This is a genomic window from Mycobacterium sp. 1245852.3, assembly GCF_001669335.1.
Classification (GTDB): domain Bacteria; phylum Actinomycetota; class Actinomycetes; order Mycobacteriales; family Mycobacteriaceae; genus Mycobacterium; species Mycobacterium europaeum_A.
Genome location: NZ_LZLL01000551.1, coordinates 1 through 57,671 on the forward strand (window position 1 = coordinate 1; position 57,671 = coordinate 57,671).

48 protein-coding genes and 5 pseudogenes (1 of these 53 running past the window's edge) are annotated in these 57,671 nt (G+C 62.1%); 23 read left to right on the forward strand and 30 right to left on the reverse strand.

From position 1 onward, the window contains the following. Positions 1–757, reverse strand: a 757-nt coding sequence (locus A9W96_RS25385; protein ID WP_156765407.1) for an FHA domain-containing protein, incomplete at its 3' end; no start/stop codon positions are given. A gap of 377 nt (positions 758–1,134) precedes the next feature. On the opposite strand from A9W96_RS25385, the gene A9W96_RS25390 reads away from it, so the two are divergent. Beyond that, positions 1,135–1,713 (forward strand): DUF4333 domain-containing protein, encoded by a 579-nt coding sequence (locus A9W96_RS25390; RefSeq protein ID WP_231999883.1) that lies wholly within the window; start codon positions 1,135–1,137, stop codon positions 1,711–1,713. Positions 1,714–1,715: 2 nt separating this feature from the next. After that, the gene (locus tag A9W96_RS25395) at positions 1,716–2,105 is read left to right on the forward strand and encodes a hypothetical protein (RefSeq protein WP_067143963.1); all 390 of its coding nucleotides are present in this window, start codon (positions 1,716–1,718) and stop codon (positions 2,103–2,105) included. On the opposite strand, the pseudogene A9W96_RS33485 reads toward A9W96_RS25395, so the two are convergent. The 4 genes and pseudogenes from A9W96_RS33485 to A9W96_RS30845 form a co-directional block, all read right to left on the reverse strand. After that, positions 2,056–2,538: pseudogene (locus A9W96_RS33485) on the reverse strand (restriction endonuclease); the annotation flags it as partial. The gene A9W96_RS25395 and the pseudogene A9W96_RS33485 sit on opposite strands and share 50 nt — an antisense overlap. Positions 2,539–2,568: 30 nt before the next feature. Beyond that, entirely contained in the window at positions 2,569–3,330 is a 762-nt protein-coding gene (locus A9W96_RS25400; RefSeq protein WP_231999885.1) for a hypothetical protein, read from the reverse strand. A gap of 160 nt (positions 3,331–3,490) precedes the next feature. Beyond that, positions 3,491–3,718 (reverse strand): hypothetical protein, encoded by a 228-nt coding sequence (locus A9W96_RS25405; RefSeq protein ID WP_197499639.1) that lies wholly within the window; start codon positions 3,716–3,718, stop codon positions 3,491–3,493. Between the two features lie 72 nt (positions 3,719–3,790). Further along, positions 3,791–4,366, reverse strand: a complete 576-nt coding sequence (locus tag A9W96_RS30845) for a sensor domain-containing protein (RefSeq protein ID WP_255363001.1) — start codon at positions 4,364–4,366, stop codon at positions 3,791–3,793. Between A9W96_RS30845 and A9W96_RS32885 the strand changes: the two genes are divergently transcribed. Beyond that, positions 4,365–4,619 (forward strand): hypothetical protein, encoded by a 255-nt coding sequence (locus tag A9W96_RS32885; protein ID WP_067143967.1) that lies wholly within the window; start codon positions 4,365–4,367, stop codon positions 4,617–4,619. The genes A9W96_RS30845 and A9W96_RS32885 overlap by 2 nt on opposite strands. Positions 4,620–4,935: 316 nt before the next feature. Here the strand turns inward: A9W96_RS32885 and A9W96_RS25420 are convergent. Then, positions 4,936–6,356 (reverse strand): annotated as a pseudogene (locus A9W96_RS25420) (peptidase). Between the two features lie 153 nt (positions 6,357–6,509). On the opposite strand from A9W96_RS25420, the gene A9W96_RS25425 reads away from it, so the two are divergent. The 3 genes from A9W96_RS25425 (at position 6,510) to A9W96_RS25435 (ending at position 9,258) form a co-directional block, all read left to right on the forward strand. Then, complete coding sequence (locus A9W96_RS25425; RefSeq protein ID WP_067143969.1) at positions 6,510–7,097, forward strand: helix-turn-helix domain-containing protein; 588 nt, start codon at positions 6,510–6,512, stop codon at positions 7,095–7,097. Beyond that, entirely contained in the window at positions 7,094–7,726 is a 633-nt protein-coding gene (locus A9W96_RS25430; protein ID WP_067143971.1) for an RES family NAD+ phosphorylase, read from the forward strand. Before A9W96_RS25425 ends, A9W96_RS25430 begins: the two co-directional genes overlap by 4 nt. An 80-nt stretch (positions 7,727–7,806) precedes the next feature. Continuing rightward, a complete protein-coding gene (locus A9W96_RS25435) occupies positions 7,807–9,258 on the forward strand; it encodes a hypothetical protein (RefSeq protein ID WP_067143973.1) in 1,452 nt (483 codons plus the stop codon). A gap of 643 nt (positions 9,259–9,901) precedes the next feature. Here the strand turns inward: A9W96_RS25435 and A9W96_RS25440 are convergent. Then, positions 9,902–10,630: a hypothetical protein gene (locus A9W96_RS25440; RefSeq protein ID WP_067143975.1), complete on the reverse strand. Its 729-nt coding sequence runs from the start codon at positions 10,628–10,630 to the stop codon at positions 9,902–9,904. Between the two features lie 711 nt (positions 10,631–11,341). Between A9W96_RS25440 and A9W96_RS25445 the strand changes: the two genes are divergently transcribed. The 4 genes and pseudogenes from A9W96_RS25445 to A9W96_RS33490 form a co-directional block, all read left to right on the forward strand. Then, positions 11,342–12,589, forward strand: a complete 1,248-nt coding sequence (locus A9W96_RS25445; RefSeq protein ID WP_082972603.1) for a lipase family protein — start codon at positions 11,342–11,344, stop codon at positions 12,587–12,589. Positions 12,590–12,818: 229 nt separating this feature from the next. Beyond that, complete coding sequence (locus A9W96_RS25450) at positions 12,819–14,033, forward strand: acyl-CoA dehydrogenase family protein (protein WP_067143977.1); 1,215 nt, start codon at positions 12,819–12,821, stop codon at positions 14,031–14,033. A gap of 66 nt (positions 14,034–14,099) precedes the next feature. Next, positions 14,100–15,233 carry a dimethylsulfone monooxygenase SfnG gene (gene sfnG / locus A9W96_RS25455; RefSeq protein ID WP_067144124.1) on the forward strand — a complete coding sequence of 378 codons (1,134 nt, stop codon included), beginning with the start codon at positions 14,100–14,102 and terminating at the stop codon, positions 15,231–15,233. 231 nt (positions 15,234–15,464) lie between these two features. Continuing rightward, positions 15,465–15,707: pseudogene (locus tag A9W96_RS33490) on the forward strand (nitroreductase/quinone reductase family protein); the annotation flags it as partial. Positions 15,708–16,017: 310 nt separating this feature from the next. Here the strand turns inward: A9W96_RS33490 and A9W96_RS32890 are convergent. Beyond that, positions 16,018–16,995, reverse strand: coding sequence for a hypothetical protein (locus A9W96_RS32890; RefSeq protein WP_231999887.1), 978 nt, complete (start codon positions 16,993–16,995; stop codon positions 16,018–16,020). Here A9W96_RS32890 and A9W96_RS25470 point away from each other — a divergent pair, their 5' ends adjacent. Then, complete coding sequence (locus tag A9W96_RS25470; protein WP_067143984.1) at positions 16,996–17,418, forward strand: hypothetical protein; 423 nt, start codon at positions 16,996–16,998, stop codon at positions 17,416–17,418. Positions 17,419–17,750: 332 nt separating this feature from the next. On the opposite strand, the gene A9W96_RS31790 is transcribed toward A9W96_RS25470, so the two are convergent. From A9W96_RS31790 to A9W96_RS25495, 6 genes are all read right to left on the reverse strand, one after another. Then, positions 17,751–18,341 carry a hypothetical protein gene (locus A9W96_RS31790; RefSeq protein ID WP_156765408.1) on the reverse strand — a complete coding sequence of 197 codons (591 nt, stop codon included), beginning with the start codon at positions 18,339–18,341 and terminating at the stop codon, positions 17,751–17,753. 881 nt (positions 18,342–19,222) lie between these two features. Continuing rightward, complete coding sequence (locus A9W96_RS31795; protein WP_156765409.1) at positions 19,223–19,918, reverse strand: hypothetical protein; 696 nt, start codon at positions 19,916–19,918, stop codon at positions 19,223–19,225. Further along, a complete protein-coding gene (locus A9W96_RS31800) occupies positions 19,915–22,560 on the reverse strand; it encodes a hypothetical protein (protein ID WP_156765410.1) in 2,646 nt (881 codons plus the stop codon). Before A9W96_RS31800 ends, A9W96_RS31795 begins: the two co-directional genes overlap by 4 nt. 1,419 nt (positions 22,561–23,979) lie before the next feature. Then, positions 23,980–24,891 (reverse strand): NmrA family NAD(P)-binding protein, encoded by a 912-nt coding sequence (locus A9W96_RS25485; RefSeq protein WP_067143990.1) that lies wholly within the window; start codon positions 24,889–24,891, stop codon positions 23,980–23,982. Between the two features lie 84 nt (positions 24,892–24,975). Next, a complete protein-coding gene (locus A9W96_RS25490; RefSeq protein ID WP_197499642.1) occupies positions 24,976–25,665 on the reverse strand; it encodes a nitroreductase family protein in 690 nt (229 codons plus the stop codon). Positions 25,666–25,863: 198 nt separating this feature from the next. Next, on the reverse strand, positions 25,864–26,280 hold the full coding sequence (locus A9W96_RS25495) for a PaaI family thioesterase (protein WP_067143992.1): 417 nt from the start codon (positions 26,278–26,280) through the stop codon (positions 25,864–25,866). Positions 26,281–26,908: 628 nt separating this feature from the next. Between A9W96_RS25495 and A9W96_RS25500 the strand changes: the two genes are divergently transcribed. Further along, positions 26,909–27,664 (forward strand): isocitrate lyase/phosphoenolpyruvate mutase family protein, encoded by a 756-nt coding sequence (locus A9W96_RS25500; protein WP_067143994.1) that lies wholly within the window; start codon positions 26,909–26,911, stop codon positions 27,662–27,664. Positions 27,665–27,836: 172 nt separating this feature from the next. Here the strand turns inward: A9W96_RS25500 and A9W96_RS32895 are convergent, their stop codons facing one another. The 11 genes and pseudogenes from A9W96_RS32895 to A9W96_RS25540 all read right to left on the reverse strand — a co-directional run bounded on the left by A9W96_RS32895 (position 27,837) and on the right by A9W96_RS25540 (position 36,441). Then, complete coding sequence (locus A9W96_RS32895) at positions 27,837–28,073, reverse strand: hypothetical protein (protein WP_231999907.1); 237 nt, start codon at positions 28,071–28,073, stop codon at positions 27,837–27,839. Between the two features lie 103 nt (positions 28,074–28,176). After that, a pseudogene (locus A9W96_RS32900) lies at positions 28,177–28,494 on the reverse strand (HD domain-containing protein); the annotation flags it as partial. 63 nt (positions 28,495–28,557) lie between these two features. Further along, positions 28,558–29,175: a zinc-binding dehydrogenase gene (locus A9W96_RS30855; protein ID WP_197499643.1), complete on the reverse strand. Its 618-nt coding sequence runs from the start codon at positions 29,173–29,175 to the stop codon at positions 28,558–28,560. Between the two features lie 9 nt (positions 29,176–29,184). Beyond that, positions 29,185–29,541, reverse strand: coding sequence for an alcohol dehydrogenase catalytic domain-containing protein (locus A9W96_RS30860; protein ID WP_197499644.1), 357 nt, complete (start codon positions 29,539–29,541; stop codon positions 29,185–29,187). Between the two features lie 8 nt (positions 29,542–29,549). After that, a complete protein-coding gene (locus tag A9W96_RS25515; protein ID WP_067143996.1) occupies positions 29,550–30,248 on the reverse strand; it encodes an isochorismatase family cysteine hydrolase in 699 nt (232 codons plus the stop codon). A gap of 473 nt (positions 30,249–30,721) precedes the next feature. Then, positions 30,722–31,291, reverse strand: a pseudogene (locus A9W96_RS32905) (UbiX family flavin prenyltransferase); the annotation flags it as partial. A 25-nt stretch (positions 31,292–31,316) separates the two neighbouring features. Then, positions 31,317–32,891 carry a UbiD family decarboxylase gene (locus A9W96_RS25525; protein ID WP_082972609.1) on the reverse strand — a complete coding sequence of 525 codons (1,575 nt, stop codon included), beginning with the start codon at positions 32,889–32,891 and terminating at the stop codon, positions 31,317–31,319. A gap of 309 nt (positions 32,892–33,200) precedes the next feature. After that, positions 33,201–33,686, reverse strand: coding sequence for a nuclear transport factor 2 family protein (locus tag A9W96_RS25530; RefSeq protein WP_156765411.1), 486 nt, complete (start codon positions 33,684–33,686; stop codon positions 33,201–33,203). 253 nt (positions 33,687–33,939) lie between these two features. Further along, complete coding sequence (locus tag A9W96_RS25535; protein WP_082972610.1) at positions 33,940–34,932, reverse strand: SDR family NAD(P)-dependent oxidoreductase; 993 nt, start codon at positions 34,930–34,932, stop codon at positions 33,940–33,942. A 100-nt stretch (positions 34,933–35,032) separates the two neighbouring features. Beyond that, a complete protein-coding gene (locus A9W96_RS30865) occupies positions 35,033–35,368 on the reverse strand; it encodes a DUF1272 domain-containing protein (protein ID WP_369830872.1) in 336 nt (111 codons plus the stop codon). 104 nt (positions 35,369–35,472) lie between these two features. After that, on the reverse strand, positions 35,473–36,441 hold the full coding sequence (locus tag A9W96_RS25540) for a GlxA family transcriptional regulator (protein ID WP_067144004.1): 969 nt from the start codon (positions 36,439–36,441) through the stop codon (positions 35,473–35,475). A gap of 136 nt (positions 36,442–36,577) precedes the next feature. On the opposite strand from A9W96_RS25540, the gene A9W96_RS30870 reads away from it, so the two are divergent. From A9W96_RS30870 to A9W96_RS30875, 5 genes are all read left to right on the forward strand, one after another. Further along, the gene (locus A9W96_RS30870) at positions 36,578–37,597 is read left to right on the forward strand and encodes an AraC family transcriptional regulator (RefSeq protein ID WP_197499645.1); all 1,020 of its coding nucleotides are present in this window, start codon (positions 36,578–36,580) and stop codon (positions 37,595–37,597) included. A gap of 68 nt (positions 37,598–37,665) precedes the next feature. Further along, positions 37,666–38,373, forward strand: coding sequence for an SDR family oxidoreductase (locus A9W96_RS25550; RefSeq protein ID WP_067144009.1), 708 nt, complete (start codon positions 37,666–37,668; stop codon positions 38,371–38,373). Positions 38,374–38,627: 254 nt separating this feature from the next. Next, positions 38,628–41,381: a LuxR family transcriptional regulator gene (locus A9W96_RS25555; RefSeq protein ID WP_067144011.1), complete on the forward strand. Its 2,754-nt coding sequence runs from the start codon at positions 38,628–38,630 to the stop codon at positions 41,379–41,381. Positions 41,382–41,747: 366 nt separating this feature from the next. Further along, the gene (locus A9W96_RS31805) at positions 41,748–42,368 is read left to right on the forward strand and encodes an alpha/beta fold hydrolase (RefSeq protein WP_231999891.1); all 621 of its coding nucleotides are present in this window, start codon (positions 41,748–41,750) and stop codon (positions 42,366–42,368) included. Between the two features lie 499 nt (positions 42,369–42,867). Next, positions 42,868–43,641: a helix-turn-helix transcriptional regulator gene (locus A9W96_RS30875; protein ID WP_197499646.1), complete on the forward strand. Its 774-nt coding sequence runs from the start codon at positions 42,868–42,870 to the stop codon at positions 43,639–43,641. Positions 43,642–43,990: 349 nt separating this feature from the next. On the opposite strand, the gene pcaA is transcribed toward A9W96_RS30875, so the two are convergent. From pcaA to A9W96_RS25580, 3 genes are all read right to left on the reverse strand, one after another. Next, positions 43,991–44,854 carry a cyclopropane mycolic acid synthase PcaA gene (pcaA, locus tag A9W96_RS25570; protein WP_067144017.1) on the reverse strand — a complete coding sequence of 288 codons (864 nt, stop codon included), beginning with the start codon at positions 44,852–44,854 and terminating at the stop codon, positions 43,991–43,993. Positions 44,855–44,940: 86 nt separating this feature from the next. After that, on the reverse strand, positions 44,941–45,753 hold the full coding sequence (locus A9W96_RS25575; RefSeq protein WP_067144019.1) for a class I SAM-dependent methyltransferase: 813 nt from the start codon (positions 45,751–45,753) through the stop codon (positions 44,941–44,943). A gap of 64 nt (positions 45,754–45,817) precedes the next feature. After that, complete coding sequence (locus tag A9W96_RS25580) at positions 45,818–46,474, reverse strand: TetR/AcrR family transcriptional regulator (protein ID WP_067144021.1); 657 nt, start codon at positions 46,472–46,474, stop codon at positions 45,818–45,820. 236 nt (positions 46,475–46,710) lie between these two features. Here A9W96_RS25580 and A9W96_RS25585 point away from each other — a divergent pair, with 236 nt between their 5' ends. Then, entirely contained in the window at positions 46,711–47,400 is a 690-nt protein-coding gene (locus tag A9W96_RS25585; RefSeq protein ID WP_369830874.1) for a TetR/AcrR family transcriptional regulator, read from the forward strand. A 3,068-nt stretch (positions 47,401–50,468) separates the two neighbouring features. Continuing rightward, a complete protein-coding gene (locus tag A9W96_RS25590; protein WP_067144025.1) occupies positions 50,469–50,984 on the forward strand; it encodes an OsmC family protein in 516 nt (171 codons plus the stop codon). Positions 50,985–51,361: 377 nt separating this feature from the next. Here the strand turns inward: A9W96_RS25590 and A9W96_RS25595 are convergent, their stop codons facing one another. Further along, the gene (locus A9W96_RS25595; protein WP_067144028.1) at positions 51,362–51,880 is read right to left on the reverse strand and encodes a phenolic acid decarboxylase; all 519 of its coding nucleotides are present in this window, start codon (positions 51,878–51,880) and stop codon (positions 51,362–51,364) included. 121 nt (positions 51,881–52,001) lie between these two features. On the opposite strand from A9W96_RS25595, the gene A9W96_RS25600 reads away from it, so the two are divergent. Together A9W96_RS25600 and A9W96_RS25605 are read left to right on the forward strand one after the other, a co-directional pair. Next, positions 52,002–52,547: a MarR family winged helix-turn-helix transcriptional regulator gene (locus A9W96_RS25600; protein WP_067144030.1), complete on the forward strand. Its 546-nt coding sequence runs from the start codon at positions 52,002–52,004 to the stop codon at positions 52,545–52,547. Then, positions 52,544–53,320: an alpha/beta fold hydrolase gene (locus A9W96_RS25605; RefSeq protein WP_067144032.1), complete on the forward strand. Its 777-nt coding sequence runs from the start codon at positions 52,544–52,546 to the stop codon at positions 53,318–53,320. The genes A9W96_RS25600 and A9W96_RS25605 overlap by 4 nt, the downstream gene beginning before the upstream one ends. A 251-nt stretch (positions 53,321–53,571) precedes the next feature. Here A9W96_RS25605 and A9W96_RS25610 read toward each other — a convergent pair whose 3' ends face one another. Beyond that, positions 53,572–54,237, reverse strand: coding sequence for a TetR/AcrR family transcriptional regulator (locus A9W96_RS25610; protein WP_067144034.1), 666 nt, complete (start codon positions 54,235–54,237; stop codon positions 53,572–53,574). A gap of 249 nt (positions 54,238–54,486) precedes the next feature. Between A9W96_RS25610 and A9W96_RS25615 the strand changes: the two genes are divergently transcribed. Further along, positions 54,487–54,921 carry an MmpS family transport accessory protein gene (locus tag A9W96_RS25615; RefSeq protein WP_082972613.1) on the forward strand — a complete coding sequence of 145 codons (435 nt, stop codon included), beginning with the start codon at positions 54,487–54,489 and terminating at the stop codon, positions 54,919–54,921. Next, on the forward strand, positions 54,918–57,671 hold the 5' portion of the coding sequence (locus A9W96_RS25620; protein ID WP_067144036.1) for an RND family transporter. It continues 147 nt past the right edge of the window; 2,754 of the gene's 2,901 nt are visible here — the first part of the coding sequence; its start codon is at positions 54,918–54,920; the stop codon falls past the right edge of the window. Before A9W96_RS25615 ends, A9W96_RS25620 begins: the two co-directional genes overlap by 4 nt.

Genomic DNA, 57,671 nt, shown 5'->3' on the forward strand with positions numbered 1-57,671 from the left:
TGGCTTTGGCGGTGAAGTCCGGGGTGGTCGGCTCAGGCAAGTCCGCGATGATCGCGCTGACGCCTTGCAGGGCGAGCTCGACCGTGCGCGCCATGGTCGGTGCGTGAATGGAGTCGGTGAACACCTCGGTCGCCTCGTCACTACCAGCCGCAGGGACGGCCGCTGCTGTTCGCTCGCCCTCGCGCCGCTGCGCCTCGATGTAACCGGCGGGCAAATCCAAGACCTCTTCTAGCTTTGCCTGCGTGCTTGGATGCGGCCAGCTGCGACCCATCTCGAAATTGATCAGAGCAGATTGGTTGTAGATCCCATCTCTGTCCAGGCTGCGCTGGGAGATGCGCAACTGGTTGCGGCGCGCACGGACCGCTTGGCCAGCGCGCAGAAAGCCCGGGTCGGTTTTCCCGGTCCGCGAGGAACGTTCGGCCTGAGCCGGTCCCAGGGACTGGGTCGATTCATCGTGAGTCACGCCGGTGGTAAGGGTCACTGCCACCCCGTCAGGCGCCCCGAGGTGCAGGGTGGTGGTACCGGTAATGGGTACTGGGGTGCGACGGACTCCGTCGACGAACATTCCGTTGGTGCTGACATCGACGGCGTACCAACCATCGGGGTGGGGTTCGAGGACAACATGGCGGCGTGAGACCAGCTCATCATCGATGTCGACCGCCGCTTCAGGATCTCTGCCGATGAATGCCGCGCCCGCGGCGGCGTGAAGGGTGTGCGTCGCGCGACCGACCCGCACAATTAGCGCGGGCGTCGTCACTGGGCTGGCAGTCAATCGTCGCTCCCTTTCCCGGTTGAGGCACTGATGCTCTGCTGTTAAACATAGCGCTCGGCTAAATCCTACCTCATTCGAATCGCCGCGGGCTGGAAAGCACAGCGGTGCTGTCGAGGGCTTTGCGGCGTTCTGCGTTTCTCGCGTCGCGCGTACCGATGGGCGCCGTCACCACCTTTATGCAGGTAGGTAAACTAAAGTGATTTGCCGCCGCGGGTTGCTTTACCGGGCCCATGGCACGCAAAGTGGGACGACCCCACAAGTGCGCTGTGGTTTAGGAACCATTGCGCTGTGGGTATTGCTTGGGTTACTGTTCGGGCACGATGCCATTGCGGTCCTCGGGCACGCATAGAGAAAGGTCGCCGATGCAACACCCAAAGCAGCCATCGATCGCGCTACCGCATCACCCGTACACGCCGGCCATGCCGCCGGTCGCTCCCCAGGGCTTCTACGAACCGCCGACCCAGCCACTGCTCCGACCACAAGCCTTCCCGATGACGCCCCAGCCCGGACCCTTCCCTTACCCGCAGCCTCACCTACCACCAGGCGCAAACCCCTGGGCACCAACCGCCTTCACGGCACGTGACCCCCGAGTTGGCCTGCGCGGCAAACACCTTCCGCTCTACCTGGGCGGCGCGATCGCCGCGATCACCGCGGCGGTGCTCTTCGCGGGATTCGTGGCGCCCGGCTTTCTCGTCACCAAACAACTCGACGTCCGCGCTGTCGCAGCCGGCGTCACGCACGTCTTGTCCGATCCGAACGGTTATGCCGCCAAGAACGTCAGCGACGTCACCTGCAACGACGGCCACAACCCCACCATCCTCAAGGGAGCCAGCTTCACCTGCCAGGCCACCATCGACCACATCAAACACCAATTCACGGTCACCTTCACCGACGACAAGGGCAGCTACGAGGTCAGCGCCCCAAAGGGAACAAAAATCTGACAATGCGCCTCGACATGAGCCAGGCGGCGCGAACCTATCCCGATCCGGCGCCAAAGCCGCCTAACCGCAACCTTTTAGGGGCGTGCCTGGCCCTGCTGGCGATGGTGGTGATCTCGCTGGTGATCCTGCTGTTGTTCAAAGAGTTGAGCAGCCCGGTGTTCGGGGTCAAGCTCGAAGAGGGCTACTACCCGGACAATTCCGCGGCGATCGTGCATTCAGCTCGAATCGGCGTCCTCGCTTCGACCTGGTTGATCGTCGTCGCGACTGGCCTGGCCGCGAGCGCCGTGGCGGTACGCCCGCACCCCTTCCTCCAAGTAATGGGCGTGCTCACGCTGATGTCCCTCATCCCGGTGCTACTGCTGCTCTTGTTCTGCTACGGCCTTGCCTTTTAAGAACGGCGGTCATGAGGCGGGGCATGCCGCTTGCAGCGGCACTAGCGCCCAGACGTGTTGGAGGGGGAGTTCGGACCGTACGCTCGCCGACAGGCGATCGTACACAGAGAACAAGGCTGTCAGCAGATCCTCTGTGTCCCATATCCGTGTCGTGAAGTAGTCCTTCGTTGCCTCGGCGCGGACTGTTCCCTCGAAGCCGCGCCACGCAACCAGCAGGCCTTGACGGCCCGAGTGAGGTAACAAGTCCGCGCAGTGATCTGAACTCGCCGATCCCAGATTGGCCGGTCTTGGCTTGCACAACTACGCGCGGACTATCGAGTCCGATGGGGCCACAGCCCGCCAATATGTCCACGCCATGGTCGGCTCCAGGTGGACCGAGCGCCGTCATGAACCATTGCCCTTCCAGCATCGCGGCGATGAGACGAGCAAGTTCGTGGCCAACAAAGTTTGATGCAGAACGTCATCATGCCGCGCTTGGAGCCGGCCACCCTGGCGACGGCGGCTGGGTAGCGAAGTAGGAGCGAGGATACCGGCCGCCGCGTTTGAGGTCGCGGTGTTCGGGCGCTTTAGCGAGGCAGGTGTCTCTGTCCTCGAGGGCATTTGGCCATTCGTCGCCGACTCCGGACTGGGCGAAGTAACCGCCTTGATGGCTGGTGATCCGCCAGCCGTTGAAGACGTCGACCGACGGTGAGCGGGCCGGTCCCCGCTGAGGGATCTGCGGTCCCGGCTTGGCGGGGGCCGTCATCGTGATCCGCATGGAGTCGATGCCTGAATACGGTGGCGGCTCACCGATATTGGGTTCGTAACCGTTGCGGGCTGGTTGGGCTGTGCCAAACGTGTACTCACAGGCCACCACCGTCACATCGCGACCGGACGTCGTCACTGACGAGATGTACACCTCGTCGGTCCCCACCCACGCGGGTTCGGGCGCATTGGTCTTGGGCCACAGAAATTGGGTTCCGGTGGGATGGTCGATGGACTGGTTGGGATCGACCGACTGCTGGAACCCGGGATACAGGTACTTGTTGTCACCCGTGATGGAGACGAGCACGTAGGACTCGGTGAAGGCCCGCACCGCCACGGCTGGCCAAGAGGTGATGTCGACGCCGGGCTCGGCGGTCCAGACCATCGTGAAATCGTTGAGGGTCGACGGCCAACCGGCGGGCACCGCGGGCGATGTGGGTGAGCCGGCCTGGTGGACGCCCGAGACGCAGCCGGTAACCATCGAGACCGTGATAGCCGTCGCCGTCGCGAATGCGCGCGATGCGCGCAGGATCCGCATCAAATTCTTCCCATGGGTTTCGGTAGATCGATAACAGGTTACCGCCCGTGCTCGGTATCGACCTCGATGCGCGAGACGAGGTGGCCTGATCATTCTGGTCGCCTCACCAAGCCATATCGCGGGCCACTTCTGCTTGGGCCGCTGCGATCTCGTCGGCAGTCGCCGAGGTCACATCCGCGTCGGCCGCCCATTCGAAGCGGCTCAAAAGATCTGCCAGCGCTTGCTTTTGCGCCGAATGCGTGATCGGCACGGTGTTCAGATCGGCACGGGCCAACCAGTCGAACAAGACGATCGCGTCGGCACGCCACAACCGCGCGCTGACAGTGGGCACCTATTCCTCCATGGTCATGACGCCGGCCCCTCCCCGGAAACTCTCGCCACCCGAACCCGCGCTGCTGGCTAGCTAGTGGCGGGCGATGTTGTCATTGATCGCGCGGACCAGAAACGTGCCCGTGGTGATGGTGTTTTGCCCGCACGCGCGCACATCCACAACGACGTTGCGCCGCACCCCCATCGCGCGCTCACACTCACTGCCTTGGTGTTCGTTCGCCCCGGCGGGCAGCAAGACCGTGCTGGCGATGCCTTCGGTCTCGCTGATGATCGTGATCGTGGCGTGGTCATCGGGTTGGCCGTTGGTGAAGGAAACGGTGACGCCGGTCAGTCGGCACCCTCGCCACGCCGATAGCTGCTGGGTGTAAAACTGCTGCGCGGCAGCCTCGTCTGGGAACGCCGCCACCGCCTGAATCACCTTGTGGCGTCCCGGGCTGGCCTCCATCAGTCCTTGAACTGCCACGCCGGTATACCCCGACCCTGTGTAGGTGCTTGCCAACGCCGGGGCCACCGCGCTGGCGCACTTTGCCGGGTCTATCGATACGTCCGAGGCAAGCGACGTCGCCACCTCACGCGGTCGCATCTGCACGTCGTGGAGTATGTTGCCGACCTGGTCGGCAGATGCCAGCAGGCTCGGCAGCGCTGCGATGTCTAGCGCCGGCGCTGCCGGCGAGGCGCTCGGTGACGGTGCCGGCGGGGCGGGCCTACTCGAGGCTGGTGCCCGCGTCGATGACGGCGCCGCCGATTTCGACGTCGTCGTCGAATCGTTGCCGCCCACCACCAGTGTGATGACCACTACCGTGATCACGGCGGTGATCGCACCGGCAACCCACCAGGGCCAACGCCGGCGCCGCCGCGGCGGGTATCCGATGGGCGGCATGCCCGGCCCGCCTACGGGGTAGGGATACGGCGGCCCACCCGGTGGCCCCTGCCAGTGTGGTGGGGCTTGAGGCGGCTGCCAGGCCGGGCCGGGTTGCGGGAAGGGTCCTCCCCCCGTCGTCGGTGGCGGCGCTGCCGGGTGCTGCGGGAGGTTCATCGTCGGCTCATCGCCCTTCCCGGGCCCCCAATCGGTGCTCATTGCGCTAAGCCTGCCTCAATACGGTGAAATGCTCAGTGGGATTGCGGATTCAATGCCTCGAAGGCGAGCGGTTGTCGGCGCACTGTGTTGCTGCTCGCCCTCCGGGCCTGCATTGATCCAGCATCTGCGTGTGGCTCTTTTCAGGCGTCGGTGAAACGTTGGTAGCACAGGTCGTCGTTGGTGTTGACGACCCCGGAGCGAAATGCGGTGATCCGGGTAAACCCCGCCGGCACGGTCTGCCCGTTGACGTCGCTGGCCGCCAGGTGGTTGGTCAACAGTCCGGCGACAGCTTTGTCGAGGTCGCCGGCAGTTAGGGTCAGCGCATTGCCCGATGGCACCGACACCGGGCCAGCCATTTTGCGGTGCGCCAGGCCGGTAAGGCAGGCGGTCCGCAATGCGCTCACCGGTGAGTCGAGCTTGAGGCCGCGTTCGTGTTGCACCGCAAGGACATACCGCGACATCACTACCGACATCGCGGTGTCATCGCCCTGGATCAGCATATGACCGGACTGCTCATTACCGGGTGCTCCCATTTTTTGGAGCTGGGCGAGATCGACAGCGATGGTGTTGGTGGCCGGGCAGTATGAGGCGGGCGGGCTGGCTTGGGCGTCGGCGCAACCGGCGGCGGTATAGGAAAGCTGCGGAGGGCTTTTCAGGGCGAAGATCGCCCCGAGGGTGTCCATCAGCGACGACAGGGTTTGCTCGGTGATGGGCACTTCCCCGGTCTCTAAGTGACCGGATTGGTCGTAGGTCAACGCGATCGGCAAGTCCCCGCGACGCTGCTTGACCTCGTTGTCGTCGATCGCGGCGCACGCCGACGCGCCTGAGACAAAGCCCACCTGGAAAGCACTGACGCGGTCGAGCGCGGTGCCGTGGCCTTCTTCGATCAGCCCCGATCGTCGGGGGTAAGGATCGGGTCACGCAGGGTGATCAGGCCGGCCAGTACATGGTCGAGCCCGTCGCCGGTACTGAGGGTGAACCGCGTCGATTTGCCTTCGGCAACCCAGCGCATATAGACACCGCCGAAGCAGTCCGCCTGCTGTTCTAGCACGATCGTCGATGTGCCGCGGGGGGCGATGTTGGCCATGTCCTGAATGGCGTGACCATACTCGTGAGCGAAGATGCCTGTGACCGGCATCGATCCGAAATATGTTTTGCCGGTGGGGATCAGCACCCCGCGGTCCCAGGCGATCAGGTGGCAGCGCGGCGAGAACAACGCGTTGATCAGTTTGTAGGTCCGGTGATGGCATACGGCAGGGCTGGCCGGATCCTCGGAGTCGTAGGAGACGAGTTCGTCGACGGGCTTGAAGTCGCCTTTGAAAAATTTGCTGAAGTTGGAGCGCCAGAAACTTTGAATGTCGTTGACCGACAACAGCACCAAGGTGTCGTCGTCACCATGGTCGGTGTTTTCCACTGTGCCGGTGGGTTGGGGTGCGTCGCTGCGAGGTCCGCTTGGGCCGTCGACCGCCAGCAGGCCCCCGACGTGGAAGGGGTCGTAGAGCATCGAGGCGCCGTGTCCTTTGATGACCGTGGTGCACCCCGCGGCGCTAACGGCGATCATCGCGACGACGCTCACCACCGTCGCCGCAGCGACCGCACCGCGCAGTCGGCTAGTCACGAGCCAACCTTATCGTCGCGGGATCCGTGCGCGCCCCGTTCTGCGGGGCCCAAAGCGCGGGCGCACAGGTCAGCACATGCGTGCTAATATGTGCATATGAACGGTTCGGCGGCGCCCGCGTTGGGTGCCCTATTGGCGAAGCATCGGATTGACCTGTCGGTAGAAGAGGTTCTCGACGAGCTGGATTCCGCGTTTGCGGCGATCCCGGGAGCAACCACGCTGTCGAAGACGGAGGTGGACTTTCTTCGCACCCATGCCGAACCCAGCGTCGAGGCAGTTATCGAGACATGGTCGGCCGACGATGAGCGCCAGGCCCGCGCCCGTGTTGCGTTGCGGCAACTCACCGGCGCGCTTTCTGGATCGGTCAGCATCAAAGAAGCCGCCGCGATCTTGGGTGTCGATCGGTCGCGCGTGTCACGGCGGATCACCGGAAAAGCGTTATTGGCCTTCGATCTTCAGGGAAGCCGACGCATCCCCCGCTGGCAGTTCCTCGGGAAGGAGCTGCTTCCGGGCTTGGACGTAATCGTGCCTGCGATACCACGCGACGCTACCCCCGCGGTCCTGGATGCGTTCATGCACACCGCGCAGCCCGACTTTGACAACCGCACGCCGATCGAGCATCTGGCCGCGGGCGGTGACCCCGAGTTGGTCGCCGGATTCCTCGAGGATCTCGGACGCTGGTGAGCCCACAGCCCAAACCGAAAGCGCCTCGAACACCCCCCGCGCAGCTCGTCCAAGAACCGCAAGACTGCATCGACTACACCGGCACGCTATGGCGGGTCCACCGCACCGCCGGCGAGCACGTGCTGCCTTGGAACCAACTGCGCACCTACGGGCCGCTGCCATCGATGCGGTGGGATGCCCACCCGGGCCCTGCACCTGGCGCAGGGAACGACGGTGTGCTGTATGCCGCAGCCGATCTCGCAACCAGCCTGGCCGAGGTCTACCAAACAACGCGCGTGATCGACACCCGCGCAGGCACTCCGACCGTGACCGCCTGGCATCCCCAGCGGCCATTGCATCTGCTCGACTTGTCCAGAACTTGGCTGCTGCGCAACAGCGCCTCGACCGCACTACTGGCCGCGCCGCGCTCGGTATGCCGGCGCTGGGCCCGCGCTATCTATACGACCTGGCCTGACTTGGACGGGCTCTACGTCCCGTCGACGATGACCGGGCGGCCCAACATTGTTTTGTGGACCGCGGCCGCGGACTCGATGCCGACGATGCCGGCGTTCTCGCGCCCGCTTGCGCACCCGCTGGTCTGGTCGATCACGCAAGCAGCAGCTGGCGAGATTGGCTACACGATCCTGTGAGCACTCCAACGACGGCGCCCCATGATGACCTCGCTCAGCCGGGGCCAGCGACGTCCGAGGGCGCCATCACCGTTCACACAATGGGCGTCCACTACCGATGGCAAATTCCTGAGGTTGTCCGCCAGCAGCTGCGGCTCGCACATAGCCTGCGCGAGGATCTGGTCACCTTGCAACTGGCCTATGACGAAGACATCAAGGCGATCTGGTCGTCGTATCCGACGGTGGCGGCCACCGAAGCTCACGTCGCGGCGAGCGAAGCAGAGGCCGCCGCGGCCAACGAGGCATTGAAGGCTGCCCGCTCCGCGGCCAGAGGCAAACGGGTGGATACCGCGATCACCGAGCGACTACACGACGCCAGGACCGTGCTCAAAGCCGCGCGTCACGCCCGCCGGGAAGCGATCACGCAGGTCAGGCAAGACGCCGAGCAGCGGCGCCGCGATCGCGGCGCGCAACTGGCGGCCGAGCAGAAAGCTCTCTATCGCACCTACTGCCAACACGGCGACCCGACGCTGTTCTGGGCGACGTTCAACAGCGTCATGGACGAACATAAAGCGGCGGTGCGCCGAATCCAGCAACAGCGCGCCCAAAGCCGCCCAGCTGCGCTGCGCCACCACCGCTTTGACGGCACCGGCACTCTCGCGGTCCAACTGCAGCGGACCACCGGCGCGCCGGCACGGACTCCGATGCTGCTCGCCGATCCCGCCGGGCGCTACCATAACGTCCTGCACTTGCCGTGGGTGGATCCCGACCAGTGGGCATCCATGACCCGCGCCGAGCAGCGCCGCGCAGGACGGATCACGGTGCGGATGCGCTGTGGATCCCTTGGGGGCCAACCACAGTGGATTGACTTGCCGGTCCAAGCCCACCGCTGGCTGCCCCAAGACGCCGATATCACTCGCGCTAAACTCACCGTCACCCGACTCGGCGCCGATCTGCGGGCGCGGCTTTCGATCACCGCGCGGCTCCCCCATCCGACTGTCCCCCACCGCCGCGATCTCCCCACCCTGGCAATACATTTGGGCTGGCATGCCATCGATGAGGGCGTCGTGGTCGCGCATTGGCGCTCAGACCGGCCAGTGGCGATCCCACCCGAACTGGCCGACGTGATCGTGCCCATCGTCGAGGGAGTCTCGGGCCGCATCATCGCGCCCGGCTCTATCGGGACGCGGCTAGAGCGTTACGCCGAGATCGCCTCGGCTCGTGATGCGGCATTGAGCGTCATCCGGGACCGGCTGAGCATGTGGCTTGCCGACCACGGGCCGCGGTCGCATCCGATCCGGCCCGACGAACAGATCACGGCCGCCGATGCTGCGCGGTGGCACTCCCCCGCGCGATTCGCCGCCCTCGCGCTCGGGTGGCGCGACTCCGACCTCGAGATCGCCGAACCGCTTGAGGCCTGGCGGCGGGCCGACAAACTGTTATGGCAACAGCAAGCGCACGGCCGTGCACGAGCCCTCGGCCACCGCACGGACTTGTGGCGGCGGGTTGCAAGCGCGTTGGTCAGCCAGTGCGGGCGCCTTGTTCGTCGATGACACCAATATCTCTGCCGTGATCCGAAACACATTGGAGCGCACTAGGATTCCTACTGATCTACAGCGCCAAATCGATCGCCGCCGCGATCATGCAGCTCCTGGCGCTCTGCGGTCGAGCATGGTCGCCGCAGCCACCCGCGACGGCGTTCCGGTGATAGTGGTGCCCGCTGCGGGGTTGAGCCGAATTCACGCCGGCTGTGGATATGAGAACCGGGTAGAGAGCCGACGGCGGCACCGCAAGATCATTTGTGCCGGGTGCGGTCGCACCTATGACCCCGATCTTTCAGCGACGGCGCTGATGCTCGCTCGAGCGGCGCAACCACCGGTGCAGCCTTGACCCGCCGGCCTAGCGTGCCACTGGCTACAATGAGTCAAGAGGACTTCGCCTAGCGATCCGGGCCCAAAGGATCGACGGGTCATTCCACGGTTGCCCACGGACTGACACTCAGCGCCCAGCGATCCGGGCCCAAAGGATCGACTCCTTCTCCGGTTGGCAGGCAACCTGCAACGGATATCGTCAAGCGACGCGCAGCCGCGCATGTCAGAGGCGCGGAAGATTCCTGATGTCCCGCAGTCGGATTCGTGCCAGATAGCGACAATTCTCATTGCTGCTGTCGGTACCGCTGATGGGCGCGGCGCTCGGCTACGAGAGGCAACGCCACATCCCGCACGTCTCCAGCAGCGGCTTAACCAACTCCACAACCTCGCCGTGGGTCATGGAGACGTTTCGCATCGTGCGGTTGCCGCCCAACTCAGGCAGGTACGGCCGCGGCTCTGCGCCGTTGAGCCGGTCAAGCAGCGCACCGGCCATCTTTTCGACAACTGGCCACGCTTGTTCTAGTTGGCCCAACCAGTACGGCTCGTTGTCGGGAAGGCTTGGGACGGCCTGGATTAGGCTTGCATAGCAGGCGCCATCACTGTCAGCCCCAAAGTTGAATTTCTCAGCGACGATCTGGCGAAATGACTTACCGTCTTCGTCGGTGTCGTCCACTCCGTGCGCTGGCTTACCCCACTGCAAGCGGGCCTCTGCCCACGGGCCCGCGTAATAAATGAACGCGGCCTGCACCGGGCGATCGCTTGATATCAGTACCTTGCTGTTGCCCCCGGACGGACCTCCGTCGATCGTCACCATGGTGACGGCTATCCGGTCATCACGTAGCCCGTTGTTCACAGTCATCAGCGCAGCGACGGTGTGGGCCGCCTCGTGGTGCGCGACCGCAATTTCATCGGCCATGCCGCGCAGACTACAGACACATACGGTCGGCCCCGCGAGGATGGACGTGATACTCGAAGTGCCGTCGCCCGAGGCGAACTCGGGCCGAACCCGCTGCCGGATCGCATCAAGGCGCTGCCCGGCGACCTGCTCCGCCACGAACTCTTCATGTCAATGCGGCCAGCGTCGCCGGAGACGATCGCCGAGATCGTCGACGGCGTCTTCCTGCCCTTGGCGACGAGCCTCGCGTCCAAAACCCCGGGTACACAACCGTGTTTGTATTTTGCGGACTCTTCCGCTGACGGCTACGGCTGTTCACGTCGTACTTAATTACACACGCTGTGGTGCAGAAGTATTGACTGCTGAACGCCGTTTGCCGACGAGCGGCTCCGCGGTGGACCATTCACGGGCGGCTGAGGTGAATATCCGCTATTTCAAATCAATGTGGAGTAATCGGCTCCGTTTGTTGTAACCAATGGTCACCGGCGCGAATAATAGTGAGCGCTGCACGCCGTACACCGTGAGCGGTCGGCGGAGTTGTTACCTTTCCGTGACGAGCAACAGAACCGGTCGGCTCGCCATCTGCAAACCGCTGCGGCGGAGACGATGTCACACATCGCCACGGATCTAATAGGCGGCCGCTCCGAACAACGGATGGAGCTAGACGTGATAGGAACTGACGCCTCGCGGCTTAGCCGCCGCTCATGGGCGGACCGTAGCGCTACGGCCCTGTCGGCGTCGAGGACGGTTGATCATGCCCGGCCACGCCATGCTGCTGTTGCAAGCCGATCGCACGCCGCACGGCGACGCGCGATCGGGTTGACGGCTGCCGCGGCGCTAGCTCTCACGACCGTTCTCGGTGCCTCCCCGATGCTGGCCCCGGCACCGACGGCACGCGCTGATGATCTCAAATACGAGCAGTTCTACACCCCGCCAAACCCGATGCCGGCCGGCAAGCCCGGGGACCTGATTCGCACCGAGCCGACACACCTGGTGCTCGAGCCCTCCGGCAAGCTGGGCGCCTTCGTCGGCACCGGAACCCGAATCATGTACCGCAGCACCGATGCTCAAGGAAACCCGGTTGCGGTGACCGGCACCTACATCGAACCGGACCCACCCTGGCCAGGAAAGGGACCCCGGCCGTTGATCGCTTACGCGGTCGGCCCCTACGGAGTGGGTGAGCAGTGCGCGCCATCGCGGCTGTTCGACCAGGGCATCCACTTCTCGCAGGGCTTCGATCTAACCCTGAACTACGAGGAGGGATTCATCGCCACACTGTTGGCCCGCGGATTTGCCATCGTCGTCACCGATGGTGTCGGGGAAGGGATTCACGGGCCCGCCTCACCGGAATTTTTGATCCGGATTCCTGCCGGCACTGCGTTGATCGACGCCGCCCGCGCAGCCCAGAAACTTCCCGGCACCTCCCTAGACCCGCACGGGCCGGTCGCGTTCTGGGGCTGGGCATCCGGCGGACAAGCATCTCTGGCGGCCGCCGAACTTGTCTCGAGCTACGCACCCGAACTCAACGTTGCCGGCACCTACGCTAATGCCCCGCTTACCAACGTGGCCGAAGCGATACCAGGAGTGGACGGCAACTTCCTTGCGGTCCTGACCGGCTATCTCCTGCGGGGCATTCAGGCTGCCTACCCGCCGACCGAACAACCCATCTGGGACGCGCTGACCCCACGCGGTGTACAGATGCTGGATTGGAGCGGGCACACCTGCCTCGTCCAAGGAGGCGTCGACTACGCCTTCCGCCACATCCAGTTCTGGTTCAAAGACGACCCGAATCAAATATTCTCCACTGACCCGTTCAAGAGCATCCTGGCAGCACAACGCGTCGGCAACCTCAAACCCAAAGGGCCGGTGTATATCTCACACAACCGTTGGGACCCACTAGCGCCCTACACCTCAGCGCGCGACACCGCGACGGACTGGTGCAAGAAGGGCGCCGACGTCCAACTATGGACCAACGAGCAACCCCCCCTTTTCAACAAACTGGATATCAACATCCTGCTGCCGCAATTCGTCGACGGCGAGCGAAGCATGGCCTGGCTCACCGATCGATTCAACGGCGTACCGACCACACCCAACTGCGCCGAGCTGCTCGCCAGCTGAGCATTCCGACCCCGATCCTGCTCGCCGAAAACCGCACCATTTGAATCAAGTTGGAGTTTACCGAGTGCGCACTGTAATGAATGGTCACGCCGGTATTTTCGGTGAGATGCAGGTTCATCGCCTTGTGCACCACCGATGGGCCGAGATGTACTCAATTCATCAGAGCGCCGCCAGGTTAGCCGCACTCGCGGGGCCCCGTGGCGGGCAACGAGTCCAGGAGTAAAGCGCCATGTCCTTGGTCACCGTCAACACCGCCGCCCCCGCCGATGTCGTCACTACTGTGCTGGCTACCGCCGACCGCGTGGCCGATCAGCTGCGTGAGACGGCGGCCGAACGAGACAAAGCCAACGCCACCCCGCGCGAGGAAATCGAGCTGCTCCGCCAGAACAATCTGCTGCAGGTGCAAGAACCGGTCGAATACGGCGGTTCGGGATTCAACTACGCCCAAGCGGTCCAGATCATCCGCCGAATCGCCCGCGGCGACACCTCCATCGCGCATCTGATCGGCTACCACTTCGCCCAAACCCGGATCGCCCCGCTGTTCGGGACACCAGCGCAAGCCGAGGCCCAATCACGCCGCAACGCAACCGAGAGACTGTTCTGGGGCGGCATCCAAAACCCCCGCGGCGGCTCGGATCTGACGCTGACGCGCCACGGCGACGGGTTTCTGCTCAACGGCAAGCGGACTTTCGCCAGCGGAGCCAGCACCGCAGATCAACTCTCAGTCACCGCATCCCTGAACGGCGAACTGGTCTTCTTATCCCTCGACGTGCGTGACGGCCGAGAGGGCTTCACCTTCCTCGACGACTGGGACAACATCGGCCAGCGCCTCACCGACTCAGGCGGTGTCCGCGTCGTCGACGCCCGCATCACCCCTGACGAGGTGCTCGGCGAAGAACCGTTCATCGGCAGTGTACCCAGCCCGTATCAAACCCTGGTCACCCCACACTGGCAACTGGCGTTCGTCAACTTCTACGTCGGCACCGCCGAAGGCGCCCTGGCCGAGGCCCTGAACTGGACACGGGCCAACGCCTCACCGTGGGAGAGCTCAGGTGTCGAACACGCCACCGACGACCCCTACATCCTGCACACCGTCGGCGAGCTGACCAGCCAGGTGCACGCCGCGGCCCTGCTGGCCGACCGGGCCGGCGACGCCCTGCAGACCGCGTTGGATATCGGTCCGTCGCTGAGCGAGGATCAGCGCGCCGAGGCCGCGGTCGCGGTCTATGAGGCCAAATACTTCTCCACCAAAATCGCGCTGGACACCGCCAGCCGGCTCTTCGAGATCCAGGGCGCCCGAGCCACATCGAGTGCGTACGGATTCGACCGGCATTGGCGCAACCTGCGCACCCACACCCTGCACGACCCGGTGGCCTACAAAGCGCGGGAGGTCGGGGACTGGGCGCTCAACCATCGACACCCGCAGTTCTCGCTCTACCGGTGAACCGCTAGCGGCGCCGACTCACGGCCCCGATCCTGGGCCGACTGAATGCGCGAGGAGACACCCACCATGGCGACCGACCCCACCCCCACGCCGCTGCGTTTTGCCTACTGGGTGCCCAACGTCAGCGGCGGCCTGGTGACCTCGACCATCGAGCAGCGCACCGACTGGGACTTTGACTACAACGCCACCTTGGCCCGGCTAGCCGAGGACGCCGGCTTCGACTACGCGCTGACCCAGGTCCGCTACACCGCCAGCTACGGCGCCGAATACCAACACGAATCGACCAGCTTCAGCCTGGCCCTGCTACTAGCCACCCAACGGCTCAAGGTCATCGCCGCCGTGCACCCCGGGCTATGGCAGCCAGGCGTGCTGGCCAAGTGGGCGGCCACCGCCGATCACCTCTCCGGCGGCCGGGTGGCGGTCAACGTGGTCAGCGGCTGGTTCAAAGACGAGTTCACCCAACTCGGTGAGCCGTGGCTCGAGCACGACGAACGCTACCGGCGCAGCGCAGAATTCATCCAGGCCCTCAAAGTCATCTGGACCCAAGACCACGCTAACCTGGCCGGCGACTTCTACCGCATCCGCGACTTCAGCCTCAAACCTAAGCCGCTGTCCTGGCCCGGCCGGCCCCACCCCGAAATCTTCCAGGGCGGCAACTCCACCGCAGCCCGCCACAACGGCGGGCACTACGCCGACTGGTACTTCTCTAACGGAAAGGACTACGCCGGCGTCAGCGAGCAGATCGCGGAGCTACGCCGGATCGCCGCGGCGGCCGGCCGCACCGAGGGTCCCCGGTTCGGCCTCAACGGGTTCGTCATCGTCCGCGACACCGAAACCGAAGCGCGTGACGTCCTACGCGAGATCATTGCCAAGGCCGACGTGCCCGCAGTGCAAGGCTTTTCCGCCGCCGTACAGCAGGCCGGCGCATCAACCTCCGACAAACGCGGCATGTGGGCCGACTCCAGCTTCGAAGACCTCATCCAGTACAACGACGGCTTCCGCACCCAACTGATCGGCACCGCCGAACAAGTCGCCGAACGCATCATCACCTACCGCAAACTGGGCGTCGACCTGATTCTGGCCGGATTCCTGCACTTCCAGGAAGAGATCGAAGCATTCGGCCGCACCGTGCTACCGCTGGTGCGCGAGCTCGAGGCCGCCGCCGGCATCGAACCCGCCACCGCCGCATCAACACCATGATCGTCGAGCTGCTGTACGTGTGGGGCTGCCCACTCGTCGATCCGCGGATACGCTGCACGCCTGCGCCATCGCGTCGACCGTTCAGCGGTCTGGGTACGTGCGGATATGGCCGTGGTCAGCAGCTGCCGCAGTTGCTCAGCCTCTGTTGCACCGGTATCGGTTCCGTGGAGTCACCCCCGCTGTGCGAATCTGCGCCGGAGCAATGTTCAGCCCCTCGAGCGTCCTAGGTTGATGGCTCCCCAGCGCCGGCTTCAGCACCGCCTGGCAAACCCACTCTTCAACCCAGCATTTCGCGCTGCTCTGCGGCTGGGTATTGCGCCGAGAGCTTTCGCGCTACTCGAAACCAGAGGTCGGCGGAGCGGGCGGCGACGCCAAACGCCAGTAGGTAATGGACTCGACGGTGACGTCTTTTGTCTCGTCTCTGAACATGGCCGGAAAGGTGACTACGTCAAGAACCTCGGCCAGGACCCCCGTGTGAGGTCAAAGTTGGCCGCCGGTGGCATACCGGTACCGCAACCGTCATCGACAAGGACGACGCGCACGCCCGCCGCCGCATCGATGAGGCAGACGGGCTCGTCGGCCGAGTCGATGGCGTCATCTTTCGCGCCTCCGCCAGTACACCGGTCACCGTGCGGATCGACCTGGCCCACTAGGCGCCTGGAATATGCACGGATCGAATATGGACGGTTACCAGTAAACTGCGTGCAATCCCCAAATGTGCTGATACACAGGCGCTTTAGGACAGTGCGTATATATATATATCGGCGAACACGCTGTTGCACAGTCATACTGGATGAACTCGACGTATGCACTTCCCTGCGAAGTTCTGGGCGCGAAGTTCCGAAACGACAGCTTGCGGCCTCCGCGAGTGGATCGACGCGTGAAGCCACTTACGTAGCAGAGTCTCGGCGTGTTCGCCAGCACTCCAAGGTTGTTCGCTCGCCAGGAGGAGATCGATTACGGGCTCAATTGCCGAAAGTTGGACCACCCCAGAGCCATCGACAAGCCTTTGGGCGACGAGACGACTGATGCGGCGCAGGCCCGCATCGTTATCGGCGCGGAGATCCGACCAAGCGGCGCGCAGAACAGGTTCCGGATTTCCTAGCGTCAGTAAAGCCTCGCCCGGAACATCACCGCACCGGGCCCCGTGGCCCGCCTCCGCGAGTGCGTCGAACGATTGCTGCATACGCGAGAATCTCTCTCGCATCGGGTTTCTTGGGCTGTCCCCCTCCGCCAATCTAACTTGACAGGCGAGCCGTGCAGCGCTCAATGCCCATCGGGGCGCGTGAGCATCGACGAGCCGTGACGTGACGTTTGGGGATCCAAGCATCAGCCGGGCGACCGCATACCGCCGCACCTCGTCATGGCTGAACTCTGGGCCGATCTGGAACGGATTATCAGTTGAAGATCGCAAGAGGCCGTCGTGCCGCAGGCCCTCGATGGCAACAGGGTCGATCGCTAGAACACGATTGAGGTCGTCAGTTCCCGTCAACGAAAGTTCGGCGAGACTTAACAGGGCTAGTTCACGTGCCTGGGCCGATCCCCGATCGGTCCTGCCGCCGCGGCAGACCAATCCCGACCAGATCTGCATCATCGCGTCCGCGTCGCTGAGCGGGACCCCTTGAAGTCCGCCGCGTACGAGCAACTCAAAGACGACCGGACGCCGAAGGAGTTCTCGCGAACGCGCATTTGACGCCAGCGCCGCTACTTCGGGGAACGTTGTTACAAGAGAGTCGACCTGAGCATCATCCAGCGGCTGCACGTGAAGCTCTGCGATGTCCGCTATGCCCGCTTCGAGTGGGGCCACGCCGCACACAGCCTCTACACCTTGCACACCCGCACCCGCGGGATCGAGGAATTGCTGCCCGACAAGGAAAATGAACTCACCGAGCCCTACGTCCTGGGCCTGTGGAACGAAAACGGAGACGGACTCGCGCTGCAAGGCACCCGCCGCCAGCTGCTCGACTACCTCGGCCTCGTCATCGCCCACGTGCAGCGCGAAACCGACCCGCGCCTCGAGCTCGACCAGGCCCTCAGACGGCTCCATGCGCTGCGACAAGAACGCGCCGCGGCCCTCGATGACCTCAACTCCAGCAGCTGCCGCATCGCAGGCCTCGACGAGCAGGAGGTTGACCTCCTCAACGAAGTCGCCGAGGCCGCCGCCGAAGTCAACGACCAGCTGTAATTCCCCACCGGGCCCGGCCAGCACCTGCACCACCGCGGGGTTGGCCGGGGCCCCCCTTTTTCTTCCAGCCCGATGGGGTACCGGCGCGCCCGGTCTGGCCACCCGGCGGTGGCCACCAAATCCGTAGCCCCTCACCTTCTTTAGCCGTCAGCAGGGTGCACACCGTAAGCGGGCGGGGACCCCGACCGCTCAACCCACGCCCACGCCGAACTCCGCAGGCCGAGTGACCTTTTCGGCCCTATGCCAGCCCGCCAGGGCGCTGTGCGCCGGCGAGCGCGGACCGAAAACCCTGCTCCATTCGGCGCGGACTCTTCGGGGTTGACCGCCCACCCTCACCCGCTTGCCCGCACCCCAGCGCCGACCGGCGCGCCACTCACACCGAACGGAGCAACACCATGTACGAACTTGCCACCACCGTGTACCTCAACCAGGCCCGCCGGCAGGGCCTTGGGTTTGGCCACTTCGAGCCCGCAAAGCTCTACGCCGCTGCCGCATTCACCCTCACCGCCACCGGCGGGCCCAGCCACGAGCAGACCACCGCCGCGCTCGAGACGGCTCGGATGGGCTTTGATTTCCGTCGCCAAGGTGCCGCGCACGCGAGGCTCGGAGTCTTGACTCAACCGCTCGCCCAACTCAGGTGGGAGCGAGGAGGATCTTGCCCAGCGATTGCTGCGATGCAGCGCATCGCCCAGCCCGGACTGTGACAGCAGCGGCGCTATTTCTGTCAGGTCAGCGTCGACCACTTGCAGCGCACGCGCGAGGTGGTGCTCTTGTTCCCCGGGAACGCTTATCAGTTGGATTGCGACCTCTCGAACCTGGCTCTTGTCATCCGGGGTGTCCGCGCAAAACGCGGCCGCATGTATCGCTGCAGGCCTGCTATCCAAGGTTCCATCCCAGCGCATTCCACCCAGCGGATTTTTCATCGATCCGTTGAGGATATCCGGCTGCGGAAGGCGGGGGGATCACCGGCTATTCGTTCACCATCAGCCAAGGACCCCCAGTGGCACGCTCTTACAGATCATTCGAGACAGCCGGCCCGCCAGCCCTTTTGGTTTCGCTCTCGCGCGCCAGGGTATGGGTGGAGCGGCAATGAGCATACGTGACGCAGCCGAAGCGTTCCCACATGCGCGATCCGCCGGCGCCGGAACCAATTTCGAAACAGATTGGCAAGCCGTGACCGTTGCTATAGGTTCTTACCCTCCGTGCCATATCGCATTGCTCTGACCTGCGCTGATCCAGCTTGTCTCACTTGATGTCATCGGCGATCTGTCTCACTTTCGTGTCATTTCTACACACGATTTACCTACCGCGGATTGCGGTCTCCCCAACCGCAGCCGCCACCCTTTTCGTGGTCCCGGGCCTCATGCCGTTCCGTCACGTGACTTTCCGGATCTCTGCCTGCCGGGGTGATTTGGCTGCGCCCGCGCTGACACACTGTGCGCCGACCGCCAGGTTCGGCCCGTCGATCATCGCCGCGCCGAACCTAGAGCCACTCCGAAGTCGAAAGCAGCGGAAGGATTTTCGCGACAGTAGTTCGGAACTCTTCACCAACGCTACCCAACTTCCTGGACACGATGCCGCGGCTAGTGTGCAGCAAGCCGATATCAGTCGTTGCAAGAAGCGAACTCGCCGTGTATCGAATTGTGCTGCGGGACAGCACTAGGCGAATCATCTCGGTTATCCGCTTGTGAAGCATCGCGGAGCAGCGCTTTTGAAGCGCCGGCCAGCGGCCGCAGGTCTTGGATAAGTTGTAGTGACGCCGGACCGGACCGTGGGCGTTAACCTCAAGAACAGGAATCCGTTATCAACAATTGCAGTTCCACGTTTTGCCAGGCTCCTTACACGTCGGAGGAGAGACATCGCCGCGTTGCGGCGTCCCGGTCGAGATCGCGAAGGCGATCGGATCGCGCAAGGGAAGTCCTAACTGTGCGCGAAATCGGTTCTCGCCAGCCGTGCCATATTCAAACAAATGGTGTGCATTGGCTGGCCCGTCAAACGTCGTGACGTGTCCCGTCGTACCGCCCCCAGTGTAGGCGTCTACTTCCCAGAGTTCGTGACACAACATCACCGAGAAGGGAAAATAGATGGTCTGCTGGGGATGAGAGTTGTCGTAGACGATCCAGTTTTCGCCGCCGGCATCGGTGACGTCGATATCCACCTCGACGCTGTTGTCGCCATACTGGAAAAAAGACGCCCCGCCGTCGTTTACCAGCAGAGTAGTCGAACGAGTGACAAAGCTAGTTCCCACGCCGTAGATCGTCACGGGGATGGGACAATTCACGAGACGGTTGAGCAGCGTGGACGAATCCTTCAGCGGCTTACTCGGCTTATAGCAGACTTTGTACGATTCGAAACCAAGGGCGTAGCCCGATACGCTTCGGGTGAGATTTGGGTCGCAATCGGACATCAGAAGCAGGGCCTTGAATACTGATCCATCGTCATAGTTCCATAAAACGCCATTTGTGTCATAGCCCTGGCCCGAAGCTATAAAGAGGGTCACTTTAAGCTCCCTTTGAGTCGGCTCACCGGCGCGTCAGTAGGAGCCAGCGGTGTCTGGAGGATAGTCACGAGTCCGAGTGCGTCAATCGTCAACAGTGCTGGTGTGAACACAATTCCGGTGCTCCTTGTGATGCTGCCGTTCGGGTCTGCGAATAGCGGGATCGCCGATCCGCATTCATCGCTGAGTCGACGAATATCTTCCTTGGACGCACCGTCGACAACCGCTGCAACCCATGTCGGCCCGCTGGTATCAGTGTCTATCTGCAACTCGCGCAGTGTCCTTGTGGATGCCGGTCCTGTATCGAGGAATGCGAGACGAGATCCAGCCGTGCGAGGCCGCTGCACAGGGACGGGTGGGCAACCCCCAGCGAGAAGATCGATGACTGGGACGCGATCACCGATTCTGATCGCCTCACGGAGGTGCTCTGGTCTGGCGGGCGATCCGGTGACTAGGTGCTTATCGAGAGCCTCGGCTAACCCCTGGTGCATCATGCTTCCATTGTGGTTCCACGATACGACCCCGGCTGGGTCGATTAACCGCCAATTGGGCAAAGACCTCGCATTATCCAACGCAAGAAATTCTTTCCATCGGTCCTGCACGTCTTCCGTTATCATCGCGGGAGCAGCAAGGGCGGCGCTCAACGCATCGACCTTTTCGGCTTGATGAGTGTTGGTCAATCCGCCGTCGCGGAAGAGAACGAGAACCAGAAGGCCCGCGAACTGCCGTTGGCAAGATTCCACGCCGGCGACGAGCGCGCCCGCAACATCGTCGTCCAAGTCTTCACCGACATATACGACGAGAGTATTATGTGTTGCGGCGGTATCGGGGGACGCGCTTGTGCGAAGTAGCCCGATTTCGGGTCGCGCCCGCTCGGTCGCTACGCGCGCGGGATCGCAAACTCGAAGGTATGGGCCAACCTCGAAAGGCAATTTGAATTGATAACCAAACTGTGCGCATTGCGCGATACTGCGCACAGGGATCAGCGCACCCGTTTCGTGGTCAACCTGAACACCACTGATGCTCAGACACACTTGGCCCGATCCGTCAAGTCCGGGCAACGGGTTGTCGACATCCAGGGTTCGCCCGAAATGGTTGCTGGAGCCGTGCTCGCGGCGCAGCAAGAAGCTGTGGCTCTCCGACCGCGACCCGGAATTCCCTGGGAGGGTTTGGACAGGGTTGGCAAACCAACGCCATGACCAGTCAAGGCGGTCGACACGACCGCCTGGGATCCAACTCTCCATCGCGTCGAACCAGTCAGCATCAACTTTCTCGAACGAGACCACGGGCGCCTGTCGATAAGACAACCCCACAGTGCCTCGGAGCACGACACCCTCTGGGGGGAATATCGCGTCAACGAAAGAAGCCTCCGCGCCGCGGTCGAGTGTCTGCAGCTGTTCGACGAGTGCAGTCTTTTTGTCGGTCAGTCGCATGGCGTCCAATGCGACGTTCGCGGGTCCAAGGTAGGTTCCGAGAAGCGTTGCGAACTGCTCGGATACCGTCTTACGGGCCATCGAAACTACTTTGCTGGAGTACGGGCCGTGATAGTTCACAGAGATGGATGGTTGGGCCACCGCCGACAGCGACAGACGCTCGCCCGCCGAGTCGAACTGCAGCAGAAGAAACTGTGACACCGTTGCGGCCATGTTTAGGTCTGGTAAGTGGACGGTGCCGAAGTTGAAAACACCGCTGCGGTGTAGGCGCGTTGCCCATCCTGATCCATCCACTGTGACTTGGATAAGACCTCCTGCCGTGGCCAGTGCGATGGCACCGAGCCAGTCCGCTCTTGCACCGTCAATCCTAAAGTGGTAGTCGATTTCCAAGCCGCCGCCAATGCCGGCATCACCATGGATGTGAAAATCAGTCTGGTACCCGACTGCGGTATCAAGATTGGACCGGACCTTGTTCACTATGGCATCGCTGCCGACGGCTACCGCGAAATCATGACCATCCAGAAATACCGAGTTGATGCTTTTGATCGCACCCGCTGCTGGCCCAACGCCATCGAGCCGAACCGGGATAGCAACCGCACTTGCGCCGGGTGTCGAGCGCGTTATGAACTTTCGATATCGCGCATCCATATGACGCGGCCTTGGCTGAAATGTTGTCGCAAGCATCCGGGCTAACAAAGATTCGATGCGCTTGCGTAGTTCGTCTTGTCGCTTCGCATCAACCGGAACCGGCAGCAGACTGTCAGAGTCGTTGTAGGCGGCCCCCTCGAACGTGACTGTTGAACGCATAACTTTCGGCCATATGTAGTCGCCGGCAATTCCTCCCCAGCCTGGGCAGTCTGGATGGACGTTTTGCAGACGGTAGGTGGCTCTTAGCGTTCCGTGGATCACGTCGGCCAAGGGCGTAGTGCCAGGATCCGCCCTATAGCGAGCGCGGACCCCCATCTCTACGGAAAACCGATCAGTCGCCCCGTCGATCAGTAAAACCTGTGACGTTCCAATCTGAACGGCGACCGAGCCTTGTACGCCACCAGACGGAACGCCATCACCGATTCGGAAATAGCCGCCGTGCGGCGTGCTCGGCAAACCTGGGTCCGAGTAAGCGTTCTGATGCATTGATGCGGCCAGCCGATTCAGCGTCGAGCCGCTCAGTTCCAGTACCGCTTCGTAGTCCCCTGTCAGAACATTAGTCACGCGCACCTGCTCTCACTGTCGGCCGCCACCCGGCCGGCAACTGTCCCTCACTCTCACCGTGGCACCAATCATGAGCGTGACGACACAAATTCGGTAGAGTAACTCGCTACTCGATCGCTTCGTGCCACAGATGCCGCGCAACTCGAAGCGCTTCGCGTCCGTTGAGCGATGACCCACTTGCCAGGTGTTTAGCTGATGCGGACACACTTTCAGCAGCGGCCGTTGAGAAGTGGTCCGGCTTGTTACTCAGGACACGAAGCCCGGGTTGTCGGCGCCAGCGGGCCATCGTGAAACTGCTCACGCGGACCAAATGGGCGGCGCCTGAAGCCAATGAGGCCAAATTAGCCACCACAACCTGCTGCCCCTTTTGACGAGGTCGGGTCTCACTTTCATGTCATCAATGACATCGAGATGACATTGAACGTGAGACGATGACATTAGGTTTGAGAATCCACAACATCACGACGACGGCGACGTGTAGGGTCTCATTTTCATGTCATATGGCTCCCCTGGCCTGCGCGATTTAAGGTGTTTCACGTCGTGTCACCCTGCTTCTTGTCTCAACTTCGTTTCATTTCTTCGCGGCTAACGCAGATGCCGCGTAGCTACGGTGTAGGTCGACGCAATCTATCCATCACTGTTGTTGCCAGTTCACGTCTAGCCTCAACGATTATGGATTCAGTTGCGCTCGCACCTCTATGAGCTTCAAGTGCTGAGTTTGCAAACGCGGTGACTTTCCGATCCATGACGGCCTTGTTGCTGTTAAAGCACCCCCAACCTCGACGGACATGAGTTTGAAAGCTTCCCGGAGGTAAGGTCTGCTTTCCCCCGGCGGCAGCGAGGATTCGGTCAATTCCGTCGGCGGCGGCCGCAAGCTGGCCGAGGTGTAGGTTCGCGATGACCTCGAAATTGTCAAGCATGATCCTCTGATGCAGGGCGGTAAAGCCGCTTCGCACCTGCGTGATTAGTGCTAGCGCCTGAGGGAATCGCCCGCGATGGTCGCCGGTGCTGGCTGCGCCGCCGAACGACCGACTCCGTCTGCCGCGAGGGCACGGCGCATCCCTGCAATCAGGCGTGATGGTTCGGCAGGCTCATGGCGCCAAAGTCGAGTCGTAGAGTCGATTGGCTACGAGCATGAGCAGCGCCAAGACATTTTGGGCGAATTTGGCTCTATTGCAAGTTGTCTCGCTTGTATGGCAGTGCATGGGGTTCTTTTCCGGGCCATGAGTCAGCGAAGGGCTACGCAGGGGTGCGTCTCAAGTTCATGTCATATATGACAGCCATGAGACATCTCAGCTGAGAATGTGACACCGAATTTGAGACCTACAGGGCGGCTGTAGGTTCTCAAATCTCGTGTCCACATCGATTTGTCTCACGTTCGTGTCCATTTTTTTGAAGCGCGGCGATGCCGAGTTTTGCTTACGTCACGTCGGTGATGGCGAGCACGCCGTGGGTGTCAAAATCGGCCCTTGTCGCTGCGATATGCTCCTCGACGGTCGTCGGCTTGTCACCGGTGAGTTCTTCGACGCGACCGTTGATGCCGGAGTAAAACCCGCTTCGATAGTCCTGGGTCACCATGGTCAGGTGATGCACTCTTTTCGGGTCGATCCCACGGGCGGTCAGGCCGGCAATCATTGCGGAGATCTCAACCGGCTCGTAGCGCACCGCGATGCCCAGACGGGCTGCAACTTTCGCGGCGATCTCGTACCAGTCGAGTTCTTCGGCACCAAACAACTGGTATGTGTTGTCGCGGTGTGGCTCCGGGTCTGTCAGGATCGCTGCGATGACCCTGGCTTGATCCCCCACAGTGATCGGTGCATGACGGACATTTCCCAGCGGTAGCCGCAAGATGCCCTCGTTTTCGCTGCATCGGATCCAGAAGTTGTTCACCCAGTTCATGAACAGCGTTGGCCGCAGATGCGTGGTGGCGAAGGGTGTGCGATCGAACAGTCGCTCTATGAGCCAGTGCTCGAGACCAATGTGAGTGGTGTCGGGCCGTACACCGATCTGCGAAAGTTCGACGACCGCCTTTACTCCTGCGTCGGTTGCAGCCTGCGCGAAGTTCACGGCAGCATCTATGTAGGAGACGCTAGGTGGGTAGTTGAAGTAGGCCGCACTCACCCCGGCGGTGGCTGATCGAAGCGACGCGAAATTGAGCAGGTCACCCTGTAGGACTTCAGCGCCGAGTTGACGTAACTGGTCGGAACGGTCATCGAGCGTTCGCACCAGCGCCCGGACACGAAGGCCGCGTTCGCGCAGTAATCGCACCGTCAAGGAACCGGTTTTGCCCGTTGCGCCGGTGATGAGGATCAAGTCGTTTTGGTCAGTCACTAGATCCCCCCTTTTGCGTCGATTTGGTCCGGCGCGAGCAGGCTGCAGCGGACCTTAGCCCGGGTGGCGGTATTTGGTGCCGCGTCACCAGGTGTCAACGTGCAGGACCTGGTCCAGCGGAAGCCGACAGCCCGGTTTGAAGGTCTCGCCCGTGTAGTAGGCCGTCGGTAGTAGCGCAGCGTGATAGACGTTGTCGGGGTAGCCGATCAGCGCTCGGATTTCGTCGTTGACTCTGGTCGTGAGCGAAGTCCAGGCGACTCCTAGCCCGCGCGTCCGGGCGGCCAGCATGTAGCTCCAGGCGGCGGGCATGATCGAGCCCCAAGTGTCGGCCTGGTTCTCCGCGGTCAGTTGACCGTCGCCTTCGACTTCGATGCACGGCAACACGAGCACCGGCACCTCCGCGAGGTGTTCAGCGAGATAGGCGCCGCTGTCGGCGGTCTTCTGCTGAGTGGCCCTCAGCGCGGGGACATTGGCGTGCCGCTTCGCTACCGCATGCGGCGAATCAGCGAGCCAATTCCATTGTTGTAGATAGATATCTGCGATTTTCAGACGCAGCTCACAGTCATGGACGACGACAAAACTCCAGTGTTGCTGGTTCGCCGACGTCGGTGCCTGCAATGCGATGTTGATGCATTCCCGGATTAGATCCGGCGGGACGGGGCGCGTGAAGTCCAGACGCTTGCGGACGGAGCGAGTAGTGGTGAGCAGGGCGTCGGTGTTCATCTGCACGATCGGAAACTCGTCCACCAGTTGCTGTTCCACCGCGTAGTCCATTCTCGAATATCGCGAACTAACCTGATTCGCAGGCTATGACGTGCCCAATCGTGTGCGCTGTCAGAATGTTCAGCAAACGATATGCGGTGCCTTCTTCGTCCGCTGTCTGATCGGTCCGGTCAGATGCAGTAGGCGCGGAAACGGTTGTTGCTCTGCATGACTTGCCACCGTCCGGCCGGGCGCCGAGTGTCGTCCTGCCTACCGGGGTTCAAGCAGCAACTGTGTGCATCGGAAGACAGCGATCGTGGACCGCGCCTTGCCCGCTGGGTTGACGGTGACGACGGCGTCCCAGATCTGGGTGGTGCCACCACGGTGAACAGCGTTGGCGTGGACCGCGATTGTGTCGCCAACACGCGCCGTTCCCAAGAAGTTGGTCTTGAGTTCGATGGTGGTAAACCCGGTTTTGCCGGCCGGGAGCAAGCCTAGGCATCCGTATCCGCATGCGGTGCCGGCGAGCGCGACAACCGTGGCTGCGTGCAGGTAGCCCGAGGGCGCAAGATGCTCTGCCCGAACGATCATGGAGCCCTCGATGGCGACTTCTGGCTCTTGATATCGCATTTGCATCTGCAGGAGCCCCGGTAGTCCGGGTAACGCCGCATCGATGGTCTTGCTCATCGACGGCAGCTCAGCCGTATTGGTGGTGTGGTCATCGAGTCAGCTCCCACTCGGCCGCGATGCTGCGGCGAGGTATCGCGACGCTCTCGGTCGAGTCAACGCGCGCAGGCGCGGCGAATACCGGTGCAGCGCAGGATATCAGTGACAGCGGCGCCCATACTCGGTGGGAGATCTGCACCATTACTCCTTCACGACTCTTACCTCAAACGGAGCTCTGCGCCAGAACCGGCGGCGGCGATGACCTTTTCCCGTACCTGGACCCATTCGGCTTAAATCCAGAACTTCATGTCCACGATATGCAGGTCAAGGCGGGCACCGCTATCAGATTATTCAGGCTAGCGAATCGCAGATGAGCCGCCATATTCGTCGGAGCTTGTCGGCAGACAGTGTCCTTCGCGCCCGGGCCGGTTAGAGGGGTCACCGTGACCACAGGCAGCTCGAACGCCGAATTCGGTGTCTCCATATTTTTTGACAGCGTGTCGGCACAGTCGTCCCCTAACGTCGGATACGAAAGAATTGCGCCGCCTCGCGAGTGGGTTGTACGCCAACTCGGCTGCGATGCAGCCGGTTACAACGTGCGCGGCCGCCTTAGCAGAGGCTATGCCGCCGGTATTCGAGAGGGAATGTGATGGATCAGGCAAGCAAGGCCCGCCGTCTCGCTGAGCTTCACACCCAGGGCGCACCGCTTGTTCTCTACAACGTCTGGGATGCCGGCAGCGCTAATGCAGTCGCCAAGGCGGGGGCGTCCGCCATCGCGACGAGCAGCTGGGAAGTCGCGAAGGCCCACGGCTACGAGGACGGCCAAGACATCCCTCTGAAATTCGCTGAATCGATCCTCGCCCGTATCGCAGCATCAGTTGACCTGCCGGTCAGCGCCGACTTCGAAGGCGGATATACCGAAGACGACGCCGAGCTGGCCGACAACACGTCACGCCTCTTGGACGCCGGCATAGTAGGAATCAACTTCGAGGACCAAATCATCAGCGGGTCAGACCTTTACGACATCGACCGACAGGCCGTGCGCATTGCCACGATCCGGGGCGCAGCAGACGAAGAAGGCATCCCGCTGTTCATCAACGCGCGCACGGATCTGTTCCTCGGTCGAGGCAACGACCCCGAATCCACCGTCGATGCCGCACTGGCCAGGGCGAGCGCTTACGCCGCCGCCGGAGCGTCCAGCTTTTTCATCCCGGGCCTGCAAGAAGAGCATTTGATCGCCCGGATCTGTGAAGGTGTGTCACTGCCGGTCAACGTGATGGTGATGGACGGTGTGCCGTCCACTGAACGGTTGGCTGAGATCGGCGTACGACGCATCAGTTACGGTCCGATCCCCTTCATCAACACGATGAAAACCCTAGAGCTGGAGGCCGCGAAGCTGTTCTGAGGCTCGGCATGACACCGGCCTGCGCGCAGGACACTCCAGATAGGCGCGTTGACAACGCCCCGACATTGACGCTGAGACAGCCTCTCGGGTTGGGTGTTTCGATTTTCGGCGGGGTAGTTTGCTCAGCGCTCGGCGTCTCGACGGCCCGAACCGAGCGGGGTTGCGCTGACGCTTAGGCGCCCCAGCGGCTGGTGTGCGCTGCGCGCTCTAGCGAGGTGAGTTCACCGTTGCGCCGATCGCCGAGCAGCACCGCCGGCATGGAGAACAGGGGTGCGGCTTCGGGGCTTTTCATCGCGTGGGCGACCACGGCATCGACGAGGGCACGCTCCATGTGCAGACGGGGGTAGCGCGCATGGATCGCGGCAGCGGTGGCGTCGTCGACAAGGTCGACGTTGCGGCCGAAATCCATGCCGATACCACCTCGGACCAAATAGCAGACCGGTCCACGCCGTTCGGCGATCCCCGCCGGAGGTGTGCAAGGCGATGGCTTCCCACACACTGTCCACGGTGTCAGCGCCATAACCGTGGTTGGTCAAAAAACCTGCGGCCAGATCGGCGCCCTCGACTTCGAAGCGGGTTTTTCCCGCGGCGTTCGATCCGGCGCCCAGGTCGTGCAGCACGCATCCGAAGAACACGGCCTCACGGTCGTAATCAGGCCCCGCCCGCAACCCGTCGTTGTCGGCGAGCAGTTCGGCGAAGAGGAAGCTGCGCACGCTGTGGTTGAACACCGGCGCCGACTCTGTGGTACGGGCGAGTTGGAGGGCCGCCGACGCGGCTCCGGACCCGAGTACCTCGGGGATCGTCGTCATCTGCTCACCGGCCGCTGTCATCGAGCGACGCGGATCGCCGAGATCGAAGGCGCATCTGAAATGATGATGCTGGCACTGTCGCTCTCAGCGCGGGTCCGGAGTGAGGATGGCTTTTCCGCGGAATTGCGCTGCGGTGGTTACGGCCTGGGCGAACTGGGCGAAAGTGAACGTGTCGGCAACCGGCGATGAGATGGCTCCCGAGACGACCAGCGGGGCCAGGTATGCGTAGATGTCGGTGAGCTTGTCACAGTTCCTGGCGTCCTGGAGCCAGTTGAACACCCAATAGCCGTGGCCCGATTGTCCGAAAAACAGCAGCCGTGGGCCCGACAGCGCGAACGGTTTTCCGCTCATCCCGCTGTAGACCACGACGTTGCCGTACAACGCCAGCGACTTCAGTAGCTCTTCGGTGGTGCTGTCGCCGACGCAGTCGAACGCGAGCATGATGTCGGCGTTGTTGGTCGCGGCTGCGACGCGCTGCGGCAGATCCGGGCCGTCGATCAGTACAACATCTGCACCAAGGGCAAGCAGCTCGTCGACCAGCTCGGGGCGCCGGACCACATTGATCGTGCGGATCCCCATCGCCTTCGCGATGGGGACTACCGCCCGACCGATCGAGGAGTTGGCGCCGTTTTGCAGCAGCCAGTCCCCCGGCTGGAGGTGCCCGAAATCGGTCAGCATCACGTAGGCAGTGAGGGGGTTCATGCCGAGCATCTACAGTTGGTTGACATCCCCGTCGGGCAGCGGCCGAAGCCACGGCGCGCTGGTCTTGACCTGTTGAGACCACGCCGGGGTGAACGGTGGCATGAGTGTCCGGTCGCCCTCGGTCACATGTGTGACATTGCTACCTACCGCTGACACCCGGCCTACCCCTTCGACTCCGAGGATGTGCGGGGCAGGCGGCTGATATCCGTATGTGCCGGCGATCATCCATAAGTCCGTTGGCTGGATCGGCGACGCTTCGACATCGATGATGATCTCGTCGGGTCCTGGCGGTCCGAGATCGGGGATGTCGACGACGCTCACCCCGTCGGCTCGATCGCCGTGGCTGTTGAGGGCAATAGCTTTCATGTCACACCTCAGGCCTGCGCTGCTGCGGTCATCCGGGTCAGGGTTTCGGCGGTGGTCCATACCGCGTTAGCCATGAAGCGGTAGTTGACCATCGCCGCGGTGTAGGCGTCACCTTCTTCGTTGCGCCCACCCGCGACCGCATCCCGCACCATGGCGACCTCGAAGCCGTGCTCGATGATGTCGCGCATGTGGCTTTCCAGACAAAGGTTGCCGACCGGGCCGGCCATGATCACCTTCTCGATGCGCCGCATGCGTAACTGTTTGATGACGTCGTTGTGCCACGTCGAGAAACCTTTGTGCGGAGATGTATTGGCTGTCTTGCCATCCATCAGGTACTTCTTGAACGGTTCGAAATAGTCAGCGCCAGAACCGGTGAGACCGTCGAGGTCCAGTGGGTCTGTGCGCAGCACGAAACCGCCCGGGACACCGGTGAGGTAGTCCGCGATCGCGCCGCCCGGCGCAATCCATTGACCGTCCGTCGGATAGTAGTAGTGCGGGGAATGAATGACGGTGTAGTCGTTGTCTTTGGCGCACTGCAGCAGCTGCTCCAAGTGGTCGATGACGTTGCGCTCCTCCAGGGCGTCAGCGATCAGCGGGTAATACGAGCCGTTTTCTGACAGGAATTCGTTCTGTATGTCTGCGAGCACCAAGGCTGTGTGCTGATAGTCGAGCTGCATCTCAGGGTTGTGATGGGTGAACGTGAGCATTCGGCAGTCCTTCGGAACGAGTGGCCAAGCAGGTGAGTGCGCTGTGCTGCGTGATGATTCAGAGTCCACTAGCGACGCTATGCGGCAGAAGCCCCGCCGCGCTATCGAAATATTTGGCAGGGTGTCATGGCCAGTGGCTACCGGATCCTGCTTGTCTCAGAGAATTTCATGGACTCGGATGCCGCCCGAACGAAATACCAATTGTGTGGCGGGCGCTGGACGAGACTCTGTGGCGGCGTCACTGGGACGAGGTTCGCAATATCTCCCGTTGCGATGACGACGACGCGACCGGACTCGTTGTAGTACGTGTGCGCCTCGACGTCGGGGTCGATACTGCGAAGCTGATCCAGCAGTTCGCTTTCGGCCCACGCCCGCAGTTGTTCTGGCCCGTCATCACACACCGCTTCCCACATCAGTGTGGTGCTGGGCGCTCGTGCGTCCCGACCGCTCGGCCGCACCCGTTCGCGTTGTGCGCGTGCATCCGACAATCCGGTCCAACGCTTCGAGTAGTCGATGTCGAGGCCGAGTTGATCAAGGACACGGACAGCGATGTGGTCCACGACGTCTTCGAGGTTGGCTGGCCGGTTGTAGAAGGCCGGCATGGGCGGACAGATCGCGACGCCCAGACGGGCCAGCGCCAGCATGTTGTCCAGATGTATTGCATTGAGTGGTGTCTCGCGCGGTACGACACACAAATTGCGGCGTTCTTTGAGGACCACATCCGCTGCTCGTGTGATGAGGTTGTCGGCCAGGCCGTGCCGGATGGCCGCTAACGTCCGCATAGAGCACGGTGCAACCACCATGGCGTCGACACGAAATGAACCAGACGACACTGCTGCGCCCTGGTCGCCTTCGTGGTGGACGACGTCGGCGAGGGACTGCACTTGCGCGGGGGTGTAGTCGGTTTCAGCGCTGATGTTGAGCCGGGCCCAGCGCGACATGATGAGATGCGTTTCGACGTCGGCGATGTCGCTGAGTCGTTCGAGTAGGCGGATACCGAAAATCACGCCTGTCGCCCCTGTGATGCCGACTATGACCCGCACCGCGAGGCCTTTTGGGTGCGAGTTGTCATCTCCAGCAATGGTTTCGATGCGAAGGCATGTCGGGGAATCCGTAGGTGGTCCATTTATCGATCACTTTCTGCTGGAGTTCAGCTGAAAAGTTGTGGGTAAAATCCGCCTTGATAGGTCGGTCGGCGTCGGTCCACTCGTCGCGGTGGAGCCCGATCAGGACTGCCTTGGCAGCTGTCATCGCCGACTTTTCCTGCTTGTTCAGATAGACGATCAGTGGAATCGCGGTCTGCTCGTCGATCAGGACGACATCTTCGACAGGATGCACTCGTGTCAATGTCGCCCACAGGACTTCGCCGGCCGATGTCGGGTCGACATCGTCTTCGACGATGAGAATTCGTGGTGCGATCTGACCGGCTTTAGTGCCGACCACGTCGGTGGCCATCCTGGTGGCGAATTCGTGGCGTGACGTGGTCCCGGACAGCGATCGCCAGTTGTACGGGACGGTGATTACCAGGATGTGGTTGGCCGCCATGAACGGCATGTAGACCGAGTTGACTGGATACCCGTGTTTGCGCAGGTCTGCAAGAACGACCGCCGAATTGGCGATGCCCCAGACGGTGTGGTCTTCTTCGGGCGGGAAGCCGGCCGAAGCGACTGGCAGGATGGCATGATCCCGATAGCTCAGAGCCGTCACGTGATAGACGGGTTTGGCTGAGCGTGCGGCCGGTAGGAGGTAGCCCGGGTATTCCGACATCGGGCCTTCGGCGTGGGTTTCCTCGATGCTGACGTAGCCCTCGATGACGATCTCTGATGACGCCGGCACATACAGATCGACGGTGTGGGCCTTGACGACCTCGACAGGTTCTTTGAGGTAGGCCCCGATCGCCGATGCCTCGGAGACGTGGTCGGGCAGCGGCATCCCTGCGAAGTACGGCACGACCGGTTCCTGGCCCAGTGACAGCGCGAACGGCATGTTCTCGCCTCGGTCTTTCCATAACCGGAAGATCTGTCCCAGGTGCTGCATCGGCTGGAAGAGCCCTGCCATGGTGTTTTTGTCGCGCAGCGCGATTCGTGAGATTGACCAGTTGATCCAGTGTTCGTCGGGGTGTGGCGCGATGACCGTGCCGTAGGTGTTGATAAAGCGATCGCCGTCTCCGTCGTGAATCAACGGGGACGGCAGCGCGAACAGGTCGATGTCGTTGCCGGTGAGCACGTTGGCCTGAAACGGTGCGCGGTCGACTATGCGCGGCGCGATCGGTTCGGCTTCTTGGACATGGGAGAGCGCCTCGACGATATCGGTGCCGGAGGCATCGGCGGGGAGTCCTAGTGCGGTAGCGGCCCGGATGAGTTCGCGGCCCGGTAGAGAACTGACGCCGCCGGGGGCTCCCAGCACCCGAAAGCCTGGCTGTGCACCTGAAATGTTGGTGAACAGCGGTGCCGGAGCGCCGTTCTCATTGACCCGTCGGATGATGGCGCCTATTTCCAGGTTCCAGTCCACAGGCTCGTGGACCTCGACGAGGTCGCCGTACTGGGCCAGGATCGCGAGGTGTTCACGCAGGTCTTTGATATGCCGTGGCTTGAAGTTCGGATCGGCGTAGGGGCTCGTGGCCCTTGCGTGCGTTTGTGTCATCGTGCCCGCCTTCTTTCCGTGTGTCCCAGATCTGGTGACGAACTGCCGTGCATGTACAAATTAGAGCGATCTGGTGTCGCACGGCTATCAAATAAATCGTGAAAATTACTGTCTAGCACCGTGATAGCGTAAATAATCAGATCCGCGTCTGCTAACCGGCTAGACGCGTCCGGGAGCGACGACACCGCGTGCAGCAAGCCCCGAACCGCGGGGATAATCGTTAGTTTCGCACTCCGCGTTGACGCCACCGGCGAGTGGGCGAACGCGGATTGAGGCGCGCTCAGGTCGAACTTCGCTGTAGTTGGCGGCTCAGCACGTGCCCAGCCGTCTTCTCCGCTCGCCTTCCCGGTCGCCAAGACTGCGCACTGAGGGATTCTCGTCACAGATGTCGGCGATGCCGTTAGGAAGCAGGGCTATTGCGGCGGGGACCTGATCGATGAATTCGCGCAGTAGTTTCATCTTTCCGTCGACGGCGAGCACCAGGCCGCCATAGTGAAAGTTGAAGCGGCGCGCGGTATTCGTCAGCTTGTCGACTCGAAATTCGGCGAACATGGCATCGGGTGTGTCGATGTGGACATCGATGTCGATGAACTCAAACCCGGGCACAAGGACCAGCAGCGTGCTCAAATAGGCCTCAAGGGCGGGGCGCCCCTGGTAGCGTGGGGTCAGTCCGAGCCGTGGCCAGAACGGGAAGTCCAGCACCCCGTCGTCGGTGTAGCAAGCTGCCGCGGCAACCGCATCGCCGTCGGCCATGGCCTGTGCATAGCGAAGAAAGATCTCGCGCGCAGTCGTCAAGGTGCTGTCCTCTCGTGGTGTTCGCGGGGCCGTAAATGTCACCCGCTCAGGGCCCCGCCCATCGGACGCTTTATGGTTCTTTGCCTAAACGGTAATCAGGAGCCAAGCCTTTGCGCTGTCAATAAATTGCGGTATCGATCTACGCGCCGAAACGTATGCGCCGCAACGTTCATCAGTGCTGCGCTCGCCACGATGGTCAGTTCGCGTAGTGAAGTAGTTCACGTGTTGATCTGGTCGCCGCAACGCCGCAACGCTACGGGTTTATTTGGACGACGACCTTTCCCATCGGTCCGCTGGCGAGTCGTTCGAAGGCCTGCGGTAGCTCCTCGAAGGGGAACACCCGATCAATGAGTGGCCGCGCTCCAGAGCGGGCCAATATCGTCAAAAGGGCGTGCCAGGCGGCGCGATGCTCCTCGGGTGTGTAAAGACTCAACGCCATCGCGCCGATCCGCAGCCAACGCGAAAACAATATGCCTGTATCGAAATGAGGCACCGGGCCGCCGAGATTGCCCACCAGACTGAGTTTGCCCCGGTCGTCCATGGCTTCAATGACGTCAGGAAACCCTTTGCCTCCAAGAGAATCGACAGCCAGGTTTGCTCCGCGCCCTCGTAGTGCTTCTTTCGCGCGCGCCGGCCACTGGCAGTCTTCAGGATCAAACGTGAACGTCGCTCCAAGCTCTTTGAGACGATGCTGCTTTTCCTCGCTACGCGAAAGCGCAACGACCGTGTGGCCCATCGCCGCCGCGAGTTGCACCGACGCCACCCCGACCCCCCCTGACGCACCGGTGACCAGCACCACCGAGTTCGGCGTGAGCGGCTCCCACATCGTCAGCGCACGGTATGCCGACAGGTACACCACGGCCGCACCTGAGGCCTCTTGTTCGGTCCAGCCCGCGGGAACCTCCGCCAAGACTTCTGCCGGCACCGAGACTTGCTCGGCGAACATCCCCCAGCGCGCCAACCCAACCTGGCTGCGCAGCAGCACACATGTCTGCCCCACCTGCACATCCCTGACGCCGTTGCCGACTTTGACCACCGTTCCGATGCCGTCACGTCCCAGCACATGCGGTGCGGGAGGATAAACCGGATACGGGTATCGCTTCTCCGCCATCATCCGGTCGGCCGGATTCAGCGCTGCGTAGTGGACTTCCATCACCACTTCGCCTTCGATCGGGACGGGATCAGGCACCTCTTCTAAGCGCACATGGTCCACTCCCGCCGATCCGTCCCATAGCCACGCTTTCATAACTGCCTCTCCTTCAACGCGTTCGGTGCAGCTGCTCGTGCGCCTGGACGGGCACAGGCACCCCGGCCTCCGATGTTCGCGCGGGCGATTGCTGTCGGTGTCACGATCGCCTGTGCTTCGGGTCAGCTGACGGCTCGCGTCCAGGCGGATACTGGCTCAACAGTCGTCTCGGACGGGTGGGCCGAAGTACCAAGTTGCCGCCGCAATTCGGGCAGGACCCTGCGAGGTCGCCGTCCGCGCAAATGGCGCAGAAAGTGCATTCGAATGTGCAGATTCGCGCCTCGGGAGATCCGTTAGGCAATGCGCGCCCGCATCGTTCGCACTCTTCGCGCAAACCCATGATTGCCATCGCAGCATCGTCTACCGTTCGCGAGTCGTATATGCGTCTGCCCGACGCCGACCAGTGCACCGACCGCTCGTGCTTGCGAAGGTGCATCGGCTTTGGATCAACGTAGTTCCCGCCTGCCCGGCTGAGCTGTCAAGATCTTTGGCACTTGTGATACAGCAGCGGTGCGGATTGATGGCCCACAATCACGTCGCCTACAAACGCTTTTCGGAGACCTGGGCGTATTGGCCGAAGCGGTGGCGGTAGTCAGACGGCGAAACACCGCGCACCCGGAGAAATGAGCGCCGCATCGAATCGGCACTGCCGAAGCCGCACTGGGCGGCGACATCATCGAGTGTGCTAGTGGACTCTTCGAGTCGACGTTGCGCGGACTCAACGCGGACCTGATCGACGTAACGGGCGGGAGTCTGACCCACCTCGCGCGTGAACACGCGGGCGAAATGCCGAGGGCTCATGTGCACCCGTTGCGCGAGCACGTCGACAGACAGATCTGCGCTGACATTGTCAACAATCCATGCCTGCAGTTCACGAAGGGGCTCGCGGTCGGCGGTTTGAGTCGCCAATGCGGTGCTGAACTGCGATTGCCCACCCGGCCGGCGCATGAACAACACGAACTCACGCGCGATCGTCATCGCAGCTTGATGGCCGAGATCTTCTTCAACAAGGGCTAGGGCCAGGTCCATTCCGGCGGTGACGCCGGCCGACGTGTAGATGTTGTCCGACCGAATAAATATCGGTTCGGAATCGACGACAACGGAAGGAAAGCAGCTGCGTAGTTGGTCGCTGAAACGCCAATGGGTAGTTGCCTGACGGCCTTCCAGTAAGCCGGCAGCCGCCAGCGCGAAAGCGCCGGTGCAGATCGATCCGACACGGCGCGCCTTCGCAGCCAAGCGCCGCAGATGGTGCACGAACGTTTCGTCCTCGATCATGTCGAATACCCCATAGCCGCCGGCCACTATGAGGGTGTCGATGGCGCCGCGCACATCCGCGAGCGCGACATCAGCGCGCAACCCGACCCCGGATTCAGCGTTGAAGCTTCCGGCCTGCGGTGCTGCAACCTCAACCCGGTATGCGTCGGCCTCCGCGAATACTTCGTAAGGCCCGGACAGGTCCAAGGACTGCACGCCGGGAAAGCCGACGATGACTACCCGTCTAGCTCGCATGAGTCGTCTCCGGTGGTGAGCAAGCACGCTATGGCAGAAAGTGGCGCATATATGTCATAGCAGACATGGCGAACAATTCCTATCGTGGTGCTTGCCTACGAGAGCCACCAGACACTGCAGGAGTGCGACGAGCGAAGTGAAGAAATTGCGAACGCAGGAAGGGTTTTCCGCGCCCAGTTCTGCGCCTGCTGATGTGGAGAGTTGCGGACGCGCGCCGGAGTATCAGGCACGGCCGCTGCTACGGACGGCGACCGTTGCGGCCTGGGACGTGCAGTGCCCGGGCTTGTGCCGGGTCAAGGCAGACGAAGAAATGGTCCAGGCAACGCGGCTCGTCTTTCCTTATCGTGGTGTGTTCGTGAGCTGGGTTGGTGCGAAATCGCATGTCGCCGACTCGAATCAGATGCTCGTTCTCAACGCGGACGAGCCGTATCAGGTTAGCCATCCGGTTGCCGGCGGGGATGCAACCTTGGCAGTGGCGGTCGACCCGGCGACCTGGTTGGAAGTTGTGCCCTCTGAGGACCGGTTGCCGCGGGAAAGGCCGGCGCTCAATCGATCGATTATGCAGATCGATGCACGCACGCAAGCCCTAGCGGCACGGCTGCGGCAGCGCCTCTCACGCGGATCGGTGGGGTATCTAGAATCCGAGGCGTTGGCGCTGCAGCTCGCGCGACATGCATTGACAGGTAGCCCTGTTCACCCCGCCGGAGCCCGGGTGCGGCAGCGGCAGAGGATGGCCGAACGGGTGAAGCTGTTGCTCTCTGCCGATCCATGGCGCCGGTGGACGCTGGCTGACATTTCCCGCGAGGTCAACGTCACCCCGGTCTACCTCACCGACGCGTTCCGTAAAGCCGAGGGTATCCCGCTGTACCGGTATCACTTACGGCTGCGCCTGGCTATCGCCCTGACCGTGGTGGCTGAGAGCGACGACCTGGCGGCTCTCGCCGTTGACCTCGGCTTCTACAGCCACAGCCACTTCAGCTCGGCGTTTAAAAAGACGTTCGGATGCTCTCCGTCGGATTTCAAGAAGTCGGTCACCGGTCTCCGCAACCACGTCGCTACCGAATATCACATGATGTCTGAAGATCTTGACAGCGCCGCCGCGTCCGTTTCGCATAGCGTCGCAATGCCGGGGTTGCCGGCGAAAGACGTTGCCTAGACGTTGATCTGGCATCGCCGAAAGCCAACGGAGAGCAATGCGCTGCCCCGATACGAAAGGGTACTTCCATGGATATTGAGGGGTCGGTCGTCATCGTCACCGGAGCGAATCGGGGTATCGGGGCGGAATGGGTCCGCCAGCTACGCGAACGTGGGGCTGCCAAGGTCTACGCCGGCGCCCGCGATCTACTATCGGTGCCGCCTGCCGACGGCGTCGTACCTATTGGGCTCGATGTGACCGACAGGACGCAAGTTGCGGCCGCGGCCGCGCAGGCTACTGACGTCCAGATCGTCATCAACAATGCTGCAGTGTCATTCCGACAGCCGCTCATCGGGTCAGACCTAGAGAAAATTCATGCGGAGTTCGAAACCAACGTGTTCGGCCCCATCTATATGGCCGAGGCGTTCGCGCCGGTGCTGAACGCCAATGGCGGCGGAGCTATCGTCAACGCGCTTTCGGCCGTCTCATGGTTCTCGTTCCCCGGTATGGCCGGTTACAGCGCGACCAAGGCGGCCGCGTGGAATCTCACCGACGCGCTGAGGCTCGAGCTTCAGGACCAGGGCACGCTGGTGGTCGCCCTTCATTCAGGAGCCGTGAGTACCCCGATGGGCGACAATTTCCCAATCGACAAGATCGACCCGAACCAGGTGGTGACCGCTGCCCTGGACGGACTGCGGGCGGGAACGACCGAAATCCTCGCTGACGAGATCAGCCGTGTCATCAAAAGCACCCTGACGTCGGACCCATCTCGGTACGCGGCCATTCTTAGCGATTGAATCGTCGGCGCTCAGCGTCATCGCACGCACATCACCATCGCGCTCGGCCGCTATGACGTAAATCCAGCAGATCCTGCCATCGCGACGTCGGCGGTCCGGCACAGGTACGGAAGTTGTCTGTTCCTTCGATCGCATTGACCTGCATCAAGGTGCCCGCTGCGGCTGCTCTGTCGAAATTGAGCCCGTCCACAGCATCACCCGTTTACCCAGATCAGGGCTGTACCGTCTTACCATGTTCAGGGGACCGTACCCCAATGAATAGCGCCGGCCTGGTGGGGCGACGCCGCGAGACGCGACAACTCGCCGAGCTCGTCGCCCAAGCGCGCACCGGGCGGAGTGCGGCGCTGGTATTGCGCGGCGACCCCGGCATAGGAAAATCGGCGCTCCTCGACGAAATCGCTTCCGCTAGCGGTTGCATCACTCTGCGCGCCGCGGGCGTACAAGCTGAAATGGAACTCGCCTTCGCCGGCCTTCACCAGCTCCTGACTCCGATCCTCGGCGGCCTCAACTTTCTGCCTGCCCCTCAACGCGAAGCTCTGTCTATTGCCTTCGGCATCAGCAACGGCCCGCCACCCGACCGCTTCTTTGTCGCGCTAGCCGTGCTGAACTTGCTCGCTCAGGCCGGCGGGCGAGAGCCGCTGCTGTGCCTGATCGATGACGAGCAGTGGCTCGACCGCGCGTCGGCCCAAATCTTGTCGTTTGTCGCGCGCCGCCTCGACGCGGACCCGGTTGCACTGATTTTCGCCAGCCGCACGCACAGTGACGAGCTGACAGGCTTACCAGAGTTGATCGTGGAGGGGTTGGTCGGCCCGGACGCCGACGCGTTGCTCGACCGTGTGCTCACTGGGCAGCTGGACCCACAGATTCGGGCTCAAATTATCCACGAAGCCGCGGGAAACCCTCTGGCGCTGCTGGAGTTACCCCGCTCCGTCAACCCGTCTGATCTCGCTGGCGGGTTCGGCTTTCCTCAAGCGATGGCACTTTCGGGGCGAATCGAAGAAAGCTTTGTGCAGCGCCTCGAAGCACTGCCCAAGCCAAGCCGCGCCGTGCTGCAATTGGCCGCAGCCGACCCCGTCGGTGACCCCGCCTTGATCTGGCGGGCCGCGATGTTGCTCGACCTTGGAGTGGACGCGGTACGGAAAGCCACCGAGTCGGGGCTCATCGAGTTCGGGGCGCGCGTCCAGTTTCGTCATCCGCTGGTCCGCTCAGCCGCGTACCGCTCGGTACCGCCATCGCAACGCCACATCATCCACGACGCGCTGGCACGTGCGACTGACTCAAGCCGCGACCCCGACCGCCATGCGTGGCATCGCGCCCAGGCGTGCGCGGTACCCGACGAAGAGGTGGCAGCCGAATTGGAGCACTCCGCGGCGCGCGCGCACCGCCGCGGTGGATTCGCGGCCGCGGCAGCCTTTCTCGAGAACGCAGCGATGCTGACGCCGTCGCCACCGACGCGGGCAGCACGATTGTTAGCGGCGGCGCACGCAAAACGTGATGCGGGCGCCCTCGATGCGGCTCTGGGCCTTCTCGTCGCGGCTGTGGCTATGCCTCACAATGACGAGCAAGCAGCGTCGATCTCGCGATTACGTGGCCAGATCGCGCAAGACCAGCTGCGCGCCAAGCACGCAGTGCAACTACTTCAGAACTCCGCCGAGCAGTACGGATCTCTACGGCCGGAGGCGGCGCGCATGGCCCAACTGGAAGCGATCGATGCTGCGGTGTGGGTTGGAGAGGTTGATGGCGTCTATGGGCTGCGCGCTGTGGCATCGGCCGCGTTGAAAGTTCCGCCCGCCACGGATTCGCCGCGCGCGGTGGACATTCTGCTTACGGCTGTGGCCACGCGCACGATCGACGGTCACGCGGCCGCCGCCCCCATGCTGGGTGTCGCGCTCGAGCGCCTGCTGGAGCCAGACGTCGATGCGCGAACCGACATGGACTGGCTCTGGCTGATGCGCTCGAAAATGAGCGCGTTGCTCGCATCAGAAGTGTGGGATTTCGACGCCTGGCACACGTTGGCTCTGCGGCAGACTCAGTCCGCCCGACAGATCGGCGCCTTGCTCTATCTGCAATTTGCCGCCAGCTATCTGGCTTGGACTCATATTCAACGCGGCGAGTTCAGCGCCGCCGAACTGCTCATTAATGAAGATCGCCTGCTCGCCGAAGCAACGGGCAATGCACCGCTGCCCTTCATGCCCATTTTGCTCGCCGCCTGGCGCGGCGACGAGGCCGAGACCAATGCGCTTTTTGCACGGGAGATCGAGCCGGTCATGGCAGCCGAGCTGGGTCTCGTCGCCGATTTTCTTTGGTATGCGAAATCAGTGCTCGCCAACAGCCTTGGCAAGCATGATGATTTGCTGACCTATGCACGCCGGGTCTTCGACGCCGACCATTTAGGCATGGGATCTTTCGCGGCCGGCGAACTCGCCGAGGCGGCCGCCCGGGTCGGTGATACCGCCACGCTGCGCGGTGTCTTGGAGTGGGTGAGCGATCGAGCTACGTCCTGCCCCACCGCCTGGGCGCTGGGCGTCGAGGCCCGCGTTCACGCTTTGTTAGACGACGACGGCGACCACTGGCACCAACAGTCCATCGAGCACCTCACTCGCGCCGGGTTGCGCGCTGAGACCGGGCGGGCTCACCTGCTCTACGGCGAATGGTTGCGACGAACCGGACGGCGCGTCGATGCCCGCCAGCAGCTACGCGCGGCTGCCGAGATCATGGACTCGCTCGGCATGGCCGGCTTCGCCGAGCGCGCCCGCCGAGAGCTGTCGGCAACCGGTGAAAAAGTAAAGAAGCGTTCCGCCCAAACAGTGTCAGCCGCGCTCACCCACCAAGAACTGCACGTCGCGCTTCTGGCACGCGAGGGCCTGTCCAACAACGAAATCGGCACACGGCTTTTCATTAGCCCGCGTACCGCCCAGTACCACCTCCGCAAGGTCTTCGCGAAGCTTGACATCCGCTCGCGCAGCGAACTAAGTCATGTCCTCGCCGCCAACGTGGCGCACATTTAGCATCAGGCGCTTCTGCGAAGCGGCCGCACTTCTCGCAAGCAGCCGATGACTAGCCAATGGCGGACGCGAAGAGACTTAGACGCATCACACACTGCGTGTACATGAAACCTTCGCGGCACAGCTGTGGTGAGAGGGATGGTCGGTGACCCGGTGGTCGTCTACGCCTATGCGGCCTCGGTTCGGCACGGTCGACGGCATTACGGTCCGGTTTGCGCGAAACGAGCCACGCAACCGGCACGCATTGCTCTTGAGCCCGTGGCCGGAAAGCCTCTACGCCTACGGGAGGATGTGGCCGCACCTGACCGGGCACGCCCATGTGGTCGCGGTCGACTTGCCCGGTTTCGGCGCTCCGAACGGCGCGACGACTTGTTTTCCCCTGCAGCATTAGGCGAGTTCATCATTGCCGCCGTCGTCGCCTTCGCACTGCACAGACCGCACGTTGTGGCACCCAGCATCGCCACAGCAGCCGCCCTTTTCGCCGCTGCGAGCCGCCCGGACCGTTTTGCCACGCTCACCGTCGGACCGGGCCCCGCACTGGTGCCTCTCGCAGTCGGACCCGATCTACGCGGCTGGACCCATATGGACACCGACACCGACACCGTCGACAACGATCTCAGCAGACCGCGCGCTCGCGTCATCGAACTCCTGAGTCACATACAGCGTCACGAGCTGGAAGACGAAGTACGAGAGGACTATCTACGCAGTTACGACGGTGATCGACTGACCGGCACGCACCTCTACTGGCGGCGCCTGCGCCATGAGCTGCCAGCGCTCGTACAATTGCTGCCGAAAATCCTCGTCCCCACTCTCATCATCGCTGGCCGCCAAGACCGCCTGATCCCTTGGAGAAACGCCGAATTCCTGCATCAAAGCCTGCCTGGCAGTCAGCTGTCCTGTGTTGACGCGGGTCATTTCGTTTGGGAAGACGCAGCCGAACAGTACGCAGTGTTGGTGAGGGATTGGTGGGAGGAGTACAACTCGCCGTAATCGCCTCACTAGCGGCCTGACTGGCCATTGGCAGACGCGACGACCACTAGTAAATCGCGAGACTCCAGGTATCCGAATAAGCCCGCTAACACCCGCGGCAGCCGAAAGTCGGAGCCATTTGCCAGTGACCGGACCGGAGGCCGCGATGTTCAGCACGAAGCCGGGCGCGATAAAAACCTGCACTGCTGCCGGCGAACCACGAGAGCTCGCGTCAACAACCCACTGCCGAAAATACTCCGGATACGTTGCTGTCAAACATCATTCAGAACGGTCGGCAGACAACGGTCGATCGGGATGCGCTCGGCACAGTTCCGGACACAGCGCACGCTTACTGCTGCGCACCGACGCTGTCACCGCGTGGGATGTGACACAAAACGCCGAGTCGCTGAGGCCGCCCGACCAAAAGCGCGCGCCAAGCACGCAGTTCTCATTTCCCTACCGCGGCGCCAACGTGAAGTTCTCGGGCACCAGGAGGTACGTCGCAGACTCCAATCACGCCATGCTCATCGCAAAGAACGAGTTGTACACGCTGCGCCACCCGACCACTGGCGAACACGCAATGCTGACCGTCGAAATCACACCGGAAGCTCTATCACGCGCTCTGCCGACCCAATGCGAAGACCTGCCGGACTTGGTGACGCTCAACCGCGGATGCCTACCCATCGCGCCCCAAACCCAGGTACTCGCGACACACCTGCGCGAAAAGCTATCGCGACGGTCGGTCGACCAGCATGAGGCCGAAATCACGGCATTACAACTCATCCGGCGCACCCTACAAGATGGCATCTCCCCCGCCACCCCCCGCCACGGACGTCCCGCTGAACTGGCAAACCAAGTCAAGCTGCATCTCTCAGCCGATCCGTGGCGGCGGTGGACACTGAAAGAGATGGCCGAAACAGTCTGTGTCACACCGATATACCTCACCGATGCATTCCGACGAGTCGAGGGGACCCCGTTCTACCGATACCACCTTCGATTGCGGCTAGCCTTCGCGCTCACCTTGCTCGCAAGCTGCGAAGATCTCACGACTTTAGCTATCGAGCTCGGCTTCAACAGTCACAGCCACTTCAGCGCGGCTTTCAAGAAGACGTTCGGACAAACACCCTCGGCTCTTAGAACAGCGATCTCCGGCGACCCTCCGTTATGCGCCGGCGCTAACAATCATTCGGCCAGCAACCGCGTTGACGTGAGGTTCTACCGTTCCCAGCGGAGCTCTGGCCAGGACGAAAGGCTCACCAGGGCAACAGTAGTCGCAACCGAATTTGTCGCTTGAGACAGGACACAGAGTTTGAGAACCCACCCCCAAGAGGAACTACGGTCCTGATAACTCCTGATTCTGCCGGCCCAGTTGGCAGCTTGCTTCACCCTGGCCAGGGATCGCACAGACGCCGGCACGAACACCGGTTCGCGTTTGTCTCACTCCAATGTCCAATTGGACACGCAGTGGACATTCCATTTGAGAATTGGACACGGGATTTGAGAACCTACAACTGCGCGGTTGCCGACCACGCTCGACGCGTCGAGGCAATCTTGTCCGTTGGCGCTCGTCACGCATAGCGACCGTCGGGTACGGGTGGTCCCAATACGTCAACCGTGCTCCGATGTTATCGGAGGCGGCGCGGTTACTTCTCCAACGTGAACTGATTGACGTCGGTGTACCCCTCACGGAACAGCTTCGCGCAGCCGGTCAGGTACTTCATGTACCGGTCGTAGACCTCCGGGGACTGGATGGCGATCGCCTGCTCGCGATTGGCCTCGAGGGCCTCGGCCCACAGGTCCAAGGTCCTGGCGTAGTGCAGCTGCAGCGACTGGACCCGGGTCAGGTCGAAGCCCACGGTCACCCCGTATTCGCCCACGGTCTGAGGCGTCGGCAGCCAGCCGCCGGGGAAGATCTCGGCCAGGATGAACTGCGAGAACTGCACGATCTCGTGGGTCAGCTTCAGGCCCTTGGCCCGGGCATCTTTGAACGACGGACGAACGATGGTGTGTAGCAACATCACTCCGCCGGGCGGCAGCGCCTGGTAGGCCATCTTGAAGAAACGGCCGTAGCGCTGCCGGCCGAAGTGCTCGAACGCGCCGATCGACACGATGCGGTCCACCGGCTCGTGGAACTTCTCCCAGCCCTCCAACAGGACCCGCCGGCTGCGGGAGGTGTCCATCTGGTCGAAGGACTTCTGCACGTGCTCGGCCTGGTTCTCCGACAGCGTGAGGCCAATGACGTTGACGTCGTATTTCTCGATCGCCCGCCGCAGGGTGGCTCCCCAGCCGCAACCGATGTCCAGCAGCGTCATCCCGGGCTCGAGCTTCAGCTTTCCCAGCGCCAGATCGATCTTTGCGAGCTGCGCCTCCTCGAGCGTCATGTCATCGCGCTCGAAGTAGGCGCAGCTGTAAGTCTGTGTGGGGTCCAGGAACAGCCGAAAGAAGTCGTCGGACAAGTCGTAATGGGCTTGCACGTTTCCAAAATGCGGCGCGAGCTGCACAGACATATCACTGCTGCCTATGTCCCCGGTAGCGGTGGGCGCCCGGCCGTCGGCGGGCTGCCCTGTGGGACAACGTTTTTGGTGTCGTGTAGTCATGCCACCGTCCTTGACGTTCCAGGCCGGCGGAAGGTGAGGGCAATCGAGCGCAATCGGCTCGTGGGTGTCGGCAGGAATTCGATTTGCATGGCGGGGTCGGCGGCTTTTCCTAACGCGGTAAAGGCTGAGGGGCTGTAGGCGCGTAGCGCGCTGATGTAGGCGTCGTGCATGACGGCGCGGGCCGCGGCGAGCGGGCGCACTCGGAACGCGATGGCTGGGATCGTCAGCGGCAGCAGCGCCAGGGCCAGCGAAGGCATGCGCTTGAGGTCGACGATGAGGAAGGTTTTGCCGACTCGGGTGGCATCGGCGATGGCCTTGACTGCCACGGATGGCGGCAGGTGATGGAACGCGTTGGCGAACACCACCAAGTCGTAGCTGTCGTCGGGATCGTCGATGTTGGTGGCGTCGACGACCTTGGTTTTGACTCGGGGGTGGTGGCCCAGTGGGCCGTTGGCGACATTGTTGACTGAGTGGGGGTCTAGGTCGGAGATGGTGAGTTCGGCGGTAAGGTGCCGGTGCAGGATGTGGTCGGAGAGGCGGCCGTGGCCAGCGCCCAATTCCAAGATGCGGGGGTGATCGATACCAGCGACAAGGTCAACGGCGAGTTGGGCGGTGGAGGCGTGCGTTCCCTGGCGGGTGCCCATGTCGTCGAGTGCGGTGACCACGTATTGCTTGATCCGGTCGGGAATGTCGTAGCGGTCGGTGTATTCGAGCACGTCGGTTTGCAGACGACGGCTTAACCACGACGCATCGGGCCCACCGCGCGGCATGTCGTCAATGGGCGGGGTATGGGTTGCAGACGTGGTCATCGCAGGCCTTTCGTTACGGTTGGTGGGATCGTGAGAAGCGGTCGTCGCCCACTGTCGGCGGGGTTCATCGGTCCTGGACCACGGTGTGCAGTTGTTGCCTCGTCAGGGCCGGCGGTGCCTCGATGCCGACGGGCAGTTGTGACTCCGCGTGCAGCACGCCATCGATGGTCAGCCGCAATACGCGCCGCCAGAGCTCAGGGTGTTGGCTGCCGCCGAAGTCACAGACTGCTCCAATAGCCATCAAGACGAGCGGAAAGTCGGTGGCCGAGAAGTCTTCCCGTAGCCAACCCGTCCGTTTGGCTTTGTTGACCAGGACCGCCGTTTGCGAGGTGAGCTGGTCGAGCGCTGCGGCGTGAGTCTCGCTAGGGCGAAAGTCTTCAGCGAGGATGATCTGACGTAAACCTTTGTTGCTGGCGAGGTGTTCGGCCACCGTGCTCAGGAATGCCACCAATGCTGCGGCGGCGTCTTCCTGGCGCGCCGCGATCCACGCCAGTCCGGTGACCTCCTGGATTTTCACGGTAAATAACGCATCGATGAGAACCTGTTTGTCGCCGAAGCGGCGATGGACGGTGCCCACGCCGACGCCGGCACGCTCGGCGACGTCGGCCATCGACACGGCCAAGCCCCGCTCGGCGAACACCTCCATTGCGGCAGCCGAGATCTTTTGCATGTTGCGCGCCGCGTCTTGGCGCAGCGGGCGCGAGGACGCCTCGACTTGCATTGTCGTCACGAGCAAAACTCCTAAATGGATAGTTCTGATCCGTTTCTGCTTAGACCATACGCCGCAGAAACGGACAGCGCCATTCCAGTTCGCCGACGTGGCGTGTCTCGCGGTGGGGAAGTCATTTGGGCACAAAGGAGGCGACGTGAGATTTCGGGTCATCGACTGTGGCTGCAGCGGGCGCACAGGAGGACGCCTCCCCGCCACCGGATGTTTCGTATCCGTTTCGATGGAGTGTGCCGCAGACTACAATGAGTGGCGTGTCGTCGGAGTGTGGGCCGCGTCGCCCGCTGCGTAAGGACGCTGAGCGCAATCGCCAGCGGGTGGTTGAGGCTGCCCGAGATCTGTTCGCGTCGAGGGGACTTGAGGCAACTCTGAATGACGTCGCGCACCACGCCGGGGTGGGTGTGGGGACTGTTTATCGGCGGTTTCCGACTAAGGAATCGCTGGTCGAGGCGATCTTTGAGGATGGCATCGATGAGGCCACAGCACTTGCCGAGTCAGCGCTGCAAGAGAAAAATTCCTGGCGAGGGTTTGTCGGATTTTTCGAACAGTTCTGTGAGCTGACCGCGACCGACCGCGGATTGCGGGAAGCTGTGTTCAGCAAGGCTTACGGTGGGGATCGGGTTGAGGCTTCAAGGTTGAGATTGACCCCAGCAATTTCCAAACTCGTGGAGCGTGCCAAGGACGACGGTTATCTGCGCCCGGACGTCTCGACCACAGACATGCCTTTCCTGGCCCTGCTGGCGGGTACGGTCAGCGAGTACGCAGGCCATGTCGAACCACAGCTGTGGCGTCGCTATCTAGCGATTTTCCTCGACGGACTGCGCCCCCGCAGAGGACAACGACCCTTGGCTATCGCTGCGCTTGACGACGAACAACTCGACGCCGCGATGCGCACCTGGTATCCCGCAACATCTGGCTGACCCACAAACGATCGCCTCAGCACGGCAATGCCTCAGCGCTCGAAGCTAAGACGTTGCTGTCCAACAGGAGTGGGCGCCCCGGCTGCCTTTTACTGAGAACTCAGCGGGCGGCGGTTAGCACCGCTTGGTGACCTCTTTAAGGGCCCCAATGTTTTCCGTTCCCGACCGGTAGGCAAGCCGCCACAATGCAATTTCTTGCCGCGTACCTGCGGGTGCATCGTCTTCGTTGCTATCCCGTTACCCGAGGGCCCGGGTGGCCGAAGTGTCGCGCATTCCCATCGAGCTTGGCGACGTCACGCAAAATCGTCGACCGCTCAGCTCTGGTGGATGGCTACCTAACCGGGAGAACTGGATCAACACCATCCACTTATACCGTTAGGTTGCTCACTGCTTCCCCACACCGTCGCCGACCACCCGCCCGGGGGTGGCCGTCTGCCGCTGAAAGGTCCACTGACGACTACCTTTTCAAACGTCGGCCTCGCGCACGCGAGCCGGTTAGGCCCTTGCGCGACGAAACTGACCCAGCGTGACTCAAGGGGATGCTGGCATGCTGTATCCCCTGTAAGTGATAGGCGCCCTCGATGAACGCGGTGGTGGGGATCGCGGGGTGGGTGTGGCTTCCGCTACTGATCGTGATGGCTATCCCGGTCGGCGGCGCCTCGGTGATGAATTTGGGTGCAGTTTTCGGGCCGAATCCTATCCTGGTGGCGCCCAACAATTCTAAGGGCGCTGCAGACCTCATTCCAAGGTCCTCACCTACGAGGTGGTCGGCACTGGGGCCAGGGCGATCGTCAATTGCCCCATCTGTGATCTGCCGGTAAAGCGGGCGGATAGGGCGTCACAATCTGCGCCGCCGGCTAGATTCATTGAATAGCGGCCAGCATCAATTCTGGCGGCTCAAGCCGTTTAACCCGCAACGGAGTCAACGCTTCGCGCGCGCTTTGGCGGCCGCCTCAGCCTGGGTAGTTAGCCTCAGTCACGATGTTGTCTACGCGATGCGGGTTCAGTGCTCACGAACAGCAGCCGTTCAGGCACATGTGCCGTTCAGGCGGTAATCCCTGCTCTATGGCTTCCTCACACCAGCCACAGAGCGGCTGGCCCGACTCTTCGCACGCACACGCCATAAATTCCCCTTTGTTCTCGACCATCGCCCGATCTGTTGGCAGACGGTGGCCATCAGCAAATACATCACTGTGACGACGTACTGCGGCGCATGGGTAATTGCAGCCGCGTTAGATTGACGGCGCATCGACCATGCACTTGGCTTCGCGGTGGGGCCCATAGGGTGGGTGCGATTGGCAATCGAACCATGAGCCGCCCGGCTCAAGTTGGCACTTCCAACGTCCAAGGGCGTGGCATCAGAGCGAAATCCCTTCTTGCCGAACCATTCTCGATTCTACTCGCCGACCTAGGCAGCGGCCATGGACGACCGACGGCTGACAGTCATTTTTATCCAGCGGCTTTCGGTCCTGTAGCAGAGTCGGCGTCGGCAGCGATATCGACGCGGCTAATTCATGTCGATCGAGTAAGCGCCCGCTGAGCCGGCACCGAACGCGTCCAAGCAGGGAGGCGAGAAAGGTTATCGCGCGTGTTAGAAAAACCACGGAAAGTCAGGTTACATCCGCTCGCCCTTGTTACCGTCGGGTATTTTAGGGTGGAAATTGTGAGAAGATAGACAGTTGATTAGCGTGGGACGTTTTGCAATCGCCATGGTAATGGCGAGGGTCTACATCCGGTGCCAGATAGCAACGCGGAGTGAAGTTTTCGAGTGCAGTGCCATGACGGTCAGGGCTGGAAGTGTCACAGTCTTGGCTGACGCTGCCCACAGATATAAATAATGAAACGCGTTACAGTTTGGAAAGGTATCATCAGTTTTCCGTATGCAGGATGGTTTATTCGCAGCTCAGCGAAACGGACAGACTGTTCGGGCTTCTGATAGGAATTAGTGGGGGCGAACACTCGGCACGCCAAGCGATCCTTGCTGGCGTTGCGTGGGCGCGGGCATGCGGCGAGTTAGCAGGGTCTTCCCAGCGCCGATTTGAACCTCGGTTGCGTTTGCATCCTGCCAACCGGTGTCAGACTCGCTTCGCGAGGTAAGCGAGAAGGTGGCCCACGGGCCTGAACTGTTCCTCTACCGTTCCGACAAGTTGAGATCGACCTGCCGGGGCGGCGACTATCCGCCGGCCCCGGGCGAAGCTGACAGCCCGTAGCTTTTCGAGCGGAGCCGTGAACGAAGCCGACAGTGTTCGTTGTCCACTGGTATGCATCTACCGGCGCGGATGCGGGTTTCGGGTCGACCGATGCGGGCATCGAGCGTGCTACGGGGTCGACTCGATCGCGCGTCTGCACCTCGCGACGTCGTTGGAAGAGCTTCAGCAACAGCAGCCGACGCCCGACAAAACCAGTTCGCTCCAAATCGCTGTCTCAGCCGTTGCGGAGCAACAGACTGGTCACCAACGCTAAGCCCATACCGGCCAGATATTTCATCACTGTGACGATCTAGACCCGAGTGCTAGCCGGCAAGAAAAGCGTTGTAGGACAAGCGGTACGGGGCCGGGCGATAACCGTGACGAACATGCATCTTGCGCAAGCGGCACCTGTCATCCATGTTTGGCCCAGCTTCACCACTAAGCGCTCACTGTAAAATCCGACGGACGTTCACGGATTCGGAGCGAACATTGTCCGGCGCTTGGGTTTAAGACCTGTTTCACCATTGGCTTTGCACCGCCGCGTGATTCGCCGGAATTGTATCTTGTGTCAGGCTAATCACGCCGTTTTCATCGATGAATCACGGTTCTGGGCGCCCCCCACCGTTATACGACGCCAATCAACGCCCGAAACCTGTTGAGCTAGCGAGCAGTCGACCTCTTCGACCGCTTGGTTGTTAGCCCCGCCGAGGATGAAGTGATGACTTTGGCGCCGCGGCAAGATCGGCCTGACCATTCTCGGTCGTACAACACACCCGGGCAACCTTCGGATCATCCTGCGTTGATGGGTAGCACCTTGGCCCCTACCGAGGGGACACTGCCCGGGGCATTAACGAAGAGCGCACCCAACAAGGAGTAGAAGTGACCACCGATACCATCCTCAACAACGTCAACGTCGAGGCCATCGGTGACCTGGTTCGTGCCATTAAGAACGACCCGGCAAAGGCACAGACGAACTGGGCCGCCCACGTGACTTGGAAGGGTGCCTTCACCTCAGAATCCAAAGTACGCCGGTTCGCGCCGTCGCAGTCCGACGAGCCTACCGCGCTCGGCGGCGGGGACACCGCGCCGAACCCGGTGGAGCAACTGCTCGGCGCGCTGGGTAATTGCCTGGCCGTCGGCTATGCCGCCAACGCCACCATCGCGGGTATCGAGCTCAAGCATCTACGGGTCGATCTGAAGGGCGATCTTGACCTGAGTGTGTTTCTTGGATTGGCCGAGGGACACGCCGGTTTCGGGTCGATTACAGCCACTGTGACCATCCTCTCCGATGCCTCGCCGGAACAGATCGAGCAATTGCACGCCAAGGTGCAGGCCAGCTCACCGGTCGGGCACACCCTGCGCAACGCCGTTCCCGTCAAGGTGCAGCTCGCCTAAATTCGGCCAACGGGCCCACATCTTCGTTCCTACGCCGTACGCGAGGGCTTGAGTGGCTTGCAGTAAGTCGCTGCTGGGCGAGCTGGAGCGATGTAACCCCGCGCTGCCCAGCCTGCTGCCTGACAGCGCTGTGTGACCTCCCACAAAGATCTGGATAGGATCCACTTTGAAGTTACGCTACTAGTGTTCCGGACATCGTTGTCGTCTCCCTCTCGGGTGGTCGCCTGTAGCTGAAATCCCACTGTGGACTATCTTTTTGGACGCCGACTTCGCGCGCGAGCCGGTCACGCCCTGGTGAGACGAGCCCAATTCGGTTTCGTCAGCGCCTGACCGCACCGAGATCACGCGATGCGGCACAGCTTCGTCGGCTGCGGCCTTCAGTTGGTGCGGTCAGCCCAGCCGGCGGGAAGCTGGTCGGGGGGCACCGAGATGATGGAGTCGTTATCGGAGCCCACGGATTCCAGCAGCGTGATCGTGGCGAACTCCGAGACCACGTAGATGGGATAGGTGGGGCCTTCGTCGCGGTAGGCGCGCATCTGCTCGAGGTGCTCGTTTTGGAAGCAAATGGTGCGCTCACCATGCTCTTGGACCCAGCGCGGGAAGAAAATCACCCCGTGCACGCAACGTTTGGCGGGCAAAACGTTGACCGCGACGGAGGTGCCGGTGGGTTCCGTCCAGCAAATTTTGAAGCTGTCGTCATCAAGCTGCACCAGGTCAACCTGCTGATCTTTGACCCAGCGACCGCCAACCATGCCTGAGTGAATGCGGTAGTCGATCGTCTTAGCGTTCTTCACATACATCTCATAACGCCAGCCGTTGGCGTAGGTGTAGATGAAGCGAAAACCGACGATACTCGAAAAGTCCTGCGGGGGAACGGGATTAGCTATCGATGTCATGCGGTTCTCCTGGGTGGGACCGAAGCGTCGGCGATAGTCCCGACGCGCGATGCACTTTGCATACGGGCCTTATTTTGCACCAAAACGTGTTTGCCTCAAAATGATGTGGCAGACTGCAGGGATGGACATCGCAGCAGAGTTGGGTCGGCTGATCGGTCCTTTGCGTCGGGCGGTGCTGGCAACGCGTCACGCCGAGGGACTGCCCGACCTGCCAGAGGCTCAAATCGAACTGCTACGGGCCCTTCAACAAGCCGGCACTGCAACCCCTGGGGAGATCTCGACTCGACTGCGGGCGGCGCCCTCGACTGTCAGCAATCTGGTCCGCACGATGACTGCAGCGGGCTTGGTGGTGCGCACTCAGTCGGCCACTGACCTGCGCAACGTCTACCTGTCCCTGTCTCCCGCAGCGTGTGAGATGCTCGACCGCTATGACCGCGTGAGCACCACCGCTCTGCGTGACGCGATGGACCGCCTTTCACCCCGATATCGCAAAGCATTAGAAGCCGCCCTGCCCGCGATCGCTGAGCTGATCACCGCGCTGGCCGAGCGACCGCCGGACGCGCCCCCGTTGTCGCTGACGGTGCCCGGTCGCGCTGGCCGCGCCGGCTCGGCCTCCAGCCGGCCGCGTCGAGGGGCGACGACACCCACCATGGCCACGCGATCATGACTACGAATGAGCCTCTGCTTCTTCTGCACGGCATCGGGATGTCAAGCCGTGCTTGGGATGACGTCATCCCTTTACTGTCCCCCCATTATGAGGTCATTGCGCCCACCGCCGCCGGACACCGCGGAGGCCCGCCGCTGGCTGGCGAGACCAGCATCGGCACCCTAGCCGATGAGACCGAGCGTCTCCTGGATTGCCGTGGACTGGCCCGCGTCCATGTCGCCGGTAACTCCCTGGGTGGTTGGATGGCCATCGAACTGGCGCGTCGCGGTCGCGCCATCAGCGTGTGCGCGCTGTCCCCGGCCGGCTTCTGGACACCCGGCGCCACTGATCAGTTGGGGGCACTCACCAAGATCCGCCGCACCCGACGGCTGGCACGGATCGCCGGACCTATCGCACCGGCGTTGCTTCGCGTCCCTGCGCTTCGCCGTCATGCGATGCGGGATATCGCCGAACACGGTGAACGACTCACCGCGAACCAGACGCTAAACGCCATGGCCGATCTGCTGGGCTGCAGCCGCTTGGACGATTTGCTCGCAACTCCGGAAAGCACTGCAGCGTTGAATCCGTTGCCTTGCCCTATCACTTTGGCGTGGAGCGCAAAAGACAAAATCTTCCCGCCTGAGATCAACGGCCTCATCGCCCGACAGCGGCTTCCCCACGCCGCTTACGTGCTACTGCCCGACCTCGGCCACGTACCGATGATTGACAACCCCCGCCTGGTGGCTGACACCATCCTCAGGAGCACCCAATCATACTGTGAAGACAACTCTTAAGCCGTCCGAGCGGCTTTGGCGGTGGCGATGACCGGCGCGGCCAAGCATTTCTGCGGGCACCGGCGCCGTGCCAGCGGCTAGGAACCCGCTCTCGGGCATATCGGCGCCGTCGAGAATGCGTCGCACGAATTGCATGCCGGTCCCGGCGATGTACTCGCCAAGGTCGGACACCAGTGAGTACTGCGGGACCAGATTGAAAACCCTTCCCCCAGCGCGATATTCGCTGTCTGCCGGGTGTCGACGCTGTCGGGTCAACGTCGGCCGGCGGGATCCCAAGTTAGCATCACCGCGTCGAACTGCTCGTCATCGAGCGCGCGGACCTGTAGCCGCAGCTGGTCGCTGCGGTGACGCATGCCGTCGAGGAGAATGGCTACGTAGCGCCACCACAGTTCGTCATCGACATGCCCGGCGAACTGGCTGACGGTCCCGGCCAGCAGCCCGAAGATAGGCATATCGGTGGGCGATAGTTCCGCGCGCAGATAGCCGTCATCCTGGGCTCGCTGAAGAAGCTTAGACAGCGTTGGGTAAAGCCGTACTCGCGCAGCCTCCACCCGATCTCCGCCGTAGGACTTGCTGTACACGATCTCTCGCATTCCGCGGTCGGTCGCGGTGATTTCACACGTCCGCTCAACGAACCACACAAAGCCGTCCCACGAATCTGTATAGCGCAACGCCGATTCGGCCAGGTCCGCGAGTTGGTTGAGGCCGTCTTCGAAGATTGCTTCGAGCAGTAGTTCTTTCGTCGGGAATCGTCGGTAAACGGTGCCGACTCCGAGTCCTGCGTGGTGGGCCACCTCATTCAGGGTCGCTTCCAGCCCCCTCGATGCGAACAGCTCACGGGCGGCGTCGATGACTCGCCGGCGGTTGCGCTCGGCGTCCTTGCGCAGAGGGCGATGCGTTGTTTTGCAAGCGGTCACAGAGTCAGTGTAACGACGCCCACAGGGAACCGGATTGACCGAATCCACTTTCTAGCCTAGGTTACGTACGTAGACCTCCTCCGCCCACGGCCCACAGGTCGCCTTCAATCGCTGAAAGGCTTGCATCTTGACCGCCATTCTCGATACGACCCATTTCCACAGCACATCGCTACCTTGGCCTGCCGCCTCAAGGCAGCACGATTACTTGGACTTCTCGGCGGCTCAATCGGTTAGCGCTGGGCGGGCGCGATGACCGCGATAGTGGAATTGTCGCGACGGGTGTGGCTTCCGCTACTCGTCGTCGTGGCTGTCGCGATAGGCGGTGTCGCGGTGATGAAATTGCGTGAAGTATTTGGCTCGAATGCCGTTCTGGTAGCGCCCAATAGCTCTGATAGCGCGGCCGACTTCAATCCCAAGGTCGTCACCTACGAGGTATTCGGCACGGGGGCCAGGGCGGTTGTCAATTACCTAGACCTGGACGGCAAGCCGCAACGGGCGCCGGACGCCGTGTTGCCGTGGTCATTGACGCTGCGGACCACCGCACCAGCGGCGACACCCAACATTGTTGCCCAGGGCGATGGTGAGTCCATTAGCTGCCGGATCACCGTTGATCGCGTGGTCAAGGATCTGCGATCTGTCTCCGGTGAGAATGCCGCGACGTTCTGCTTGGTGAAGTCAGCATGAGCGCTCCGATGGACGACCCTCAGACCGATCGCATTGCGGTTACCCCGCACGCGTCCCGGTCACGGATAGCACACACGATCCGTGTGCTGGCGGTGCCTATCATCCTTGGTTGGATCGTGATCATTGCCCTACTCAATACCGTTGTGCCGCAACTGGAAGCGGTCGGCAAGATGCGCGCGGTGTCGATGAGCCCCAATGATGCGCCGTCGATGATCGCCACCAAGCGGGTAGGCAAGGTGTTTCACGAGTACGACACCAGCAGCTCGGTGATGGTTGTGATCGAAGGCGACAAGCCCTTAGGTGCAGATGCTCACCAGTTTTATGACCGCCTGGTGCAAAAGATGCGGGACGACAAGAAGCATGTCCAGCACGTGCAGGATTTCTGGGGAGATTCGTTCACCGCGGCCGCAGCACAAAGCGTCGACGGCAAGGCCGCCTACGTGCAGGTCTATATTGGCGGAGATCAGGGAGAGGCACTGGCTAACGAGTCGGTGGAGGCGGTGCGCGATGTCATCGCCAGCACGCGTGCCCCGGCGGGAGTCAAAGCCTATGTAACCGGCCCGGCAGCCTCGAGTGCGGATCAAAACGCGACTGGTGACAAGAGCATGCAGGTGATTACCCTGCTCACCTTCGTCGTCATCATCGGGATGCTGCTAATCGTCTACCGGTCATTGGTCACGGTGTGCATTGTGCTTGTGATAGTGGTGCTCGAGCTTTTTGGAGCACGTGGACTTGTGGCATTCCTGGGCTATCACAACGTCTTCGGCCTGACAACGTTCGCAACGAATCTGGTTGTGACGCTGGCGATCGCCGCGGCCACCGACTACGCCATCTTCCTGATCGGCCGCTACCAGGAGGCGCGTCGTTTGGGCCAAGATCGAGAAGCCGCCTATTACACGATGTTTCATGGCACGGCGCACGTCGTGCTGGCTTCGGGTCTGACTATTGCCGGGGCGGCGCTGTGCTTGCACTTCACCCGGTTGCCGTACTTCCAGACCATGGGAATTCCCTTGGCGATCGGTATGGCGGTCGTGGTGGCTGCGGCCTTAACGCTCGGTCCCGCAGTGATTGCGGTCACCAGTCGTTTTGGCCGGGCCCTTGATCCCAGACGTATGACCCAGCCGCGGGGATGGCGGCGCATCGGCGCTGCGACCGTGCGTTGGCCCGGCGCGATCTTGATCTGCGCCATCCTAGTGGCACTGGTTGGCTTATTGACCCTTCCCGGCTACCGCACTACCTACAACGACCGCATTTACCTGCCCGCCGACGTACCGGCCAACGTCGGTTATGCTGCCGCGTTCCGCCATTTTTCCCAGGCCAAGATGAACCCCGACTTGATGATGGTCGAAAGTGACCACGACCTGCGCAACCCAGCCGATTTTCTGGTGATCGACAAAATCGCCAAAGCGCTTGTGCACGTGCACGGTATCGCCCAAGTGCAGACCATCACCCGGCCTAAGGGAAGCCCGATCCAACACTCGTCGATTCCGTTCAACATCAGCATGAACAGCACCGGCCAGATCATGAACAACGACTACCAGCAGACCGTCCTGCAAAACACGCTCAAACAGGCCGACGACATGCAGGTCAACATCGACTCGATGGAAAAGATGCAGGGAGTCACCCACCAGCTGGCCGGCGTCACCCACAACATGGCGACCAAGATGAAAAAAACCAGCGCGGACGTGCAGGACTTACGCGATCACATGGCCGATTTCGAAGATGTCTGGCGCCCGATCCGCAGCTACTTCTACTGGGAGAAACACTGCTTCGATATCCCGATGTGCTGGTCATTGCGCTCGGTGTTCGACGCCCTGGACGGTATTTCCACCATGAGTGATGACCTCAGCGACCTGGTGCCAGACCTCGAGCGCATGGACGCGCTGATGCCGCAAATGGAAGCCCTGATGGGGCCAATGATCGAATCGATGAAGCATCAAAAACAGATGATGCTCAACCAGTATCAGGCCCAGAAAGCGCAACAAGATCAGACGATTGCCTCGCAGGACAACGCCACAGCCATGGGGCAAGCGTTCGACGATGCGAAGAATGACGACTCGTTTTATCTGCCTCCGGAAGCGTTCGAGAACGCCGATTTTAAGCGCGGCATCAAGTTGATGATGTCCCCCGACGGACATGCCGTGCGATTCACCATCATTCACCAAGGCGACCCCCTAACGGAGGAAGGCACGTCACGCACTGGACCGCTCAAAGTTGCGGCAGCAGACGCCATTAAAGGAACACCGTTGGAGGGGTCGCGGATCTATCTTGGTGGCAGTGCGGCCATGTACGCCGACATGCAGCAAGGCGCCAACTACGACCTACTCATCGTTGCTATCGCCGCCCTGATCTTGATCTTCATCATCATGGTGATCTTGACCCGGGCGGTGGCGGCCGCGGCGGTCATCGTGGGGACCGTCGTGCTGAGTCTGTCGGCCTCTTTCGGGCTCTCGGTACTGCTCTGGCAGCACATCGTCGAGCTTCCGCTGCACTGGATGGTGCTGCCGATGTCGGTCATCATCTTGTTGGCCGTGGGGTCGGACTACAACCTGCTGTTGGTCTCGCGGATGAAAGAGGAGATTCACGCCGGGCTCAACACCGGCATCATCCGCGCCATGGTCGGCACGGGTTCCGTGGTCACCTCCGCCGGCCTGGTCTTCGCCTTCACCATGATGTCCATGGCGATAAGCAAACTCATCGTAATTGGACAAGTGGGAACCACCATCGGTCTCGGGCTGCTCTTCGACACT

What these genes read in the sequence shown, in the direction of transcription:
- A9W96_RS25390 (WP_231999883.1), top strand. Translation starts at nt 1,135, where the DNA reads ATGCAACACCCAAAGCAGCCATCGATCGCGCTACCGCATCACCCGTAC.
- A9W96_RS25395 (WP_067143963.1), top strand. Translation starts at nt 1,716, where the DNA reads ATGCGCCTCGACATGAGCCAGGCGGCGCGAACCTATCCCGATCCGGCG.
- A9W96_RS25400 (WP_231999885.1), bottom strand. Translation starts at nt 3,330, where the DNA reads ATGGTTACCGGCTGCGTCTCGGGCGTCCACCAGGCCGGCTCACCCACA.
- A9W96_RS32885 (WP_067143967.1), top strand. Translation starts at nt 4,365, where the DNA reads ATGTCTAGCGCCGGCGCTGCCGGCGAGGCGCTCGGTGACGGTGCCGGC.
- A9W96_RS25425 (WP_067143969.1), top strand. Translation starts at nt 6,510, where the DNA reads ATGAACGGTTCGGCGGCGCCCGCGTTGGGTGCCCTATTGGCGAAGCAT.
- A9W96_RS25435 (WP_067143973.1), top strand. Translation starts at nt 7,807, where the DNA reads ATGGGCGTCCACTACCGATGGCAAATTCCTGAGGTTGTCCGCCAGCAG.
- A9W96_RS25445 (WP_082972603.1), top strand. Translation starts at nt 11,342, where the DNA reads ATGCTGGCCCCGGCACCGACGGCACGCGCTGATGATCTCAAATACGAG.
- A9W96_RS25450 (WP_067143977.1), top strand. Translation starts at nt 12,819, where the DNA reads ATGTCCTTGGTCACCGTCAACACCGCCGCCCCCGCCGATGTCGTCACT.
- sfnG (WP_067144124.1), top strand. Translation starts at nt 14,100, where the DNA reads ATGGCGACCGACCCCACCCCCACGCCGCTGCGTTTTGCCTACTGGGTG.
- A9W96_RS31790 (WP_156765408.1), bottom strand. Translation starts at nt 18,341, where the DNA reads ATGAAAAATCCGCTGGGTGGAATGCGCTGGGATGGAACCTTGGATAGC.
- A9W96_RS25490 (WP_197499642.1), bottom strand. Translation starts at nt 25,665, where the DNA reads ATGGACTACGCGGTGGAACAGCAACTGGTGGACGAGTTTCCGATCGTG.
- A9W96_RS25495 (WP_067143992.1), bottom strand. Translation starts at nt 26,280, where the DNA reads ATGAGCAAGACCATCGATGCGGCGTTACCCGGACTACCGGGGCTCCTG.
- A9W96_RS25500 (WP_067143994.1), top strand. Translation starts at nt 26,909, where the DNA reads ATGGATCAGGCAAGCAAGGCCCGCCGTCTCGCTGAGCTTCACACCCAG.
- A9W96_RS32895 (WP_231999907.1), bottom strand. Translation starts at nt 28,073, where the DNA reads ATGGATTTCGGCCGCAACGTCGACCTTGTCGACGACGCCACCGCTGCC.
- A9W96_RS30855 (WP_197499643.1), bottom strand. Translation starts at nt 29,175, where the DNA reads ATGAACCCCCTCACTGCCTACGTGATGCTGACCGATTTCGGGCACCTC.
- A9W96_RS30860 (WP_197499644.1), bottom strand. Translation starts at nt 29,541, where the DNA reads ATGAAAGCTATTGCCCTCAACAGCCACGGCGATCGAGCCGACGGGGTG.
- A9W96_RS25515 (WP_067143996.1), bottom strand. Translation starts at nt 30,248, where the DNA reads ATGCTCACGTTCACCCATCACAACCCTGAGATGCAGCTCGACTATCAG.
- A9W96_RS25525 (WP_082972609.1), bottom strand. Translation starts at nt 32,891, where the DNA reads ATGACACAAACGCACGCAAGGGCCACGAGCCCCTACGCCGATCCGAAC.
- A9W96_RS25535 (WP_082972610.1), bottom strand. Translation starts at nt 34,932, where the DNA reads ATGAAAGCGTGGCTATGGGACGGATCGGCGGGAGTGGACCATGTGCGC.
- A9W96_RS30865 (WP_369830872.1), bottom strand. Translation starts at nt 35,368, where the DNA reads ATGCACCTTCGCAAGCACGAGCGGTCGGTGCACTGGTCGGCGTCGGGC.
- A9W96_RS25540 (WP_067144004.1), bottom strand. Translation starts at nt 36,441, where the DNA reads ATGCGAGCTAGACGGGTAGTCATCGTCGGCTTTCCCGGCGTGCAGTCC.
- A9W96_RS25550 (WP_067144009.1), top strand. Translation starts at nt 37,666, where the DNA reads ATGGATATTGAGGGGTCGGTCGTCATCGTCACCGGAGCGAATCGGGGT.
- A9W96_RS25555 (WP_067144011.1), top strand. Translation starts at nt 38,628, where the DNA reads ATGAATAGCGCCGGCCTGGTGGGGCGACGCCGCGAGACGCGACAACTC.
- A9W96_RS30875 (WP_197499646.1), top strand. Translation starts at nt 42,868, where the DNA reads ATGCTCATCGCAAAGAACGAGTTGTACACGCTGCGCCACCCGACCACT.
- pcaA (WP_067144017.1), bottom strand. Translation starts at nt 44,854, where the DNA reads ATGTCTGTGCAGCTCGCGCCGCATTTTGGAAACGTGCAAGCCCATTAC.
- A9W96_RS25575 (WP_067144019.1), bottom strand. Translation starts at nt 45,753, where the DNA reads ATGACCACGTCTGCAACCCATACCCCGCCCATTGACGACATGCCGCGC.
- A9W96_RS25580 (WP_067144021.1), bottom strand. Translation starts at nt 46,474, where the DNA reads ATGCAAGTCGAGGCGTCCTCGCGCCCGCTGCGCCAAGACGCGGCGCGC.
- A9W96_RS25595 (WP_067144028.1), bottom strand. Translation starts at nt 51,880, where the DNA reads ATGACATCGATAGCTAATCCCGTTCCCCCGCAGGACTTTTCGAGTATC.
- A9W96_RS25600 (WP_067144030.1), top strand. Translation starts at nt 52,002, where the DNA reads ATGGACATCGCAGCAGAGTTGGGTCGGCTGATCGGTCCTTTGCGTCGG.
- A9W96_RS25605 (WP_067144032.1), top strand. Translation starts at nt 52,544, where the DNA reads ATGACTACGAATGAGCCTCTGCTTCTTCTGCACGGCATCGGGATGTCA.
- A9W96_RS25615 (WP_082972613.1), top strand. Translation starts at nt 54,487, where the DNA reads ATGACCGCGATAGTGGAATTGTCGCGACGGGTGTGGCTTCCGCTACTC.